Consider the following 55393-nt stretch of genomic DNA (forward strand, 5'->3'; position numbering starts at 1 on the left):
GCCCTACGTCATCTACAGCCAGATCCTCGCGCAGACCCAGCGCATCAAGGTCGGCCCGTTCGTGACGAACCCGGCGACGCGCGACTGGACGGTCACGGCATCCGTCTTCGCGACCCTCAACGAGATGTTCGGCAACCGCACGGTCTGCGGCATCGGCCGAGGCGACTCGGCGGTGCGCGTGACCAACGGCAAGCCGACGACGATGACGGAGCTGCGGGAGTCGATCCACGTGATCCGCGAGCTCGGCAACTCGCGGTCCGTCGAGTACCACGGCTCGAATATCCGGTTCCCCTGGAGCAAGGGCTCCGAGCTCGAGGTGTGGGTGGCCGCCTACGGGCCGATGGCGCTGCGGGTCGCGGGCGAGGTCGGCGACGGGTTCATCCTGCAGCTGGCCGACCTCGACATCGCCGCGTGGATGATCAAGACGGTCCGGGATGCCGCGGAGAAGGTCGGGCGGGACCCGATGTCGGTGAAGTTCTGCGTCGCCGCGCCCATGTACATCGGCGACGACTGGGGGCACATGCGCGACCAGTGCCGGTGGTTCGGCGGGATGGTGGGCAACCACGTCGCCGACATCGTCGCGAAGTACGGGGCGCACGGCACGGTGCCCGACGCGCTCACCGACTACATCCGCGGGCGGGAGGGGTACGACTACAACACGCACGGCAAGGCCGAGAACGACCACGTCGACTTCGTCCCCGACGAGATCGTCGAGCGGTTCTGCGTGCTCGGGTCGGCCGACCAGCACATCCAGAAGCTGAAGGCCCTCGCCGAACTGGGCGTCGACCAGTTCGCCGGGTACCTCCAGCACGACAACAAGGAGGAGACGCTGCGGGTCTACGGCGAGACCGTGATCCCGGCGCTCTCCGAGCACGTCGCGGCGAAGTCATGACCGACCTGCGCGAGCGCGAGACGGCGGACGCCGTCCCGGGAGGCGTGCCCGGCGGCATCCGCTCGGCCGGGCGCGCCGGGCGCGTCGGACGCTCGCGTCGCGCCGGCCGGACCGCCGCCGCGTGGGCCTGGGGCCTCGCCGGCATCCTCGCCCTCGCCCTGCTCTGGGAGGGCTACAAGTTCCTCGCCCCGGCGGACGGCGTCGTGATCGCGGGCACCAGGGTGCTGCCGCGCTCGACCGACCTCGCCATGCCCCACGTCTGGGACATGATCGCCCGCCTCGCCGAGCCCGTGACGCGCTCCCCGTCGGCGCAGCCGCTGTGGTTCGTCGTGCTGCTCGCGGCGCTCACCACGCTCGGCATCGCCGCCGCCGGGTGGCTCGTGGGCGTGGTCGTCGGCATCGGGCTCGCGCTCGTCATGCAGCGGTGGCGGATCGCCGAGTGGGGCCTGCTGCCCTGGATCGTGCTCAGCCAGACCGTGCCGCTCATCGCGTTCGCGCCGGTCGTGAAGAGCTGGGGGTCGCGCGTCGAGATCGGCGCGTTCGAGTGGCAGGACTGGATGTCGGTCGCGCTCATCGCGAGCTACCTCGCGTTCTTCCCGATCGCGGTCGGCGCGCTGAAGGGCCTGCAGTCGCCCGACCGCATCCACACCGAGCTCATGCAGACGTACGCCGCCGGCTACTGGCAGACCCTCGTCAAGCTCCGGTTCCCCGCGGCCGTGCCCTACCTGCTCCCGGCACTCCGGCTCGGCGCGGCGAACGCCGTCATCGGCGCGGTCGTCGCCGAGGTGTCGACGGGCCTGCAGGGCGGCATCGGCCGCATCCTCATCCAGTTCGCCGGGCAAGCCTCCGGCGACCCCGCCAAGGCGTGGGGCCCGATCTTCGGCGCGATCGTGCTCGGCCTCGTCGCCGCGGGCTCGGTCGCCCTGCTCGGCGCCATCCTGAAGAACTACCGACGATCCGAGGAGTCCGCATGACGGAGGCCACCCCCACCACGCCCGACTCGACGGCCGCCGTCGAAGTGCGCGGCGTCGACAAGGTGTTCGAGACCCGCACCGGCCAGGTGCACGCCCTCGACGCCATCGACCTCGTCATCGCGCCGGGCGAGTTCATCTCGCTCATCGGGCCGAGCGGATGCGGCAAGTCCACCCTCATGCGCCTCATCGCCGACCTCGACGAGCCCACCGGCGGCACGCTCACCGTCTTCGGCAAGACCGCCCGCCAGGCCCGGCTCGACCAGGACTACGGCATCGCGTTCCAGCAGGCGGGCCTGCTGCCGTGGCGCACCGTCGCGGCCAACGTCGCCCTGCCGCTCGAGCTGCACGGCGTCGGCTCCGCGGAACGACACAGCCGCGTTGAGCACCTGCTCGACATGGTCGGCCTGTCGGACTTCGCCGACCGGTACCCCGACCAGCTCTCGGGCGGCATGCAGCAGCGCGTCGCGATCGCCCGCGCGCTCGCCGAGCAGCCGCGCCTCCTGCTCATGGACGAGCCGTTCGGCGCGCTCGACGAGATGACCCGCGAGAAGATGCAGACCGAGCTCGTGCGCATCTCCGCCGAGACGGGCGCCGCCGTCGTGTTCGTCACCCACTCGATCCCCGAGGCCGTGTTCCTCTCCGACCGGGTGGTCGTCATGTCGCCGCGGCCCGGTCGCATCCAGCAGGTCGTGCCCATGCGGCTCGGCGCCGAGGCCGAGCGGGCCGCGCGCACCGAGGAGCTCCGCGAGGAGCGCGCGTTCTTCGACATGGTCACCGCGGTGCGCGAGGCGCTGCACGGCGGCTCGCCCGTGTCATCCGGCCCGCGCGGGGTGGAGACCCGCTGATGAGCGCGACGACCGCCGGGCGACCGACCCGCATGAGCCCCCGCACCGAGGCGACGCTGCGCGTCGTCGCGCCCATCGCGGTCGGGCTCATCGTGCTCGGCGTCTGGCAGTTCCTCGTCAGCGTCGTCGGCGTCTCCGACTACCTGCTGCCGAGCCCGGCGTCGATCATCGAGCAGTTCGTCGCGTTCTTCCCGTCGATCCTCGCCGCGACCCTCATCACCGGGACCAACGCCCTGCTCGGACTCATCGTCGGTTCCCTGCTCGGCATCCTCCTCGCCTCGCTCGCCGCGCGCTGGAAGGTCGTCGACCGGATGAGCGCCCCGATCGTCGCGGCGCTCGCCGTGGTGCCGATCGTGGCCCTCGCGCCCGTGCTGAACTCGATGTTCGGCGCGGACAGCCAGTTCGGCCGGCAGGCCATCGCCGCGCTCGCCTCGTTCGTACCGGTGTTCATCAACACCCTGCGCGGATTCCGGCAGACCCAGCCCGTGCACCGCGACCTCATGAAGGCGTACGCCGCGAACTCGCAGCAGGTGATGCGCGTGCTGACGCTGCCGACCGCGGTGCCGTTCGTGCTCACCGGCATCCGCATCGCCTCGTCGCTCGCCGTCATCTCGGCCCTCGTCGCCGAGTACTTCGGCGGCCCGCGCGGTGGTCTGGGATCGCTGATCTCGACCTCGGCGGCATCCAGCGCCTATGCGCGGGCGTGGGCGTACGTGCTCGCCTCGATCGTGCTCGGCCTGGTCTTCTACCTCGCGACGCTGGCCCTCGAACGGCTCGTGCTGCGCCGCGGCCCCGGCGGAGGTGCGCGATGACGCGCCCGGCGCCGGCCCCGCGGCATCCGCTCGCCCGCACCGCCCACCACGCGGTCAGGCGCAGGCGTCCCCGCCCTGCAGGGGATGGCACCACCATCACCACCAGCACCATCGCACGCACCGGGAACCAGGAAGGACCGACATGAAGCACAGCACACGCCGCGGACTCGCGGCCGGAGCGTTCGCCGTCTCGGCGGCACTGCTCCTCTCCGCCTGCGCGGGCGGCGACTCGGGCGACGGCGGCGGCAACGGCGCCACGGGCGGCGGCGAGGGCGACCTCACGCCCGTCAAGCTCCAGCTCCAGTGGCTGCCGCAGGGCCAGTTCGCCGGCTACTTCGCGGCCGTCGAGAACGGCTACTTCGAGGAGGAGGGCCTCGAGGTCGAGATCATCCCGTCCGGTGGCGACATCGTGCCTCAGGACGCGCTCGCCAACGGCGACGTCGACTACGCGATCGCGTGGGTGCCGAAGGTGCTCGGCTCGATCGAGCAGGGCGCCAACCTCACCAACATCGCGCAGATCTTCCAGCGCTCGGGCACCCTGCAGGTGTCGTGGGCCGACTCCGACATCTCGTCGGTGGCGGACTTCGAGGGCAAGAAGATCGGCTCGTGGGGCTTCGGCAACGAGTGGGAGATCTTCGCGGCCATGGCCGCGGAGGGCCTCGACTCGTCGACCGTCGAGATCATCACGCAGGACTTCAACATGAACGCGTTCCTGCAGGGCGACATCGACGCGGCCCAGGCCATGACCTACAACGAGTACGCGCAGCTGCTCGAGACGGTGGACCCCGACACGGGTGAGCTGTACACGCCCGAGGACTTCAACGTCATCAGCTACGAGGACACCGTGGGCGCCATGCTCCAGGATGCGATCTGGGCCGACACCGAGCGCCTCGAGAGCGACGAGGAGTACCAGGAGACCACGGTCGCCTTCCTCAAGGCGGTCATCAAGGGCTGGGCCTTCGCGCGCGACAATCCCGAGGAGGCGTCGGAGATCACAATCGCGGCCGGCTCCGGCTGGGGCCCGAGCCACGAGCTGTGGATGGTCAACGAGACCAACAAGCTCATCTGGCCCGCCGAGAACGGCATCGGCGTGATCGACGAGGAGGCCTGGAACCGCACGGTCGAGGGCGCCCTGTCGGCGGTCAACGAGTCGGGTGCGAGCCCGATCACGGAGGAGCCGCCCGCCTCGGCGTGGACCAACGAGTACATCGAACGGGCCATCGAGGAGCTCGGCGACGAGGTCGACACGACCGGCGAGTCCTTCGAACCCATCGAGGTCACCCTCAACGAGGGCGGCAACTAGCACCACCCGGTGGTCGAGTAGGCGCGCAGCGCCGCATTGAGACCCGTGCAGCGATCTCGGTACGCGTCCGGCTCCGCCGGGCGCTACTCGACCACCGGAACCCGAACCGCACGAAAGGCAGCGACGCCATGACCGACAACCTCACCGAAGGGCTCGACCAGCTCGCACGCGAGCTCGACGCCGAGCACGTGTTCCACTCGTGGTCGGCGCAGGGCAGCCCGCCGCAGCTGGTCATCGCGAGCGGACGCGGCACGACCGTGTGGGACCACGCGGGCAAGGAGTACCTCGACTTCTCGAGCCAGCTCGTGAACGTCAACATCGGCCACCAGCATCCGGCGGTGGTGCAGGCCATCACCGAGCAGGCGGGCCTGCTCGCCACGGTCGCCCCGTCGGCCGTGAACCTCGCGCGCGGCGAGGCGGCCAAGCGCATCGTCGCCCGCGCCCCCGAACGGCACTCCAAGGTCTTCTTCACCAACGGCGGCGCCGACGCCAACGAGAACGCGATCCGGATGGCGCGCCTGCACACCGGTCGCGACACGGTCCTGTCGACGTACCGCTCGTACCACGGCAACACGGGCGCGGCGATCGTCGCGACCGGCGACTGGCGCCGCGTGCCCAATCGCTTCGCGCGCGGCCACGTGCACTTCTTCGGACCGTACCTGTACCGCTCCGAGTTCTGGGCGACGACGCCCGAGGAGGAGTCGGAGCGCGCGCTGCACCACCTGCGGCGCGTCGTCGAGGCCGAGGGCCCGTCGTCGATCGCGGCGATCCTCGTCGAGACGGTCCCGGGCACGGCGGGCGTGCTCATCCCGCCGCCCGGCTACCTCGCAGGCGTCCGGGAGCTCTGCGACCGGCACGGCATCGTGCTCATCGTCGACGAGGTGATGGCGGGCTTCGGCCGCACCGGACGCTGGTTCGCGTTCGACGGCTACGACGTGACGCCCGACCTCATCACCTTCGCCAAGGGCGTGAACTCCGGCTACGTGCCCGTGGGCGGCGTCATCATCTCCGACGAGATCGCCGCCGACTTCGACGAGCGCGTCTTCCCGGGCGGGCTCACCTACTCGGGCCACCCGCTCGCGATGGCCTCGATCGTCGGCTCGATCGATGCCATGGAATCCGAGGGCATCGTCGACCATGCGCGCGAGGTCGGCGCGGAGGCGATCGCGCCCGCCCTGTCGGAGCTCGCCGAGAAGCACCGCGTCATCGGCGAGGTGCGCGGCGAGGGCGTGTTCTGGGCGATGGAGCTCGTCGCCGACCCCGAGACGCGCGAACCGCTGCCGGCCGCCGAGATGGGCCGCATCAAGGGCGCGCTCGTCGAACGCGGCCTGCTGCCGTTCATCGCCGACAACCGCATCCACGTGGTGCCGCCCTGCGTGGTCACCGCCGACGAGGTCGCCCAGGCGGCGGCCATCTACGACGAGGTGCTCGGCACCGTCTCCCCGTGAGGCGGATGCCGCGGCATCCGTCGCCGTCTTCACCGACCCGAACCACTCGACCGGAAGGAAGAGCATCATGACCGACACCCGAACCGCCCCCACCGCCGAGGGCACCGCGACCGCCGAGGTCGTCGAGCACTGGATCGACGGGGCGCCCGTCCCCGGCGAATCCGACCGCACCGGACCCGTCTACAACCCGGCGCGCGGCGTCGAGCAGCGGCGGGTGCGTTTCGCGACGACGGCCGACGTGGATGCCGCGGTGCAGGCCGCGGCGCGCGCGTTCCCGATGTGGCGCGACACGTCGATCGCCAAGCGCCAGCAGGTGATGTTCGCGTTCCGCGAGCTGCTGAACGCCCGCAGCGACGAGCTCGCGGCGATCCTCACGAGCGAGCACGGCAAGGTGCTGGGCGACGCGGCGGGCGAGATCTCCCGCGGGCTCGAGGTCGTCGAGCTCGCCTGCGCCATGCCCGCGTACACGAAGGGGGAGTACTCCGAGAACGTCTCGACGGGCATCGACGTCTACACGCTGCGCCAGCCGCTCGGCGTGGTCGGCGTGATCAGCCCGTTCAACTTCCCGGCGATGGTACCCATGTGGTTCTTCCCGCTGGCGATCGCGGCGGGCAACACCGTCGTGCTGAAGCCCAGCGAGAAGGACCCGTCGGCGTCGATCTGGCTCGCGCGCCTCATGCAGGAGGCAGGCCTGCCCGACGGCGTCCTCAACGTGGTGCACGGTGACAAGGTCGCGGTCGATGCGCTGCTCGAGCACCCCGCGGTGCGCTCGATCTCGTTCGTCGGCTCGACGCCGATCGCGCAGTACATCTACGCGACCGCCACGGCGAACGGCAAGCGCGTGCAGGCCCTCGGCGGCGCGAAGAACCACATGCTCGTGCTGCCCGACGCCGACCTCGACCTGGCCGCCGACGCCGCCGTCAACGCGGGCTTCGGCTCGGCGGGCGAACGCTGCATGGCCATCTCGGCGGTCGTCGCGGTCGACTCGATCGCCGACGAGCTCGTCGCGAAGATCAGCGAGCGGATGTCGCGGCTGCGCACCGGCGACGGCACGCGCGGCTGCGACATGGGGCCGCTCATCACGCGCGAGCACCGCGACAAGGTCGCCGGCTACCTCGACGTGGCGGCATCCGACGGCGCCTCGGTCGTCGTCGACGGACGCGACCCGGACGTCGACGGCGAACCCGACGGGTTCTGGATGGGACCGACGCTCATCGACCGGGTGCCCACGTCGTCGGCGGTCTACCGCGACGAGATCTTCGGGCCGGTGCTGTCGGTCGTGCGGGTCGACGGCTACGAGGAGGGGCTCGACCTCATCAACTCGTCGCGGTACGGCAACGGCACGGCGATCTTCACCAACGACGGGGGTGCCGCACGGCGCTTCCAGCGCGAGGTGACGGTCGGCATGGTCGGCATCAACGTGCCGATCCCGGTGCCCGTCGCGTACCACTCGTTCGGCGGCTGGAAGGACTCGCTGTTCGGCGACGCGAAGGCGTACGGCCCGCGCGGCTTCGACTTCTTCACGCAGGAGAAGGCGATCACGAGCCGGTGGCTCGACCCGAGCCACGGCGGCCTGAACCTGGGCTTCCCGCAGCACGACTGAGGCGCGGCGGCGCGGCGCCCCCGCTCAGGCGAGGGCGTCGCGCACGAGGCGGAGCGCGGCGAGCACGGTCTGCTCGACGACGGCCGACGGGTCGCCGTCGAAGCGCCACGCGGCATCCGTCACGGTCTCGCCGACGCAGATCGCGGCGAACACGGTGCCCGGGTCCAGGTCCTCCTCGGGCTCCGGCCCGCCGACGCCCGTGACCGCCACGGCCACGTCGGCGCCGAGGAGCCGTGCGGCGCCCGCGGCGAGCTCGCGCGCGCACTGCGGTGTGAGCACCGACTCGGCGGTGACGCCGAGCACCTCGCGCTTGACGCGCTCGTCGTAGGCGACCACGCCGCCCGCGAACCACGCCGACGCCTGGTCGCCGCGCCCGAAGGCGCTCGCGATGGCCCCGGACGTGAGCGATTCGGCCGCGGCGACCGAGATGGACCGGTCGCGCGCGAGCCGGCCGATCTCATCGGTCAGGGACTGGAGGTCGTCGTCTGCCATGGGCCCATTCTGCCGAGCGGCACCGCGATCGGCATCGGGTTGACGGGGCCGCGCCGCGCGTGGGCGTTCAGCGCGACGAGGCCGACCGGGCGAACTCCGCGACGGCGCGACGGGCGTACGGCGTCTCGATCGATGCGCCGATGGTCCTCGCCTCGTCGTCGAGCGCCTCCTGGAAGGGCCGGCCGAGGCCCGAGTGCATGAGGCGCTTCGTCTGGCCGAACGCGCTCGTGGGTCCGGCGAGCCAGGCGGATGCCACGGCACGGGCCCGCGCGTCCAGCGCGTCGGGTGCGACGACCTCCGCGACGAGCCCCCAATCGAGTGCTTCGGCGGCGGTCAGCGTGCGCGACGTGAGCGTGAGCTCGAGCGCGCGCCGCACGCCGACGGCCTCGGGGAGGAGAGTGCTCACGCCGCAGTCGGGCGTGAGCCCGATGTCGGCGTACCGGCTCGCGAAGGTCGCCCGGTCAGAGGCGATCACGACGTCGGCGACGAGCATGAAGCCGAGTCCGCCGCCGGCGACCGGGCCCTGCACCGCCGCCACGATCGGCTTGGTGCTCTCGCGCAGGGTGCGGTGGCCGTCGTGGATGCGGTCGGCGAGCCGCCGCACGACCTCGCCCGCGGGCTCGTCGCCGTCGCTCGCGAGCGCGGACATCGCGAGCACGTCGCCGCCGGCGCAGAACGCGCGACCGTTCGCGTCGAACAGCACGGCGCCGATGTCGTCGCGGTCGGCGATCTCGTGCGCGAGGTCCTGCCACCGGGCGATCGCCGCCGGGTCGACCGCGTTCAGCCGGGCGGGGCGATTGAGCGTCACGTGCGCGAGGCCGTCGCGCACGTCGAACAGGATCACGTCGTCGGGCATCCTCGGATGCTACGCGACCGGTGTCGTATGCCGCTCGTAGTATGCGTGCGTGCTGACCGAGCCCCTCCACCACGCCGCGGTCGAACTCGGGCGGCGGCTCGGCGCGCGTCCCGCTCGGCCTCCCGGCCGCCGCGGCGAGCGAGACGGTCGCGCGGGCAGCGGCCGTCGCGGCGCCGCGCATCGTCGCCGAGGCCGGGCCACCGCGACCGGTGACGTGGTGGTGGTGGATCGGGTACGCCGGAGCATGGGCGGTCGCGTGCGGCGCCGCGTCCTCGCTCGTCGACCGGCCCGGGTTCCCCTGGCCGCTCGCGGCCGGGCCGGCGGCGTTCGCGGTGCTGCTCGTGGTCGCCGCGGTACTCGTCGCCGTGGTGCAGCGCTGGCTGCGCGAGTCGCACGACGACCGTGCGGCATCGCTCGCGCGCGCCGTCGCCGAGCTGGCCGCCCGCGTGGGCCTGCTCGAGGCGCAGCGCCCGGGCCGAGCCGAGCCGGCGTTCCCGCTCGCGGTGGCGTGGCCGCGGCCGGCGCCGCAGCCCTACGGGGTGTCGCACCGAGGCGCCGAGCAGCTCGTCGCCGACTGGATGCGCCACCTCGGGGCGTTCGACGCCGAGGTGACCCGGTTCACGGCCGACGGCGGCGTCGACGTGGTCAGCGCGCACTGGATCGCGCAGGTCAAGAACCTCGCCGAGCGCACGCGGTGCCCGTGGCGCAGGTGCGCGAGCTCGCCGGCGTCGCCGCCCACGACGGCCGCCGCGCGCTGTTCTCCACCTCGGGCACGTACACGGCGGGCGGGGTGGCCTTCGCCGATCGGGCGGGCCTGGGCCTGTTCGAGTACCACGCCGAGGGCGGGGCGCTCCGAGCCGCGAACGCGCACGCGCGGGTCGTGGTGAGCGAGGGGCTGCGCCCGCCGGTGTGAGCACCTAGGTGGCGGCGGCCGCCTCGCCCGCGGGCTCGGCGGGGGTGCCGCGGGACGGGTGGCCGTACGCCTGCTCGAGCCGTGCCGCTCGGTCGACGATGACCTCGAGCACGGTCCGCACGGCGAGGCGCTCCGCGACATCCGGCCGCACCAGGGCGAAGATCTGGCGAACGGATGCCACGCCACGGAGCGGCTTCAGCACGATGCCCTCGGGCAGCGCCCCCGAGGTGTAGCGGGGGACGAGCGCGATGCCGTGGCCGGCCTGGATGAACGCCTCGACGATGCGCATGTCGCTGAACCGCTGGCTGATCTCGATGCGGCCGGTGGTCGCCTGCTCGATCGCGTGGAGGATCCGCTCGAACGGGTACCCGCTCGGCACCCCGAGCCAGGTCTCGCCGACCACGTCGGCGGGCGTCACGAGCGCGCGGTTGGCGAGCCGGTGCCCGGCGGGGAGGCCGACGTCGAGCGGCTCGGTGAGCAGCGGCAGGGCGCGCAGGCCGCGGCCGCCCCACGGCAGCTCGCCCGGCATGGTGTGGGCGAGCACGATGTCGTACTCGTTGGCGAGGTCGGGGAACTCGGCCAGTTCGGGGTCGAGGTCGGTGGCGCGCACCACGAGCCCGGTCACGGCTCGGAGGTCGGTGAGCACCTGGGGGAGGAGGGTGGCACCGACCGTCGGGAACGTGAGGAGCGTCACCTCGCCGCTCGGGTGGTTGCGGAACTCGTCCCACAACGCCGACGCGCGCTCGAGAGCGATCGCGACCTCCGTCGCTGAGCGGGCGAGCGCCTGGCCGGCGCTGGTGAGCACGACGCCGCGACCGACCCGCTCGGTCAGCGGCATGCCCGCCTCGCGTTCGAGCACCTTGAGCTGCTGGGAGACCGCCGAAGGGGTGCGGCCGGTGGCCTCGGCGACGGCGGTCACGCTGCCGCGCTCGGCGAGCTCGCGGAGGAGGTCCAGACGGCGTACATCCATGTAGCAATGCTACATCGTTAGTGTAGTTTCGTAAGATTGTGCTGAACGGTTTACTCCGTCACAATTGAGGAGTCGGACACGTGCAAGGGCGCACCCAGTCGCCCGACATTCCAACGATCTCCCGAAAGGAACCGCCGTGTTCAGCCTCACCGTCCTCCTCATCAGCGCCTCGATCGCCGGCGTCGTCGGCTCGGTCCTCGTGACCGCTCGCGACGGATACCGTCGTCAGCCGCGCGAGACGTTCGCGCGCACCGTCTGAGTCGCGCGACCGCGGAGCCCCCGGGCTCCGATGCAGGGCCGCCGCGCGGGGGAGGGACACCCCGCGGGGCGGCCCTTCGTTCGTCTGCGCCCGCCCTCGACATCCGCGTGCACCGCCGATAGCGTGACGACACCCGAGCAGCTCGGGTCACCCCACGCGACCCGGGCCCGAGCGACTGACGGAGCGAGCGGATGCCCATCACCCCCACCCCACCCGAACGCCCCGACGCCGAGGGCGACGCCCACCGGGCGCCCGTCGACGACCCGGCCGTCCTGCGCACCTTCCTGCTCGGTCTCGCCGAGGGCATGACGGCCTCCCAGGAGTCGGTGGACCGGATCCGCGCCGACGTCGTGCAGATCGCGCGTGCCTACGGCCTCGACGACGTCGACCTGGTCGTGCTGCCCACGATCGCGTTCGTGCAGACGGGCCGCGGCGACACCGCACGCGTGGCGCTGAAGTCGGTGCAGGCGACGTTCCGCTTCGACCAGATCGCCGAGATGGGTCGGCTGCTGCGCGAGGCCCGCGAGGCGGCGATCTCGCCCGGCGACGGCATCCGCCGCCTCAATGAGATCGGCGCGATGCCGCCCACCCGGCACTGGTTCATGCGGACCCTCGGTCACGCCATGCTCACCGCCGGGCTCGCGCTGCTCCTCGCGCCCAGCTGGCAGGCCGCGGTCGTCGGCTTCGTCCTGGGCGCGCTCATCGGCGTGGCGAAGCTCGTGCGCTCGCAGACGCTCACGCTCGTGTTGCCCATCGTCGCGTCCTTCGTGTGCGCGCTCATCGTCTTCCTCCTCGCGCCGTACGTCGAACTCGGCGACCCGCTGCGCGTGCTCATCGCGCCACTGGCCACCTTCCTGCCCGGCGCCCTCCTCACCACGGGCGTGCGCGAGCTCGCGGCCGGGCAGATGGTCGCCGGGACGTCCCGGCTGGGCGCGGGCCTCGTCCAGCTCGGCCTGCTCGCGTTCGGCATCCTGACGGCGGGCACGGTGGTCGGCGTCGGCAACGAGGACTACCTCCCGCTCGACGCGTCCACGACGCTGCCGTGGTGGGTCGCGGGCATCGGCCTCGCCCTGTACGGCCTCGGCAACTACCTCCACTTCGCGGCCCCCGGTCGCAGCTACGGCTGGGTGCTCCTCGCGCTCGTGGTGGCGTACGGGGCGCAGCAGCTCGGCGCCCTGGCCTTCGGCTCGGCGGTGAGCGGGCTCATCGGCGCGCTCGTCGTCACGCCGTTCGTGCTGTGGATCGAGGACCTGCGCCGCGGCGGCGTGCCGTCGCAGATGATCTTCCTCCCGGCCTTCTGGGTGCTCGTGCCCGGGGCGTCGGGCGTGATCGGCGTCACGGAGGGCGCGGTCGCCGCCTCCGCCGGCATCGCCGACTTCTCGGCCGCGTTCGTCACGGTCATGTCGATCTCGCTGGGCGTGCTCATCGGCTCGGCGCTCTACCGGTTCATGCGACGCAGCGCGCAGGAGCTCTCCGAGTTCCACATCGACCTGCCCACGGTGCTCGCGCCGTCCGACGAGCCCGTGCTCTCGCGCATCGCGGAGGCGACGACGACCCGTTCCTCACGGCGGCGCGACGAGGAGCGCCGGGAGGGCGAGCACCGCGACGGTCGCTGAACGGATGCCGCAACCGGGCCGTCCGCCCGTGCCCGGCGGCCCACGAGCCCCGAGAATCCGACCCCGCGGCACTCAGGGACCACGACGTAGAGTATTCGGGTGACTTCCCGGAACCCCCAGTCCGCCGAGGCCCGCCGACAGCTCATCGAGTTCATCTCGAGCGAGGCGGTGTTCCACGGCGACTTCACGCTCACCAGCGGCAAGAAGGCCACGTACTACGTCGACCTCCGCAAGGTGAGCCTCGACCACCGCGTGGCGCCGCTGATCGGGCAGGTCATGCTCGACCTCATCGCCGAGGTTCCGGAGGTCGCCGCCGTCGGCGGCATGACGATGGGGGCCGACCCCATCGCCACCGCGGTCCTGCACCAGGGTGCGGCCCGCGGGCTCGCCTACGACGCCTTCGTCGTGCGCAAGGAACCGAAGGACCACGGCCGCGGCAAGCAGGTCGAGGGGCCGGATGTCGCCGGCAAGCGGGTCATCGTGCTCGAGGACACCTCGACCACCGGGGGCTCGCCGCTCAAGGCGATCGAGGCCCTGCGCGCCGTGGGCGCGGAGGTCGCCGCGGTCGCGGTCGTCGTCGACCGCGACACGGGCGCACGCGAGGTCATCGAAGCCGCGGGGGTTCCCTACCTCGCGGCCATCGGATTGAAGGATCTGGGACTGTCATGAACCGACGCGACGGACGCCACGACTCGGACGACATGAACGACGCCGACTGGCTGCTCAGCCAGCTGGGCAGCGGCCGTCGCCCCGACCTCGAGGGCCGCCAGGCTCCCCAGCCGCCCGTCGCACCGCCCCAGCAGCCGGCCGAGCCGGTCTCCCCGCCGCCCATGGAGCGACCCCGCCGCCGCAGCGAGGAGTCGCTCGACTGGTTCTCGCTCGCCGACGCCCAGTCCGAGACGGATGCCGCGACGCGGGAGCTTCCCGTCGTGAGCGAGCCGCTTCCGCCGCGCGCGGAGCCGCCCCGGCAGGCGCCCGCTCCGACGTGGGAGCCGCAGGCCCCGGCGTGGAACCAGCCTCCCGGCTGGGACGACCGCCGACCTCCGGCGACGCCGCGCGACCCGCAGCGGCCCGACGACCGGCTCACGTCGGTCGAGCCGCCCGTGGGCGGGGCGCCCGTGCCGCCGGCCTTCGGCGGCCCGCAGGCACCGCCGCCCGGCCCGCCGCCGCCCGGCCCGGTCACCCCGCCGGCGAACTTCGCCCTGACCTGGGGCGAGCAGCCCATCGAGACCGAGGACGGTCTCCGTGCGGCGTTCCGGCAGCTCTCGGACCCCGCGGAGCCGCCGCAACAGCGACCCCGCGACGACCGGCGCCCGGTCGAGCCGCACCGCGACGAGCCTCCGCTCGACCCGCGCGACGTGCCGGGATCGGCCGACTCCCCCTTCGCGGGGTTCACGCCGCCGCCGGTCGCCCGGCAGTCCTTCACCCCGGTGACCCCGCCCGCGGGCACCGCCTTCCCGGCGGCCCGGACCGACTTCGACGACCAGCTCTGGTCGGCGCTCAACGAGGACCCGGCGGCCGCCGGTGCGGCCACGCGCGACGACCGGGTTCCCGCCTCCGACGATAGCCGGGGCTACTCCGACGAGCAGGCCTACGCCGACGCGTCGGGCCAGTACGACGACCACGAGTTCGACCAGCCGGGGTACGACCCGCGGGCGCACGAGCCGCAGGGCTGGGACCAGCGGGCCGCCGCCGAGCCGGTTCAGGACGAGCAGGCGTACGCCCAGCAGGGTTGGGACCAGCGGGCCCCGAGCGAGCAGGCGTACGACGGTCACGCCGACGACCAGCAGGGCTGGGACGACCAGCGGGCCGCGGGCGAGCGGGTTCCGGACGAGCCGGCGTACGACCGGCAGGGCTGGGACCAGCAGGACCGCGATCACCAGGGCTCCGACCGGGACGGCTGGGGCCGGCAGGAGTACGACCGGGAGGCTCGGTACGACGAGCCCCGCTCCGAGCAGCCCGCGTACGACGAGCAGGACGGCTCGCCCATGGCGCGCGAGATGGCGCAGGCCGGCTACTTCTGGAACCTCACTCCCGACCCGACGGCGCCCGATCCCAAGGCCCCGGTCGAGGACGACCGGCCGGGTCCCCGCCGACGCGGGGCGTCCGACTCCGACGCCGCACCGGCCGGACGGTCGCGCGACGACCGGGATGCGCGCCCCGGAGACGACGACCGTTCCCCTGAGCCGTACCCCGCGGTCGACCAGTGGGATCCCATCCCCGACGACGGCATCGCGGATGACGCGGACGTGGCCTCCGACCCGCGTGAGGCCGAGTACGGCGATCGCGACCACCGAGATGATCGCGAGTACCGGGACGACCTCGAGTACCGGGATGATCGCGAGTACCGGGACCCCCGCGACGAGTGGTCCGACGCGCCGTACGACCGCGACGACCGCCGCGACCCCCGGGACGACCGCGCCCGCGGATTCGCGTACGACGGCCCGCACGACCGGGACGCCGTCGACGACGAGAGCGATGACGACGGCCTCGCCTCGCTGTTCGGCGGTGCCGGCTTCGGCGCCACGGCGCCGACCCCCCTCGTCGGTGGTGCTGCGGCACAGCGCGATCGCGACGTCGACCCGTACGACGCCCGCGACGACCGATACGCCCGCGACGACCAGTACGGCGCCTACGCGCGCGATGACCGGTACGGCCGCGATGACACCCGCGATGACCGGTACGGCCGCGATGACGACCGGTACGACCGGTACGGCCGCGATGACGACCGGTACGCCCGCGATGACCGCGGCGGTCGGGGCGGCCCGGCGGCACCGCGGACGCGGGACGACGACGACGACGACCGGGGCGGGCGTTCGCCGGTGAAGCTCCTCGCGTGGATCGCGGGCGGCCTCGCCGCCGTGCTCCTCGTGGTCGCGGGTATCGCGTTCGGCGCCCAGCTGCTCCGAGGCGGAGGAGATGAGACCGCCGACGGCGGAGCCGGCGGGGCGACGGAACCCACGGCCATGCAGCCGCCGGGTACGTACGCCTGGAACGAGCTCTTCGGCGGCGAGTGCCTCGAGCCGTTCGAGGGTCCGTGGGCCGAGGAGTTCACGGTGATCGACTGCGCGACGCCGCACGCCGCCCAACTGGTGCTCCGCGGCGAGGTCTCCACCGACGAGGCGGCGCCCTTCCCCGGTGAGGCGGAGGTCGAGGCACAGGTCGCGGCCCTCTGCGGTGCCGAGAACGTCATCGCCCCCGACATGGCGGCGATGGCCGGCGACCTGCAGGTCGAGGGGTCCTACCCGGTGACCGAGGAGCAGTGGGCCGCGGGCGAGCGCGACTTCTACTGCTTCGTCACCCGCCGCGGCGGTTCGCCGATCACCGCCGACGTGCAGGGCACGGCCGGGCAGCAGGGCTGACGTGGCCGAGGCGGGTCCCGCTGGTGGCGGGGGCCGGCACGGCGCCGTCGTCGTGTTCGGCTCGGTGAACGTCGACGCGACGAGCTACGTCGCGGACTTCCCGCGCCCCGGCGAGACCGTGCATTCGCGGGACTTCCGGGTGGCGCTCGGGGGCAAGGGGGCGAACCAGGCGGTCGCGGCGCACCTCGCCGGGGCCGGCGTGGAGCTCGTGGCCCGGCTCGGCGACGACGCGAACGCCGAGGTCGCTCGCGCCGCGTTCGCTCGGTTCGGGCTGCCGACGGACGCCGTGGGGGTCGTGCCCGGCGAACCGACGGGCATCGCGCAGATCACCGTCGCCGAGTCGGGCGAGAACACCATCATCGTCACGGCCGGCGCCAACGCGTCGTTCGACGCCGACGCGGTGCGGTCGGAGGCGGCTCGGCTCGACGGCGCCGCACTCGTGCTCACGCAGGGTGAGCTCCCGGTGCGCTCCATCGAGGCGATCGCGGCGGCGAGCGACGCCGCGGGCGTCCGCTTCGTGCTCAACCTCGCCCCGCCGGTCGCCGTCTCGCGGTCGGCCCTCGCGGTCGCCGATCCGCTGGTCGTGAACGTCCACGAGGCGCGCACGCTCGGTCTGGGCGCGGGGCTCGGCGACGACGCGTCGGCCGAGGCGTGGCGGGATGCCGCGGCATCCGTCGTCGGTGCCCTGGCCCGCTCGATCGTGGTGACGCTCGGCGACCGCGGCGCCGTGGCCGCCGATGCGACCGGCTCGTGGAGCGTGGCGGCGCCGCGCGTCGCCGCGGTCGACACGACCGGGGCGGGGGATGCCGCGACCGGCGTGCTCGCCGCGATGCTGGCCGAGGGACGCGCCCTGCCCGACGCGGTGCGCGCCGCCGTCGCCGCGGGCGCGCTCGCCGTCCAGGAACGGGGCACCGTGGATTCCTATGCGGGCCGCGACGACGTGCTCGCGCTCGCCGACCGGACGGAGGCCGTGTGACCATTCCCGTGATCGTCGACTGCGACCCGGGCCACGACGACGTCATGGCGCTGTGGCTCGCGGCGGGCCACCCGGCGCTCGACCTCGTCGCGGTGACCACCGTCGGTGGCAACGTGCCGCTCGAGCACACGAGCCGGAACGCCCGTATCGCGCTCGCCGTGGCCGGGGTGGGCGACGTGCCCGTCGCCGCGGGCGCGAGCGGGCCGCTCGCTCGCGAGCTGTCGACGGCCGAGTGGATCCACGGCGAGAACGGGCTCGGGGGGCCCGAGCTTCCCGACCCCGACACGTCCCCGACCCGCGTGCCGCTCGATCCGCGGAGTGCGACGGAGCTCATCGCCGACACGCTGGAGGCGGCATCCGAGCCGGTCGCCATCATCGCGACCGGGCCGATCACGAACGTCGCGATCTTCCTCCGCGAACGTCCGGACCTCGCGGACCGGGTGCGCGAGATCGTGTGGATGGGCGGCTCCACCGAGCGCGGCAACGTCACGCCGTACGCCGAGTTCAACGCCTGGGTCGACCCGGAGGCGCTCGACCGGGTGCTCGGCAGCGGCATCCGCTTCACGATGGTCGGGCTGAACGTGACGCACCGCGCGCTCGTGACCACCCGCGTGCGAGAACGGCTGGCGGCAGTGGGCAACCGCACCGCCGCGTTCGGCGACGAGCTGCTCGAGTTCTTCTGCCGCACCAACGACGAGGTGTTCGGCATGCCAGACGGTCCGCTGCACGACCCGGTGGCGGTGGCCGTGCTCGCCGACCCGGACGCGGTCGAGGTCGTGCACACCCGGCTGGACGTGGAGCTCGTCGGGTCCGAGACCGTCGGGGCGACGAGCGTCGACCTCGACGGCATGCTCGCCCGCGAACCGAACGCGCGCGTCGCGGTCGGGCTCGACGTCGAGCGCTTCTGGGACGCCGTCGAACTGGCCTACGGCCGGCTCGGCTGAGCGGAGCCGTCGTGGACTGGACGTTCTGGGTCGGCGGCGCGGTCATCGTCGTGCTCGTCATCGTGACGCAGGTGTTCCTGCACGAGAGCCGGTGGTCGCAGCGGTGGCGGCCGGAGGAGCCCGACGACGCCGACGGGACGGACCGCACCGACCCGCCGGGCGATGCCGACGGCCCGGGCGGCCGGTCGTAGGCACCGCGACATCGGGGATCACGGCCGCGCGGGCTACCCTCGACGGGTGACCTCACGCGACGACGCTTCCGCATCGGCGCGGGCGCAGCTCGCGGCGCTCGTCGACGACCCGGCCGTGCACGACCTCTGGCAGGCCGTGCGCGAGCCCGTCGGCGACGATGCGCGGCCCGCCGCGGTGCTCGTGCTGTTCGGCGTGCTCGACCACCTGCCGAGCGACCACGAGGCGCAGGCGCGCGCGGTCTCGCGCGACCTCGACGTGCTCCTGCTCGCGCGCGCGACCACGCTCCGCTCGCACGCGGGCCAGATCGCGTTCCCCGGCGGCCGCGTCGACGACGGCGAGGCCGGCCCGGTGGCCGCAGCGCTCCGCGAAGCGAGGGAGGAGACCGGGCTCGACCCGGCGGGCGTTGAGGTGCTCGGCACGCTCGGCGAGATCCCGCTCGCGTACTCCCGCCACGTGGTGACCCCGGTGCTCGGGTGGTGGGCGGCGCCGACGCCCGTCGCGCCCGTCGACCGGGCCGAGTCGTCCGCGGTCTTCCGCACCCCCGTCGCCGACCTGCTCGACCCGGCGAACCGGTGCACCACCGTCATCCGTCGCGACGACCGCGAGTGGCGCGGGCCCGGCTTCACCGTCACGGCGGGCGGGGCGGAGCGGCTGGTGTGGGGCTTCACCGGGCTCGTGCTCGACGCGATGTTCGACCGCCTCGGGTGGACCGAACCGTGGGACGCCGACCGGGAGCTCGAACTGCGCCCCTGACGACGACTAGAGTTCGACCTCGACCGGCTCGGCCGGCACGAGCTCGGCCACGCCCGTGAGGATCTCGTCGGGCCGGAACGGGTACTTCTCGATCTCGGCCTGGTCGCTGATGCCGGTCATCACGAGGATCGTGTGCAGCCCGGCCTCGATGCCCGCGACGATGTCGGTGTCCATGCGGTCGCCGATCATCGCCGTGTTCTCGGAGTGCGCGCCGATCTTGTTCAGCGCCGAGCGGAACATCATCGGGTTCGGCTTGCCGACCACGTACGGCTCCCGCCCGGTCGCCTTGGTGATGAGCGCGGCGATGGCGCCCGTGGCGGGCAGCGGGCCCTCGGCGGACGGGCCCGTGGCATCCGGGTTGGTGACGATGAACCGGGCGCCGTTGCCGATGAGGCGGATCGCCTTCGTGATCGCCTCGAACGAGTAGTTGCGCGTCTCGCCGACGACGACGAAGTCGGGGTTCGTCTCGGTCATCACGAAGCCCGCGTCGTGCAGTGCGGTGAGGATGCCGGCCTCGCCGATGACGAACGCGGTGCCGCCCGGCAGCTGCTGGTGGAGGAAGTCGGCCGTGGCGAGCGCCGAGGTCCAGATGCGGTCCTCGGGCACGTTGAGCCCCGACGCGCGCAGGCGCGCCGACAGGTCTCGCGCGGTGAAGATCGAGTTGTTCGTGAGCACGAGGTACGGGGTGCCGGTGTCCTCCCAGTGCTGCAGCAGCGCGGCCGCGCCGGGCAACGCGTGGTTCTCGTGCACGAGCACGCCGTCCATGTCGGTGAGCCAGGACTCGACCTCATCACGCTTCGCCATGCGCACAGCCTAGGCCGCGCAGATCACAGCCCGATGAACAGCGGATGCCGCGGGCCGGCCCGTCACGCCCGGTGCAGCAGCGACTTCCAGTCGGGCGGTACCTTGCCTTCGGGTCCTGGGGCGGGCTGGTCCTCGGGCCGGGAGAACGGCGGGCTGAGCGGGACCCGCCGCGCCGACGCGCCGGCCTCGTAGTCCCAGAACCAGTCCTCGCCGGGTTCGAACGAGGTCGCGACGGCGTGCCCGGTGTCGCGCGCGTGACGGCTCGCATGCTGCTCGGGCGACGAGTCGCAGCATCCGACATGGCCGCACTCGACGCAGCGACGGAGGTGCCACCACCATCCGCCGCCTTCGAGGCATTCGACGCAGCCCGTGCCGGAGGGCGGCGGAGCCGTCTGCCGGTCGGTCATGCGTACACCTCCGTGGTCGCGAGCGCCTGGTGGACCGAGGCGACGGCGCTGGAGCCCTCGCCGACGGCCGCCGCGACGCGCTTCATGGATCCGCGGCGCACGTCGCCGGCGGCGAAGACGCGCGGCACCGAGGTCTCGAACGGCAGCGGCATCCGGCCGAGGTCGCGCCAGCCGTCGCCGAGCGCGACCACGTCGGCGCCGGTGCGGAGGAAGCCGTGCTCGTCGCGTTCGAGCCCGGCGAGCCAGTCCGTCGCGGGCACGGCGCCGATGAAGCAGAAGAGTCCCGTGCAGTCGACGGTCTGCTCCGTCGTGCCGCGGAGCGTGACGGCGGTGAGGCGGTCCTCGCCATGCAGGGCCGTGACCTGGGTGCCGGTGTGCACCTCGATGCGGGGATCCTCCCGGATGCGGTCGACGAGGTAGCTCGACATCCGTTCGGACAGGTCGTTCGAGCGGACGACGAGCCGGACCCGGCACGCGTTCGCGGCGAGGGCGAGTGCCGCCTGGCCGGCCGAGTTGGCCCCGCCGACGACGACCACGTCGGAACCCGCGACCTGCCGGAGCTCGAGGGCCGTCGCGGCGTGGTGGATGCCGGCGCCCTCGAAATCGTCCCACCGCTCGAGAGGGAGGCCGCGGTAGGCGACGCCGGTCGTGACGACGACGGCGCGGGCGCGCACGATCGCTCCGTCGGCGAGGAGGAGGCGGTGCACGCCGCCCTCGGGGTCGAGGCGCACGACCGGACACGGCGCCGCGATCCGCACGCCGAACTTGAACGCCTGGAGCGACGCCTGCGAGGTGAGCGCGTCACCGCTCACACCGAACGGGAAGCCGAGGTAGTTCTCGATGCGCGAGGTCGTCGCCGACTGGCCGCCGGGGGCGACGGCATCGAGGAGCACGGTGCGCAGGCCCTCGGACGCGCCGTAGATCGCCGCGGCGAGCCCCGCCGGCCCGGCGCCGACGACCGCGAGGTCGAACTCGAGGTCGTCGTCGGCGGTGTAGGCGAGCCCGAGCATCTCCGCGATGCGGCCCGGCGTGGCGTTGTGCACCGGCTCGCCCTGCACGAACGCGACGGGCAGGTGCTCGCGCGTGAACCCGTGCGACCACACGTCGTGGTCGAGGGCCGGGTCGTCGACGTCGACCCAGGTGTGGGCGAGCTCGAGGCGCTCGGCGTAGCGGCGGAGCGCCATCGACTCGGGGGAGCCCGTCGAGCCGACGATCTTCAGGGTCCACGCCGCCGGCCCGTGCCGCAGGAGTTCGCGGCGCGCCCACAGCGTGCGCAGCATGAGGTCGCACAGCTCGTCGTCCTCGGCCATCAGGCGCTGGAGTGCGTCGTGGTCGACCCGCAGCACGCGGCCCGGCTGGGTGACGCGCGAGGTGAGGAACGCGCGCTGCCCGTTCAGCAGCCCGAGCTCGCCGACGAAGGTGCGGGGCCCGAGCACCGCGAGCCGGGTCTCCTCGGTCCACGAGAGCGCATCGCGCACGACCTCGACCTCGCCCTCCTCGACGAGGATCAGGTCGTACCAGCGGTCTCCGGTGCGGAACAGCACGTCGCCGACCTCGGTGGCCTGGGGCACGCCGTAGCGACGCAGCCGATCCCATTGGGCATCGGTGAGTTCGGGCCTGATCTTCTGCTTGGTGCGACCCATGTGGCCATCCTCGCCCACGATGTGCGCGAGCGGGAGGGGGTCGGACGAATCAGGCGGTGATCCAGATGCCCGCGGCGGCGGCGCGAGCGATGGTCCGGCCGGTGCCGCCCACGGTCACGGTGACCGCGGCGGGGTCGGCGGCATCCGTCACCCGCAGTTCGCTGCCCGGCCCGACGCCGGCGCCGTCGAGCTCGCGGAGCACCGCCGGGTCGCGGTCGCTGATGCGGATGACGCGGCCCACGTGCCCGGCGACCGCCTCGTCGAGGCGCACCGACGGCTCGGAGACCAGGCTGCCGTCGGCGGCGGGGATGGGGTCGCCGTGCGGGTCGCGCTCCGGTCGCCCCAGCCGCTCGTCGATGGCCTCGAGCAGGCGGTCGGAGACGGCGTGCTCGAGGATCTCGGCCTCGTCGTGGACCTCGTCCCACGCGTAGCCCATCTCGCGCACGAGCCACGTCTCGATGAGCCGGTGGCGGCGCACGACGGCGAGGGCGCGGGCGCGCCCGGCATCCGTCAGCCGGATGGCGCCGTAGGGCACGTGCTGCACGAGCCCCTGCGCGGCCATCTTCTTCACCATCTCGGTCACCGACGACGGCGCGACGCCGAGGGCGGCGGCGAGTCCGGACGGCGTGATGGGCTCGGACTGCCACTCGGTGTGCGCGTAGACCGTCTTGAGGTAGTCCTCGACGGCGGGGCTGGCGGGGGCGGGCATCGGCCTCACCCTACCCGCGCGGGGTCGGGCTGCGAGACCGCGGCCGCCGTGGCCGCACGACGCCGTCGCGCGGCGAGCACCCGGCGCCCGACGACGCCGTGCCGGGGAGCGAAGAGGTAGGCGAGCGCGAACGCCATGCCCATCGTGAGCACGACCATGCCGCCGGATGCCGCGTCGAGGTAGTAGCTCGCGTAGATGCCGACGATCGCGCAGACCGCGGCGATCGCGGGCGCGATCACGAGCATGCGCGCGAAGCGGTCGGTGAGCAGGTAGGCGGTCGCGCCCGGGATGATGACCATGGCGACGACGAGCACGACGCCGACGGCCTGCAGCGCGACCACGACCGTGAGCGCCAGGAGCGCCAGGAGCAGCGCGCCCAGCGCCTTCGGGTTCAGGCCGATCGCGTGCGCGTGGGTGGGGTCGAACGCGTACAGCGTCAGGTCGCGCCGCTTCAGAACGAGGATGGCGAGGGTGACGGCGCCGAGCACGAGCACCTGCACGAGGTCGGCGGCGCTGACGCCGAGCAGGTTGCCGAAGAGGATGTGCCCGAGGTCGGTCTGGCTGGGCACGACCGAGATGAGCACGAGGCCGAGCGCGAAGAGGGTCGTGAAGACCACCCCGATCGCCGCGTCGCCCTTCACCCGGCTCGTCGCACGGACGAGGAAGATGAGCGCGACCGCCCCGAGCCCGAACACGAGGGCGCCCACCGCGAACGGCGTGCCGAGCAGGTACGCGAGCACGACGCCCGGCAGCACGGCGTGGGAGACGGCGTCGCCCATGAGCGACCATCCGATGAGCACGAGCCAGCAGCTCAGCACGCCGCAGACGATCGCGGCGGTGACCGTGACGAGGAACGCGCGCTGCATGAAGTCGTAGCCGAGCGGCTCGAGCAGGAAGTCGACGACGGGCATGGTCAGTCCTCCGAACGGCCGGTGAGGTCGAGGCCGAACGCGCGCGCGAGCTGCTCGGGCTGCAGCGCCTCGTCGGGGCTGCCGTGCAGCAGCACGCGACGCAGCAGCAGGATCACCTCGTCGGCGAGCCGGGGCAGCGCCTCGAGGTCGTGCGATGACACGAGCACGGCCGCGCCGCCGGCCGCGAGCTCGCGGAGCAGTTCGCTGATCGTGCGCTCGCTCGGCCGGTCGACGCCCGCGAACGGCTCGTCGAGCAGCAGCACGTCGGCGCCCTGGGCGAGGCCGCGCGCCACGAAGGCGCGCTTGCGCTGGCCGCCCGACAGCGCGCCGATGCGCCGGTCCGCGAGGTCGGCGAGCTCGACGCGCTCGAGGGCCTCGGCGACTGCCGCCCGGTCGGCGGGGCGCGGCCGCCGGGTGAAGCCCTGGTATCCGTACCGTCCCATCATCACGACGTCGTGCACGCTGAGCGGGAACGCCCAGTCGACCTCCTCGCTCTGCGGCACGTACCCGACGACGCCCGCGCGCCGGGCCTGGCGCGGGGTGCGCCCCGCGATCGCGACGCGGCCCCGGTCGGGGTGCACCGTGCCCATGATCGCCTTGAACAGCGTCGACTTGCCCGATCCGTTCATGCCGATGAGTCCGCACACGGTGCCGCGCCGGAGCGTGAGGCTCACGTCGTCGAGCGCGAGCACGTCGCCGTAGTGCACCGTGAGGCCGTGCACCTCGAGGGCCGGGGCCTCGTCACCGGCGAGGGTGCCGGGGCGAGCGGATGCCGCGGGCCCGGTCATCGCGCGCCGCCCGTGAGTCCGTCGGTGATGACCTCGACGTCGTGCCGCAGCAGGTCGAGGTAGGTGGGCACCGGCCCGCCCGGCTCGGAGAGCGAGTCGACGTAGAGGACGCCGCCGAATGCGGCATCCGTCGCCTCGACGACCTGCTGCATGGCCTCGTCGGACACCGTCGACTCGCAGAACACCGCCGGCACCCCCTGGTCGTCGACGAACTCGATGGTGCGCGCGATGGACTTCGGGGTGGCCTGCTGCTCGGCGTTCACGGCCCAGAGGTACTGCTCGGTGAGCCCGGCGTCGCGGGCGAGGTACGAGAAGGCGCCCTCGCAGGTGACGAGCGCGCGCTGCGACTCGGGCAGCGCCGCGAGCTCGGCCACGAGCTCGTCGTGGACCGCCTGCAGTTCGGCGCCGTACGCCTCGGCGTTCGCGGCGAACTCGTCGGCGTGCTCGGGGGCCAGCTCGGCGAACGCCTCGGCCATGTTGTCGGCGTAGACCTGGACGTTCAGCGGCGACATCCACGCGTGCGGGTTCGGCAGGCCCTCGGCGGAGCCGTCGGCGATCGGGATGGGCTCGACGCCCTCGCTGACGACGACGTGCGGCACGTCGAGCCCCTCGACGAACTGCGCGAACCACGCCTCGAGGTTCAGCCCGTTGTCGAGGATCAGGTCGGCCCCGGCCGCCCGGCGCAGGTCGCCCGGGGTGGGCTCGTACCCGTGGATCTCGGCGCCGACCTTCGTGATCGACTCGACGCGGAGGCGGTCGCCCGCGACCTCCTCGGCGATGTCGGCCAGCACGGTGAAGGTCGTCAGGACGACGGGGCGGTCGTCGCCCTCGCCGTTCGCGGCCGAGCCGCTGCACCCGCTCAGCGCGAGTGCGGCGGCGGTGAGCAGGGCGGCGACGGCGGCACCTTTCGGCATACCGAAATCGTACCGGATTTTCGGTGTACCGAAACCGGCGAGCCGTGCCAGGTGTGACCCGTTCGAGGGAATACGTCACCCCGCGAGAAGGAGTACCGTGCCGTCGGTACGACCGCAGGTGCCCGCGCACCGGGCGCGACCCTGGCCTCGGCCGTCCCGTTCACAACGGAGGTGGGCAATGAAGCGAATCGCGATCGGGTGCCTCGTGGCACTCGGACTCGTGGTGGGCGGTGCAGGCGCCGCGCACGCGGGTGAGTACAACGGCAAGGGGGAGCCGATCCCCGGAGCCCACAAGGCCAGCTCGGTGTGCGCGTTCTCGGGTCGCGACGTCCCCGACGAGGTCGAGGACAACCCGCCGGGCTTCGACGACGACGCCATCACCGGCGGCCATGTGCAGAGCTACGGCATCATCGTGCGCGCCGGCGGGAAGTCCGCGGTCCCGAGCCCGGGCGTCGCCTGTCGCGGGAACGTCTCGTTCGAGGAGTAGCGGCGCTTCCGCGGCCCCGGGCGACCCGAACGCCCGGGGCTTCTCCGTGTTCGCGCCGCGCCCCGACTAGCGTGGTCGCGTGATCGATCAGCGAGCGGATGACGCGGGCGCACCCGCCGACGGCGAGTCCGGCGCGCACGACGAGCCGCAGCTGCCGCTGCACGGGGTGGGCCCCTGGCCCGGCGGACCCGACGCGTGGCCCCGGGACGATCGCTACGACCCGGAACTCCTCGAGCACGGCGACCGCCGCAACGTCGTCGACCGCTACCGCTACTGGCGCCTCGACGCGATCGTCGCCGACCTCGACACGAGGCGGCATCCGTTCCACGTCGCCATCGAGAACTGGCAGCACGACCTCAACATCGGCTCCATCGTCCGCACCGCCAACGCGTTCGCCGCCGAGACCGTGCACATCGTCGGGCGTCGCCGCTGGAACCGGCGCGGCGCGATGGTCACCGATCGCTACCAGCACCTCCTGCACCACCCGGAGGTCGCCGACCTCGTCGCCTGGGCGCGCGCCGAAGGCCTGCCGATCGTCGCCGTCGACAACGTCGAGGGCTCGCGGCCCGTCGACACCGCCGACCTGCCCGAACGCTGCATCCTGCTCTTCGGCCAGGAGGGACCGGGGCTCAGCCCCGAGGCGCTCGCCGCCGCCGACCTCGCCGTCGAGATCACGCAGTACGGCTCCACCCGATCGATCAACGCCGCCGCCGCGGCTGCGATCGTCATGCACGAGTGGGTCCGACGGCACGCCCGGCACTGACCCGCGCCATCCGCCGACAGTGTTGGCCGCGCGGACAAGACCATTACGATGGGCGCGTGGCCACCCGACTCGATCCGGCGCAGCGACGCGAGCAGATCCTCGCGGCGACGCTGCGGCTCGTCGCCCGCGACGGGTTCGCGCGCGTCACCCTCCGCGACGTGGCCGCCGAGGTCGGCGTCGTGCACGGCCTCATCCGCCACTACTTCGCCACCCGGGAGCAGCTCGTCGCCGCCGCGTTCGACGCGGCCGTGCTCGGCGAACTGCGCGCCGACGCCGAGGTCGAGGAAGGCCTCGAGCCGGTCGCCGCGCTCGCCGACTGGCTCTCGACCACGCCGCGCGGCCACTACCTCGTGTGGATCGACGCGTGGAGCGAGGCGCCCCGCAACCCCGAGCTGCATGCCGCGCTCACGCGCCATCACCGCGACTCCGACCGGCACCTCGCTGGGGTCATCCAGCGCGTGGTCGACGCCGGCCACGCCACCAGCGCCGATCCCGCCGCCGACGCGCGCATGCTCACCGCACTCGTCGACGGCGTCGCCGTGCAGCACCACGCGATCGGGCTGATCGACGAGGCTGAAGCCGACCGCATCGTCTTCCGCGCCGCCGAGGAGCACCTGAAGATGCAGCCCGGCGCGCTGTCGCGCACGCGGCCCACGCCGACCCGCGGGCTCTGGGCCACGCCGCCGCCCGCCGCCGACGCCCCGGTCGCGGTCGCCGAACCCGGCGACTGAGCACGCGCGCTCAGCGCGGTGCGCGGCGGACGCGGATGGGCCCCTTCGCCGTCGACGGATCGACCACCTGCCCGCGCTGCGTGATCTCGACCTCGCCCGCGGCCACGAGCCGCCGCGCGGCCCGCCGCGCCGGCTCCATCAACTCGCGCCACCCGTCATCGCCGCCGATGCGCCGCGCCGCCTCCGAGGGGCAGATCGTCGCGGATGCCGCCCGCTGGGCGAGGAGCGCCCGGATCTCCTCCTCGAGCTGCCGATCGACCGCCCGGACGCCGCGCCGACGGCACGCGTCGCTGCAGTGGCGCACCGCATCCCAGTCGCGCGCCCACTTCGCACGCCACTCGATGCGGCGGCCGCACGACGCGCACGTCCGCTCGTCGACGGATGCCGCGGCATCCGCCCCGCCCCGCTGCCGACCCATGCCACGCAGCCTGCCCCGCTCACCCGCGCGTTCGCTGAGCGCCCCGGCGCGCCCGCCACCCGCCGCCACCGTGCCGCCCCACACTGGACGCGTGCCGCTCATCGACAACGCCGTCTACCGCGACGGACTCCGGGTCGCGAACCCGGCCACCCTCCAGGAGACGTTCGAGACGCTCGCCGAGCATCCCGGCGGGTTCGCCTGGATCGGGCTGTACCGGCCGACCCCCGACGAGCTCGCGGCGCTCGTGGACGAGTTCGGGCTGCATCCGCTCGCCGCCGAGGACGCCGCGAAGGGCCACCAGCGCGCCAAGCTCGAACGCTACGGCGACACCCTCTTCGTCGTCCTGCGGCCCGCGCGGTACCTCGACGCGACCGAGGAGGTCGAGTTCGGCGAGCTGCACGTGTTCGTCGGCACGAACTTCGCCGTGACCATCCGGCACGCCGAGGCGCCCGACCTCGCCCGGGTGCGCCGACGGCTCGAAGCGGCACCCGAGCTGCTCGCGCGCGGCACGGAGGCCGTCCTCTACGCCGTGCTCGACGAGGTGGTCGACGAGTACGCGCCGGTGCTCGCCGGGCTCGAGAACGACATCGACGAGATCGAGCAGCAGCTCTTCGACGGGGACCCGGCCGTGACGCGCCGCATCTACGACCTCGCCGCCGAGGTCATGGACTTCCAGCGCGCGACGCGCCCGCTCGTCGGCATGTTCGAGGCCCTCGAGCGCGGCTTCGAGAAGTACCGCGTCGACCTCGAACTCCAGCGGTACCTGCGCGACGTGCTCGACCACGTGCTCCGCATCGTCGACCGCGGCGAGGCGTACCGGCAGCTGCTGCAGAACGCGCTCGCCGTGCACTCGACGCTCGTCACCCAGCGGCAGAACGACGAGATGCAGCGCCTCACCGAAACGAGCCTCCGGCAGAGCGAGGAGGTCAAGAAGATCTCCAGCTGGGCGGCGATCATCTTCGCGCCCACCCTCATCGGCACCGTGTACGGAATGAACTTCCGGCACATGCCCGAACTGGAGCATCCGCTCGGCTACCCCGCCGCGCTGCTCGCCATGGTCGCGCTCGCGGTCGGGCTCTACGTCGTCTTCAAGCGCCGCAACTGGCTCTAGGTCGACCCCGGTCGGGCCGGTAGCGTGGCCGCATGACCGAGATCACCGATGATCTGCCCGCCCGCCTGCTGCACGAGGAGCACGCCGGATGGCGCGCCATCCTCGCCGGACACGGGGGAGCGCACTACACCCGCGCGATGACGCGTGACGGGATCATGATCGTCGAGGGCGCCGCGCTGGGTCGCGACGACATGATGCGGGCCTTCGCCAGCGCGCCCCCGTGGGACTCCTACGAGATCCATGAGCCCGCGGTCGTGCGCCTGGGCGAGCACGCCGGCATCCTCGCCTACCGGGCCGTCGCCCGTCGCGGCGACGAGGTGGCGAACCTGCGGATGTCGACCACGTACCTGTACGACGACGGGGCGTGGCACGTGGCCGCGCACCAGCAGACGCCGGCCTGACGCCTCAGTCGGTGCCGAGGTCGAACGCGGCGGCCTCGTTCGCGGCATCCGTCGCGGCGTCGAGGTCGGTCTCGGCCTCGCCCGCGAGGATCTCCGCCGCGCGGCCCGCGGCGATCTCGCCCACGAGCTGCGCGGTCGCGCCGCCGACGATGCCGAGCTGCGCGTACTGCTCGAGACGCGCGCGCGAGTCGGCGATGTCGAGGTTGCGCATCGTGAGCTGGCCGATCCGGTCCTCCGGGCCGAACGCCTGGTCGCCGACGCGCTCCATCGAGAGCTTGTCGGGGTGGTAGCTCAGCGCCGGGCCGCTCGTGTTCATGATCGTGTAGTCGTCGCCGCGGCGCAGGCGCAGCGTGACCTCGCCCGTGACGGCCGAGGCGACCCACTTCACGATCGACTCCCGCAGCATGAGCGACTGCGGGTCGAGCCAGCGGCCCTCGTACATGAGGCGGCCGAGGCGACGGCCCTCGTTGTGGTAGCTCGCGACGGTGTCCTCGTTGTGGATCGCGTTGAGCAGCCGCTCGTAGGTGATGTGCAGCAGCGCCATGCCGGGGGCCTCGTAGATACCGCGCGACTTGGCCTCGATGATGCGGTTCTCGATCTGGTCGCTCATGCCGAGCCCATGGCGGCCGCCGATGCGGTTCGCCTCGAGCACGAGCTCGACCGGGTCGTCGAACTCGACGCCGTTGATCGCCACCGGGCGACCCTCGACGTAGCGGACCGTGACGTCTTCAGGCTCGATCGCGACCGAGTCGTCCCAGAAGCGGACGCCCATGATCGGCTCGACGATCGTGATGCCCGCGTCGAGGTCCTCCAGCTTCTTGGCCTCGTGCGTGGCACCCCAGATGTTGGCATCGGTCGAGTACGCCTTCTCGACCGAGGCGCGGTAGGGAAGGTCGCGCGCCTGCATCCACTCGCTCATCTCCTTGCGGCCGCCGAGCTCGGTGACGAACGCGCTGTCGAGCCACGGCTTGTAGATGCGCAGGCGCGGGTTCGCGAGCAGCCCGTAGCGGTAGAACCGCTCGATGTCGTTGCCCTTGTAGGTCGAGCCGTCGCCCCAGATGTCGACGCCGTCCTCCATCATGGCGCGCACGAGCAGCGTGCCCGTGACCGCGCGGCCGAGGGGCGTGGTGTTGAAGTAGGTCTTGCCGCCGCTGCGGATGTGGAACGCGCCGCACTGCAGCGCGACGAGCCCCTCCTCGACGAGCGCGGTCTTCACGTCGACCAGGCGGCTGAGCTCGGCGCCGTACTCGAGCGCGCGACCGGGCACCGCCTCGACGTCGGGCTCGTCGGGCTGGCCGAGGTCGGCGGTGTAGGTGCAGGGGACGGCGCCCTTCTCACGCATCCACGCGACCGCCACGGAGGTGTCGAGACCTCCCGAGAAGGCGATGCCGACGCGTTCGCCGGCGGGCAGGGAGGTGAGGACCTTCGACATGGCCTCAAGCCTACGGGAGCCGCGGATTGCTCGCGTTCGCGTGACGAGCGGCGGCCCGGGGTCGGAAAACGGATGCCGCGTCCGCGCCGATGTCCCCCGGACGGGGGTGGTCGTGGGTAGGCTCGCCCTCACCGGTCGCGCAGCGCCATCGTCGCCGCCGCGTCGCATCCACTGGACGGACCGGGCCGCCGGCCGACCCGACCGGGGCATTCCGCACTCTCGAAACGGAGACAGGATGAGGAACCACAAGGTGATCGGCGCGGCTTCCGCCGTCGCCCTCGCCGTCGGTCTCGTCGGCACGGCGATCGCGCCGGCCGCCGCGACCGGACCGGAGCACACCTACCTGGTGCTCGCGCCGCAGGGCGCCGGCACGAAGGCCGCCGCCGCGCGCGTGGCCGCCGCCGACGGCACGGTCGTCGCGACGTACGACCAGATCGGCGTGCTCGTCGCACGCTCGTCGAGCACGGCGTTCGAGCGCGCCGTCGCCGGGCGCGGCGTCGAGGCCGTCGCCAGCACCGACGGGCTCGGCACCGTGCTCGACGAGGGCGAGATCGTCGAGACGGTCGACTCGGCCGTCGTGGAGGCGACCGGCGACCCGACGGGCGAGCCGCTCTGGACCCGCCAGTGGGACATGGCGCAGATCGACGTCCCGGCCGCGCACGCGGTGACCACCGGCGACCCGTCGGTCGTCGTCGGCGTGCTCGACTCCGGCATCGACGCCAACCACCCCGACCTCGCCACGCAGGTCGCGAAGGAGCAGAGCGCGTCGTGCATCGGCGGCGTCGTCGACCGCAGCCAGGCCGCCTGGAGCCCCACCACCTCGTCGCACGGCACGCACGTGGCCGGCACGATCGCCGCCGCCCTCAACGGCGTCGGCATCTCGGGCGTCGCGCCCGGTGTGAAGGTGGCGTCGGTCAAGGTCGTGAACGACGACGGGTACATCTACCCCGAGGCGGCGGTCTGCGGCATCCTGTGGGCGGCCGAGCAGGGCATGCCCATCACGAACCACAGCTATTACATCGACCCGTGGGAGTTCAACTGCCGCAACGACGAGCGCCAGCGGCCCGTGTGGCTCGCGGTGCAGCGTGCGCTGAAGTACGCCTCGTCGAAGGGCGGCCTCGCGATCGCATCGGCCGGCAACAGCAACGTCGACCTGCAGCACAAGTTCGTCGACTCGGGCAGCCCCAACGACGGCAGCGCCCCGGTCGAGGACCGCACCATCAACGGCGCCTGCGTCGACCTGCCCGCCGAGGCGCCGGGCGTCGTGACGGTTTCGGCCGTCGGCCCGGCCGAGGTCAAGAGCTACTACTCCTCGTACGGCCAGGGCGTCGTCGACGTGACGGCTCCCGGTGGCGACAGCCGCTGGCGCAACCCGGCGGTCTCGACCGCGACCGACGCCGTGCTCTCGACGATCCCGGGCGGCGGCTACGGCTACTCGCAGGGCACCTCGATGGCCGCGCCGCACGCGTCGGGCGTCGCCGCGCTCGCGCTCTCGGCGCACCCGGGCATGAAGCCGGGCCAGCTGGCGTCGTTCCTCGAGCGCACCGCCACGCCGATCGCCTGCCCGGACGGGGTCTTCGAGCTCCGACCCGGCTACCCGGCGACCTGCACGGGCGGCCAGCGCAACGGCTTCTACGGAGCCGGCAACGTCAACGCGCTGAACGCGGTCCAGTGACGCGCTGACGTCACCGCCGGCGGGGCCGGGTCCATTCGGGCCCGGCCCCGTCGCCGTGTCGGCGGGTCGCGCGTAGGGTCGGTCGCATGAGCAGCGACGCATCCGGTTCCGCCTCCGCGCCGTCACCGCACGCCGGCTACACCGCCGAGCAGGTCCGCGCGGCCGAGCGGCCCCTGCTCGACGCGGGCGAGCCGCTCATGCGGCGCGCCTCGACCGCGCTCGCCGAGGAGATCGCGCGCATGCTCGACCTGCCCGAGGCCCCCGACGACGACGAGGCCCCCGACGGCGACGGCAGCGACGACGGCGACGGCGAGGCGACGGATGCCGCGGGGCGGCCGATCGTCGTCGTGCTCGCCGGGTCGGGCGACAACGGCGGCGACGCCCTCTTCGCCGCCTCGCACCTCGCCGAGCGCGGCGCCGACGTGCGCATCGTCGCCACGGGATCGAGCCTGCACGAGGAGGGCGCCGCCGCCGCCCGACGCGCGGGCGCCGCCGACCTCGACCCCGACGCGGACCCCGACGAGTTCGAGCGGGTCGTGCGCCTCGCCGACGTGCTCGTCGACGGCATCCTCGGGATCGGCGCGGCCGCGAGCCCCGCGCTCCGGGGTCGGAGCCGCGAGGTGGTCGCGCGCGTGCTCGAGCTGCTCGGGCCGCGCTGGGCGGCCGACGTCGGCGGTGCGCCGCGGTATCCGCTCGTCGTCGCCGTCGACCTGCCGAGCGGCATCTCACCCGACGACGGCACCGTGCCCGACCCGACGGTGCTGCCCGCCGACGTCACGGTCACGATGGGCGCCGTGAAGGCGGGGCTGCTGCGCGAGCCGGGCGCGCGCTTCGCCGGCCGCGTCGTGCTCGTCGACCTGGGGCTGGGCCCCGCGCTCGAGGGAGTGCCGCCGGTGGACTGACCGGGACGCCCGCGCGAGCTCCCGGGGTGCCGAAACCCCATGCGTTACGGTTGAGTGTGACTCAGGAACAGACCCCACCGGAGGCCGAGGCGGTGCTCGCCGATGAACCCGAGGTCCGTCGGGCGCTGACCGAGGGCGACCGGGCGGCGGTCGCCGGAGTCGTGACCGCCCACCCCGCGTCCCCGCTGGCGTGGGCCGAGCTCGCCGACCTGGCCGACTCCGAGGGGCGGGCCCTCGACGCCTTCGCGTACGCCGTGGTCGCGGTCGACCTCGCCCGCGAGCAGCTCCGAGCGAGCGGATGGCGCGACGGCCAGCCCGTCCCGTGGTCCGCCGAGTCCAACCGCGCCTACCTGCGGGCGCTCGACGCGGAGCGCCGGTCGGCCGAGCGACTCGGCCTGGACGAGCGCGCCGAGCGCGCTGCCGCCGATCTCGCCGCGGCCGACGGCGAAGCGGCCGCGCGCATCGCCTCGGAGTTCACGCCCACCCAGGTCATCACCATCGTCGGGGCCGGAGCCGGTGCGTTCGCGCCGGTCGTCGGCACCGAGGCACGCACCGGCGACCCCGTCGCCGAACCGAACGCCGCCGACGCGGCAGGAGAGGACTGAGATGCCCGCGGTCGTACTGATCGGTGCACAGTGGGGCGACGAGGGCAAGGGCAAGGCGACCGACCTGCTCGCCTCGCGCCTCGACTACGTCGTCAAGTTCAACGGCGGCAACAACGCCGGGCACACGGTCGTCGTGGGTGACGAGAAGTACGCGCTGCACCTGCTGCCGAGCGGCATCCTCACGCCGGGGGTCACGCCCGTCATCTCCAACGGCGTCGTCGTCGACATCGAGGTGCTGTTCGAGGAGATCGAGGGCCTCGAGACGCGCGGGGTCGATACGTCGAAGCTGCGCATCTCGGCCAACGCCCACGTCATCACGCAGTACCACCGGACGCTCGACAAGGTCACCGAGCGGTTCCTCGGCAAGCGGCAGATCGGCACCACCGGTCGCGGCATCGGGCCCACCTACGCCGACAAGATCAACCGCGTCGGCATCCGCATGCAGGACCTGTTCGACGAGAACATCCTGCGGCAGAAGGTCGAGGGCGCCCTCGACCAGAAGAACCACCTGCTCGTGAAGGTCTACAACCGCCGCGCGATCGGGGTCGACGAGGTCGTCGACGAGCTGCTCGGGTACACCGAGCGGCTGCGCCCGATGGTGACCGACACGTCGCTGCTGCTGCACCGCGCGCTGGAAGCCGGCGAGACCGTGCTGTTCGAGGGCGGCCAGGCGACCATGCTCGACGTCGACCACGGCACCTACCCGTTCGTCACCTCGTCGAACGCGACCTCGGGCGGCGCCGTGACCGGGTCGGGCATCGCGCCGAACCGCATCGACCGGGTCATCGGCATCGTCAAGGCGTACACGACGCGCGTCGGCTCCGGGCCGTTCCCCACCGAGCTCTTCGACGAGTGGGGCGAGTTCCTCGCCGACAAGGGGCACGAGTTCGGCACCACCACGGGCCGTCGTCGCCGCACCGGATGGTACGACGCGCCCATCGCGCGCTACACCGCCCGCATCAACGGCGTCACCGACTTCGTCCTCACCAAGCTCGACGTGCTGACCGGCATCGACCGCATCCCGGTCGCGGTCGCGTACGACGTCGACGGCGTGATCATGGAGGAGGTCCCGGTCTCGCAGTCGGACTTCCACCACGCCAAGCCCGTGTACGAGGAGTTCCCCGGCTGGACCGAGGACATCTCGGGTGCCCGCAGCTTCGAGGACCTCCCGGCGAACGCGCAGAGCTACGTCCGCGAGCTCGAGGCGATGTCGGGTGCGCGGTTCTCGGCGATCGGCGTCGGACCGGGCCGCGACGAGATCGTGCAGCTGCACGACCTGCTGGACTGAGGGCGCCGGGCGTCCCGGGAGACCGGGAGGCCGTGCCACCGTGCGGCCGTCAGGCCGGTGAGCCCACCGCGGTGGGCGCCTCCTCGTCCGTCGCCGCGGGTGCGTCGGCGGCGGCCGAGCCCGTGGCATCCGTGCCGTCGCGCCGGCCGAACGCGAGCGACAGCGAGTACGTGACGATGAGGGCCATGACGGCGATCTCGCCGCCGTCCTCGAGGGCGATGAAGATCGGGTCGATGACCGGCGCGTCGATGAACGGGGCGTGCACGATGTCGACGGCCACCCCGAAGAAGGCGAGCGCCCCGTAGAGCACGGCGCCCGTGACGGCCATGCGACGCGCGTCGCGTCGCGCGAGCCGGTACGCGATGGCGAAGACCACCACGACCGCGAGGCCCACGGCCCCAAGGTAGAGCGCTTCGCCCAGGTGCGTCGCGAGGCCCTGCAGGTAGACGACCTCGCGATCGAACCACTGGCCGAACCCGGTGCCCATGCGCTCGTGGAACTGGAAGTAGTCGTCGGCGAGCAGGTACGCGGAGAACGCGGCGAAGGCGATCAGGATGGGCGCGCGGCGGCGGGTCGCGGCGATCGCGAGCAGCAGGACGCTCCACCCGGTGAGCATCTGGAAGAACAGCTCGGCGTAGCCGCGCTCCGCGCCGAGGTTGAAGAACGGATGCCACGGCGCGCCGATGAGCTTGTGGGTGAGGTGCGCCGCGACGAAGGCGGCCGTGGTGCCCCAGAGCAGCAGCAGGATGCCGCCCGCGAGGGGCTCGTCGAGGCCGAGGGCGGTGCGCGAGCGCGCGAACCTCGACTCGGGGGCGCGGATCTCCATCGATCGTCCTCTCGGCGGGGGTGCGTCCATGCTCGCACACCACCGTCACGCGATGTTCACGCGCAGGACGACTCGGGTTCACCGCGGCGGGCCGGCCACGACGAGGGGCGGATGCCACGCGGCATCCGCCCCTCGGATCGTGGACGCGCGCCGGCCTAGGGCTCGGTGCCGATGGACTTGTCGAGGTTCGCGCGGACCTCGTCGACCTTGGCGTCGTGCTCGTCGGGCGTGACCTTCTTCGCCGCTTCGGCGACGGCGTCGAGGACCTTGTCGCTGACGTCCTCGGCCTGCTGGCTGTTCAGCGCTTCGTTGATCTTGTCCTTGTTGTCCTCGACGAACTGCTGCGCGTTCTTGGCGAGGTCGTCCAGTGCTCCCATGTCCCCCGGTCCCTTCTCTGCGATGGGTGATTCCGGGGTCATCGTACGGCGAGCGGATGCCGCGATCGCGGGTTCCACAGCGAACGCTCGGGACCGCGGCATCCGTCATCGCGACGGGGCCGTCGGCACGGCCGCGTGCCAGACTCGGACGGTGCCCGCGACCCGCCCCGCCGCCCAGCCGCTCGTCGGCCGGGCGGTGACGCTCAGCCCGATGACCGTCGCCGACGTGCCCGCGCTCGAGGCCGCCATCCGCCGACCGGAGGTGTTCGCGAACGGCTTCGGCGGCGGGCCGTCGTCGTTCCCCGCCGATGCCGAGGCGTTCGCGACGTTCGCCCGTCGGTCGTACACCCCGGCCGACGACGCGCTGCCGTTCGTCGTGCGGCTCCGAGGCGGACCCGACGACGGCACGGTGGTCGGCGCCACGAAGCTCGGCGACCTCGACCTGCCGAACGAATCGGCGCATGTCGGGTGGACCGCCTACGACCCGCGCGTCTGGGGCACCGTCGTCAATCCGGAGGTGAAGCTGCTGCTGCTCGGCCTCGCCTTCGACCACGGCTTCGGACGCGTCAAGCTTCAAGCGGACGCGCGGAATGCGCGCTCGCGCGCGGCGATCGAGAAGATCGGGGCCCGGTTCGAGGGCGTGCTGCGACGGCACCTGGCCCGGCCTGACGGCACGTGGCGCGACACGGCGGTGTACTCGATCCTCGTCGACGAGTGGCCGGGCGTCCGAGCCGGCCTCGAGGCGCGACTGGCGGGGTGGGGCGACCGGCCGGTCGAGCTCGACCCTCGCGCGACGACCGGGTAGCGGCTCAGGCGCCGCCCTGCTCCGGCAGGTGCAGGCGCGCGAGGAACGCGTCCACGCCCCGCGGCACGCGCCGCCGGTCGGCACGGGAGACCAGCACGGTCACGAGCACCGCGATCGGCACGGTCCAGGCGGCCGGCTGCTCGACGAGCGGGCGGATGCCGGGCGCCGCCGCCGCCACGAACGTGCTGCCGAGGATCGCCGCCGCGGACAGCACGGCGCCGGTCGCCATGCCCGCGATCGCGCCGCGCGCGGTGAGTCCGCGCCACCAGATGCCGAGCAGCAGGACCGGGCAGAGCGTCGACGCGGTGAACGCGAACACGAGCCCGACGCTGCCCGCGAGCCCCGCGGGCTCGGTCGCGAGGGCGACCGCGAGCGGGACGGCGGTCGACGCGAACGCCGCGATGCGGAAGCCGCGCACGCTGCCGCCGAGGAGGTCCTGCGAGATGACGCCCGCAACGGAGACGACGAGGCCCGACGACGTGGAGAGGAACGCCGCGAACGCGCCGCCGATGACGAGGGCCGTGAGCAGTTCGCCGGCGATGCCGGGCACGAGCCGGTCGGGCAGCACGAGGACGAGCGCGTCCGCGTCGCCCGGGGTCGCGAGGTCTGGCGCGAAGGTGCGCCCCAGCAGCCCGAATGCGGTCGGGAAGAGGTAGAACGCCGACAGCAGCACGAGCACGATGAGCGTCGTGCGTCGTGCCGCCGGGCCGTCCGGGTTCGTGTAGAACCGCACGAGCACGTGCGGCAGCCCGAGCGTGCCGAGCAGCAGGGCCACCATGAGCGAGATCGTGCGGTACACCTCGAGGGAGCCGGGACCGGCGTCGGCGGGGAACGCCGCCGACGGCGCGAGCTCCGGTTCGATCGCCCCCGTCACCATGAGCAGCGCGACGACCGGGATCGCGAGCGCGGCGAGCTTCAGCCAGAACTGGAACGCCTGCACGAACGTGATCGACCGCATGCCGCCGGCCGCGACGACGACGGCCACGAGCACCGCGACCGCGACCGAGCCGACCCAGCTGGGCAGGCCCGTCGTGATCCGCACGGTGAGCGCGGCGCCCTGCAGCTGCGGCACGATGTAGAGCCAGCCGATCACCACGACGAGCACGCTCGTGACGCGCCGCACGGCGGACGACTCGAGGCGGGCCTCGGTGAAGTCGGGGATCGTGTACGCGCCCGAGCGTCGCAGCGGCGCCGCGACGAAGAGCAGCAGCATGAGGTAGCCCGCGGTGTACCCGATCGGGAACCACAGCGCCGAGGCCCCCGTCAGCAGGATGAGCCCCGCGATGCCGAGGAAGGACGCCGCCGAGAGGTACTCGCCGCCGATCGCCGACGCGTTCCACCATGGGCGGACCGTGCGGCTCGCGACGTAGAAGTCGCTCGTCGTGCGCGAGATCCGCAGGCCGTAGACGCCGATCAGCACCGACACGGCCGCGACCGCGACGATCGCGGCGTAGCCGACGGCGGGGTTCACGCCTGCTCCGCGAGCGAGCGGTACCGGGCTTCGTTGCGCTGGGCCGCGCGCACGTACAGCGCCGCGACGCTGATCGCGAGCGGGTACACGCCGAGCCCGAGCAGCAGCCACGACACGGGCACGCCGGCGACGAACGTCTCGTCGAGGGCGGGCAGCAGCGCGATGCCGATCACGAACACGGCGGTCGCCACGACGAACCCGCCCGCGCAGATCAGCGCGAGGCGCAGCTGCGACCGGATGAGCGACCGCACGTACATCGCGTCGACGTCGCCGCTCCCGCCCGGGCGGGAGCGGGCGATCGAGGGGCGAGCGGATGCCGCGGGCGCGGGAGTGCGCGGGGCGGTGACGCGGACGCGGGCCGGTCTCGATACGGGCGCTTCGCGTCCTACTCGACCACCGGCGGGTGGTTCGGGTCCTCCGCGACCACCGGGGGGCGCTTCGCGTCCTCCTCGACCACCGGGGGGCGCCTCGTCGTCGGTCACGGCCGGGCCCGCGGGGTCACCTGGTCGAGCCGCTCCCGGAGCCCCGGCAGCAGTCGACGGCTCACCGGCAGCTCCGCCTGCCCCACCACGACCGTGGGGCGCTCGCCGCCGAGCCGGACGCGCGTCACGTGGGGGAGCGCCACCAGGTACGAGCGGTGCACGCGCACGAAGCCCGCCTCCGCCCACTGCCGCTCGAGATCGGCCATCGGCACGCGCACGAGGTAGCTCGCCTCGTCGGTGTGCAGGCGCGCGTAGTCGCCCTGCGCCTGCACGTACCGCACGTCGTCGCGGCGGATCATCCGGGTCGTGCCGCCGAGCGTCACGGCGATCATCTCGGGGCGCTTCGCCGCGGGATCCGTCGCCCCCGGCTGGGCCTGCCGCATCGCCTCGACGACGCGCGTGACCGACCGCTGCAGGCGCTCGGTGCGCACGGGCTTCAGCAGGTAGTCGACGGCCGCGAGGTCGAACGCCTCGAGCGCCCCCTCCTCGTCGGCCGTCACGAAGACGAACGCGGGCCTGTGCTCGAACCGCTGCAGCGCTCGCGCCAGGTCGAAGCCCGACAGTCCCGGCATGTGGATGTCGAGGAACGCCGCGTCGACGGGTTCGCGCGTGAGGATCCGGATGGCCTCCGAGCCGGAGTTCGCGCGGTGGATCGTGCCGATCCGCGGGTCCTGGCCGAGCAGGAACGCGAGCTCGTCCACGGCGGGCTGCTCGTCGTCGGCGATGAGGACCGAGATCACGGCACCAGTCTCCCATCCGGCTCGCCGCGCGTGGCGACGTCGACGGATGCCGCGGCCCGGCCGGGCTGCGACTTCGGCACGCGCATCCGCACGAGCGTGCCCGCGCCCACGTTCGTCTCGACGACGAGTCCGTGCTCGTCGCCGTACACCTGCCGGAGTCGGGCGTCGACGTTGCGCAGGCCTACGTGCTCACCCGGTGGGCCGCCCGCGAGCACCTCGGCGAGCCGTTCGGGGTCGATGCCGACGCCGTCGTCCTCGACGGTGATCTCGGCGAACGCGCCGGCGTCCTGCGCGGTGATCGTGATGCGGCCCCCGCCCTCCTTCGCCTCGAGGCCGTGCCGTACGGCGTTCTCGACCAGCGGCTGCATCGACAGGAACGGGATCACCGTCGAGAGCACCTCGGGCGCGACCTGCAGGGTCACCCGCAGGCGATCGCCGAACCGGGCCCGTTCCAGCTTCAGGTACGAGTCGATCGAGCGGAGTTCCTCGGCGACGGTCGTGAAGTCGCCGGCGCGGCGGAAGGAGTACCTCGTGAAGTCGGCGAACTCGAGCACGAGGTCGCGCGCCTTGGCCGGGTCGGTGTTGATGAACGAGGCGATGGCGTTCAGGGAGTTGTAGATGAAGTGCGGGCTGATCTGCGCGCGCAGGGCCCGGACCTCCAGCTCGGCGAGCGCCGCCCGCGAGGCGTCGAGCTCCCCGAGCTCGACCTGCGCCGCGACCCAGTCGGCGACCTCGCCCGTCGCCCGCGCGAGACCGGCCCGGACACGGGGCGCGAAGGCGACCACGGCGCCGACGACCTCGCCGCCCGCGAGGATCGGCGCGGCCGCGGCATCCGTCTCGCCCGAGGGCGACGCGAGGCGCCGCTCGACGTGCGGACGCGCCGAGCCCACCGCCTCCTCCGCGAGGCGCTCCGCCGTGGGCAGCAGCGCCTCGTCGCCGTCGGCCGCGGCTGGACCGCCCGACATCACGAGGGCCAGCGTGTCGGCGCCGAGCATGGCGCGCAGGTGCCGGGCGGCCCTGGTGGCATCCGCCGCACTCATGTCGCCGCGCAGGTGCTTCGCCGCGCTCGAGGCCAGGTGAAGGGTCTGGTACGTCGCCCGTTCGGCGTCGGTGCCGAGCTCCTTCGACTGCACCGCGAACCGCCGCAGCAGCACGACGACCCCGACGGCGAGCGCCCCGGCGACGACGCCGGCAGCGGCGACGAGCAGCATCGACTCGGGCATGCAGGTCACTGTAGCCGTCGTTCGTCGCCGTGCTCCGCCGTTCGTCGCACCGCTTCCGCCGTTCGCCGACGACGAGCGGTCGACGCCCCCGGCGCGTCCCCGGCTTCGTCAGCATGGACGGATCGCGACCGCAGCGACGCGGGCCACGGCCCCGCCGCACCCCCTCGAAGGAGAGACGCCATGGGCAACGAGGCCCTGAGCGCGGACGTCGACCTGAGCCACGTCGACTATCCCGCAGTGCAGCAATCACCAGAATTCCAAGAGCTCCGGAGCACGCACCGGCGCTTCGTTTTCCCCGTGCTCGGAGCCTGCCTGGCCTGGTACCTGGCCTATGTGCTCCTCGCCGTCTACGCGGTCGACTTCATGTCCACGCGCGTGTTCGGCAGCATCAACGTCGCCATGCTCCTCGGGCTCGCCCAGGTGGTCACGACGTTCGCCGTGACCATGTGGTACGTCAGCTTCGCGAACAAGCACCTCGACCCGAAGGCCGAGCGGATCCGCGACGAGATCGAGACGGGCGTGTTCCTCGACCGCGCCGACGAAGGGGTGGTGCGCTGATGTTCCGGTTCGAAGCGGCAGCCGCCTCACCCGGCGAGCCCTGGCTCAACATCGCCATCTTCGGCGCGTTCGTCGCCGTCACGATGGTCATCGTGTTCCGCGCCAGCCGGAACAACCGCACCGCAGCCGACTACTACGCCGCCGGGCGCTCCTTCACGGGCGGGCAGAACGGTTCGGCCATCGCCGGCGACTACCTCTCGGCGGCGTCCTTCCTCGGCATCGTCGGCGCGATCGCGATGACCGGCTACGACGGGTTCCTGTACTCGATCGGCTTCCTCGTGGCCTGGCTCGTCGCCCTGCTGCTCGTCGCCGAGCTGCTCCGCAACACGGGCAAGTTCACGATGGCCGACGTGCTGTCGTTCCGCCTGAAGCAGCGCCCGGTGCGCATCGCCGCGGCGACCACGACCCTCGTCGTGTGCTTCTTCTACCTCCTCGCCCAGATGGCCGGCGCGGGCGGCCTGGTGTCGCTCCTGCTCGGCATCGGCGACCAGGTCGGCCAGGCGCTCGTCATCACGGTCGTCGGCGGGCTCATGATCCTCTACGTGCTCGTCGGCGGCATGAAGGGCACCACCTGGGTGCAGATCATCAAGGCCGTGCTGCTGATCGCCGGTGCCGGGCTCATGACGGTCTGGGTGCTCGCGATGTACGGCTTCAACTTCTCGACGCTGCTCGACCGCGCGGTCGAGGTCGCGGAGAACCCGGCGATCCTCGACCCGGGCCTGAAGTACGGCGTCTCGGAGATCGCCAAGGTCGATTTCGTGTCGCTCGGCCTCGCCCTCGTGCTCGGCACCGCCGCCCTGCCGCACGTGCTCATGCGGTTCTACACCGTGCCCACGGCGAAGGAGGCGCGCAAGTCGGTCGTCTGGGCGATCTGGCTCATCGGCATCTTCTACGTGTTCACGCTGGTCCTCGGCTACGGCGCTGCGGCGCTCGTCGGTCCCGAGGTCATCGCCGCGGCACCCGGCGGCCCGAACTCGGCGGCACCGCTGCTCGCGTTCTCGCTCGGCGGGCCGCTGCTGCTCGGCCTCATCTCGGCGGTCGCGTTCGCGACGATCCTCGCGGTCGTCGCGGGCCTCACGATCACGGCGGCGGCCTCGTTCGCGCACGACATCTACGCGTCGGTCGTGAAGAAGGGCAAGCCCGAGCCGGGCGCCGAGGTCAAGGTCGCCCGCCGCACCGTGGTGATCATCGGCGTCGTCGCCATCATCGGCGGCATCGGCGCCAACGGCCAGAACATCGCGTTCCTCGTGGCGCTGGCGTTCGCGGTCGCGGCATCCGCCAACCTGCCCACGATCGTCTACTCGCTCTTCTGGAAGCGGTTCACCACCCGCGGCGCGCTGTGGAGCATGTACGGCGGCCTGATCTCGGCGATCGTGCTCATCGCGTTCTCGCCGGTCGTGTCGGGCTCGGAGACCTCGATGCTGAAGACGGACGCGATCGACTTCGCGATCTTCCCGCTGTCGAATCCGGGCATCGTGTCCATCCCGCTCGCCTTCCTGCTCGGCTGGATCGTCAGCGTCATCGACAACCGCCGCGAGGACGCCCTCAAGCAGGCCGAGATGGAGGTGCGCTCGCTCACCGGGGTCGGCGCCGAGAAGGCGGTGAGCCACTAGGCTCCGCCGGCCGTCTGGGCGGGAAGCCGGGCGGCCGGCGGGATCGACTGCGACGGGGTGGGAATGCCTGCCCTGGCCTCGTCGCCGGCACGACGGGGGCGGATGCGACGGACCGACGGTCCGGCATCCGCCCCCGTTGCGCTGCGCCCGGACGTGCCGCGGGACGCTGGCACCCGCCCGCATCGGCGGCGACGGCGACCGTGGCGACGGTGATCGAGGCTGCCAACGTTCGGCGGGTTCCGGACATCGCGTCCGGATCCCCTCGTGGAGCGGCACGGGGCGGACGTACCGTGAGCCCGTGAGCACGCCCACCCCGACTTCCACGTCCGTCCGTTCGCAGGCCGGCCCCGCGGCATCCGTCGACCGCCGACCCGGCGGCGGGGTGCGCACCTGGGTGCAGTTCCTCGCGGCGGGCCTCGTCTGGGGCGCGAGCTTCCTGTTCATCGCGGTCGCGCTCACGGGACTCTCGTTCACCCAGGTGGCGTGGGCGCGGATCGTGCTCGGCGCGCTGACGCTCGGCGTCGTCGTGCTGGTCGCACGCCCGCGCGTGGCCGGCGGGCCGGTGCTGCCGCGCGAACCGGTGGTGTGGCTGCACTTCCTCGTGATCGGCGTCGCCGGGTGCGTCGTGCCGTTCCTGCTGTTCTCGTGGGCGCAGCAGACCGTGACCTCGAGCCTCGCGTCCATCCTCAACGCCACCACGCCGATCATGACCGCCCTCATCGCGACGCTCGCGTTCCGCGTCGAGCGGCTCGACGCGTCGCGGTGGCTCGGGGTGGTCGTCGGCATCGTCGGGGTGGTCGTCATCATCGGACCGTGGCAGGCGGCGTTCGGCGGCGACCTCGCGGGCCAGCTCGCGATCCTCGGCGCGACCGCCTGCTACGGCGTGATGTTCGGGTACACGCGCCGGTTCCTGAGCGGCCGGCCGATCGCGGCGACGACGTTCGCGTTCCTGCAGGTGGGCATGGCGGGTGCCGTCATGCTGCTCCTCACGCCCCTGCTCGCCCTGGGTCCGGTGCGGCTGGATGTCGCCGTGGTGGTGTGCCTCGCGGTGCTCGGCATCGCGGGCACGGGCCTGGCGTACGTGTGGAACATCGCCGTGATCCGCGGCTGGGGCCCGACCAACGCCTCCACGGTCACGTACGTCACTCCGGTGGTCGGCGTGGTGCTCGGCGTGCTGATCCTCAGCGAGCCGCTCACCTGGAACGAGCCGGTGGGCGCACTCGTGGTGATGACCGGCATCCTCCTCGCGCAGGGGCGGGTGCGGATGCCGCGGCGCGCTCGCGCTTGACAGCGCCCGGTGTGCATGGTTGGTTAACTACTGAAGTAACTAACCAAGCAACCGGACCGGAGCACGAGTGGACGATTCACGGCCGATCTTCGTGCAGATCGCGGAGCAGATCGAGAACGACATCATCGACGGCGCCGTCGCGGAGGACGCCGCGATCCCGTCGATCAACGAGCTCGCCGCGTTCCACCGCATCAATCCGGCCACCGCGCTCAAGGGCGTGAACCGGCTCGTCGAGCAGGGCATCGTCGCCAAGCGGCGCGGCGTCGGCATGTTCGTCGTCCCCGGCGCACGCGCCCGGCTCATCGAACGACGGCGGGACGAGTTCGCCGCCGACTACCTCAGACCGCTCATCACCGAGGCCGCGAAGCTCGGCATCGGCATCGACGAGCTCGCGGGAATGCTCCGCGAGGAAAGGATCCTGTCATGACCACCACCGTCGCCCGAGCCCGCGGGCTCATGAAGCGCTACGGGTCCTTCACCGCCATCGACGGCATCGACCTCACGCTCGAAGAGGGCCGCATCTACGGCCTGCTCGGCCGCAACGGCGCGGGCAAGACGACGATCATGCAACTGCTCACGGGCCAGATCTTCCCGAACAGCGGCGAGCTCGAGGTCTTCGGCCGCGCGCCGGCCGAGCACGCCGAGGTGCTGCGCCGGCTGTGCTTCATCGCCGAGGCGCAGCGCTACCCCGAGGACTTCACCCCGGCGCACGTGCTGAGGTCCGCTCCCTGGTTCTTCGAGCACTGGGACGCCGCGTTCGCCGAGCGGCTCGTCGCCGACTTCCGGCTCCCGCTCAAGCGGCGCATCAAGAAGCTCTCCCGCGGCCAGCTCTCGGCCGTCGGCGTGATCGTCGGCCTCGCGAGTCGCGCACCGCTGACGTTCTTCGACGAGCCCTACCTGGGACTCGACGCGGTGGCGCGGCAGATCTTCTACGACCGGCTGCTCGAGGACTACGCCGAGCACCCGCGCACCATCGTGCTCTCGACGCACCTGATCGACGAGGTCGCGAACCTGCTCGAGCACGTCATCCTCATCGACCGAGGGCGGATCCTGCTCGACCGCGACGCCGACGAGGTGCGCGGTTCGGCGACGACGGTCGCGGGTCCGAGCACTGCGGTCGAGCGTTTCGTCGCCGATCGCCCGGTCATCGGTCGCGAGGCGATCGGCGGCCTCGCGTCCGCGACGATCGACGGCCGGCTCGACCGCGCCGACCGCCTGCGCGCGGCGGAGCTCGGCCTCGAGCTCGCGCCGGTGTCGCTCCAGCAGCTCATCGTCCACCTGACCGGCACGGAGCTCGCCGGCGCGCCCGAGAAGGAGGTCGCGGCATGACCGCCACCGCAACCGGCCCCGTGCGGGCCGCCACGACCGAGGCGGCGTCGCGCCTCCGACCGAACGAGGTCTGGCGCATCGTGCGCCTGCACGCGGTCAACCCGTCGATCTTCTTCGGCGTGCCGGCGATGGTGCTCGGCGGTGCGTGGGCGATCACGATGGTGATCGCGCTGATCCTGCTGGGATCCGGGGTCCCGATGGAGAACACGGGCTTCCGGTACAGCTGGGCGGTGCTCTCGCCGCAGTGGTATCTCATCGTGGTGGGCGTCCAGGCCGTGTCGTACACGTTCCCCTTCGCACTCGGCTTCGGTGCCACGCGCCGCGACTACTGGCTCGGCACGGGCCTGATGTTCGTCCTCGCCTCGGTGCTGTACGCGCTCGCGATCGCGACGCTGCTGCTGATCGAGCGTGCGACCGGAGGCTGGGGCATCGGCGCGGGGATGTTCGATGCGCTCTGGTACGTGGGTGCCGACTGGGCGACCGCGTTCTACTCGACCTTCGCCCTGCAGTTGCTGGTGCTGTTCATCGGAGCCGGGGTGACCACCGTCTTCATGCGGTGGCGCATGAAGGGGATGCTCACGCTGGCCGCCGGTGCGATGGCCCTGATCCTCGGCGTCATCGCCCTGCTGACGTTCACCGGGTCGTGGGAGCCGCTCGGCGACTGGCTGGGTTCGATCGGCGTGGTCGGGGTCTTCTCGCTCCTGCTCCTGACGGCGCTGGCCTGGGCCGGTGCGGGGTTCCTCGTGATCCGACGCGCCACGCCCCGGTAGGGGAGTCCGCGGCGGCGACCACGGCGCGGCATCCGTTCGGGGGAGCGGATGCCGCGCCGTTCGCCGTGCCGACAGGCGGGCCGACATTGCCGGGTCACCGGTTGCGGAATACCCCGGAGGGGTATACGGTTCAGGAGTTGCATACCCCATCCGGGTACTATCGAACCCGGTCCGACCACGAGGAGAACGAGATGACGCAGCGCGAGTACCAGGTGACCGGCATGACGTGCGGCCACTGCGAGCTCTCGGTACGCGAAGAGGTCGAGCAACTCACCGGCGTGACGGACATCCAGGTGTCCGCCGCATCCGGCACGCTCTCGATCACCGCGCCGTCCGACCTCGACGACGCCGGCGTGATCGCCGCGGTCGAGGAGGCCGGCTACTCCGCCGTGCGCGTCTGACGACGATGCACACGGCAGCCAGGCTGGGGCTGTTCGCGGCGGGCGCGGCGGCGGTCTTCACCGCCGCGTTCGTCGCCGCCCCTCTCGTCATCCCGGCCGATGCGTCGGCCGCATGGACCTCGAACGAGGATGACCACATGACCACCGCAGAACCGGGCCACGGCGACGAGCACACGGGCGCCGCGGCATCCGCCGACGACGTGCGCGGACTCGCCGTCTCGCACGCCGGCTACACCCTCACCGGCCTCCGCGCTCCGGCCTCACCGGGCGAGCAGGGCGAGCTCGCCTTCGGCATCACGGATGCCGCGGGCGCCCCGCTCACCGACTACGAGACTTCGCACGAGCGCGACCTGCATCTCATCGTGGTGCGCACCGACGGCGCGCACTTCCGCCACGTGCACCCCGTCATCGACGATCGCGGCGAATGGAGCCTGCCGTTCGCCTTCGATGCGGCCGGCACCTACCGCGTCTTCGCCGACTTCGTTCCGGCCGGGCACGGTGAGACGGTGACCCTCACGACCACGGTCGAGGTCGCGGGCGGGTTCGCGCCCGAGCCGCGCACGAGCGACGCGACCGGTGCGACGGTCGACGGCATCACCGTCGAGGTCGAGGGCGAGCTGGTCGCCGGAGCCGAGCGCGAACTCGTCTTCACCGTCACCCGCGACGGCGAGCCCGTCACGACGCTCGAGCCGTACCTCGGCGCATACGGACACCTCGTCGCGCTCCGCCAGGGCGACCTGGCCTACCTGCACGTGCACCCCATGGGCGAACCGGGCGACGGCGTCACCGAGGCCGGTCCCGAGATCTCGTTCATGGCGACCGCACCGACGGCGGGCCGCTACCTGCTCTACCTCGACGTGCAGCTCGACGGTGCCGTGCACTCCGTCCCGTTGGTGCTCACCGCCGGTGCGGGGTCGACGGATGCCGCCGGCGGGGCCACGCACGACGGCGCCCACGACGACGCCCACGGGGAGGCGGGCCGATGACCGACGTCACCGCATCCGGCGACCGCGTGATCGAGCTCGAGATCGGCGGCATGACCTGCGCCTCGTGCGCCATGCGCATCGAGAAGAAGCTGAACAAGCTCGACGGCGTCACCGCGACCGTCAACTACGCGACCGAGAAGGCCCGCGTGTCGGCTCCGGCCGGCGTGGGCGAGACCGAGCTCATCGCCGCGGTCGAGGCCGCCGGCTACCGGGCCGTCCCGCCCGCGCCGCCAGCCCCCGCTCCGGGCGAAGCCGGCGGCGCGCCATCCGACGCCACCGGCGAGACGCGTGCGGACGTCGAGCTGCGCTCGCTCCGGACGCGCCTCATCGCCTCGGTCGTGCTCGCGGTGCCGGTGATCCTCATCTCGATGATCCCGGCGCTGCAGTTCACCTCCTGGCAGTGGGCCACCCTCGCGCTCGCCGCGCCCGTCGTCACGTGGGCGGCCTGGCCGTTCCACCGGGCGGCGTTCGTGAACCTGCGCCATGGCGCCGCGACCATGGACACGCTCATCTCGCTCGGCGTGAGCGCGGCGTTCGCCTGGTCGCTGTACGCGCTGTTCCTCGGCACCGCCGGCGAGCCCGGCATGGTGCACGCGTTCGAGCTGACCGTCGCGCCGAGCGACGGCGCGTCGAACCTGTACCTCGAGGTCGCGGCGGGCGTCACGATGTTCGTCCTCCTCGGCCGCTACCTCGAGAAGCGGTCCAAGCGCGCCGCGGGCGCCGCCCTGCGCGCGCTCCTCGAGCTGGGGGCGAAGGAGGTCGCGGTCCTCCGCGACGGGACCGAGGTCCGCATCCCGGTCGACGAGCTCGCGGTCGGCGACGAGTTCGTCGTGCGCCCGGGCGAGAAGATCGCGACCGACGGCACCGTCGTCTCCGGCCGCAGCGCGGTCGACGCCTCGCTCGTCACGGGCGAGTCGGTCCCGGTCGAGGTCGAGGTCGGCGACGCCGTCGTCGGCGCCACCGTCAACGCCGGCGGCCGGCTGGTCGTCCGCGCGACCCGCGTCGGCGCCGACACGCAGCTCGCGCAGATGGCGCGGCTCGTCGAGGACGCGCAGGCCGGCAAGGCCGAGGTGCAGCGGCTCGCCGACCGCATCTCGGGGGTCTTCGTGCCCGTCGTGATCCTCATCGCCGCCGGAACCCTGGGCGCGTGGCTCGGGGGCGGATTCCCGCCGGCCGCCGCGTTCACCGCCGCGGTCGCGGTGCTCATCATCGCCTGCCCCTGCGCGCTGGGGCTCGCGACGCCCACCGCGCTGCTCGCCGGCACGGGCCGCGGAGCCCAGCTCGGCGTGCTCATCACGGGCCCCGAGGTGCTCGAGTCCACGCGCCGCGTCGACACGATCGTGCTCGACAAGACCGGCACAGTGACCAGCGGGCGGATGTCGCTCGCCGGGGTCCACCCCGCCGAGGGCGTCGACGAGGCCGAGCTGCTGCGCCTCGCGGGCGCGCTCGAGCACGCCTCCGAGCACCCCGTCGCGAAGGCGGTCGCCGACGCTGCCGCGGCCCGCGTCGGCGCCCTGCCCGCGCCCGAGTCCTTCGAGAACCGCCCGGGCCTCGGCGTGCACGGCGTGGTCGACGGGCACCTCGTGCTCGTCGGTCGACCCGCGCTGCTCGCCGAGTGGTCGATCGAGCCCGACGCCCGCGTCGCGGCATCCGTCGCCGCCGCGGAGGCCGAGGGGCGCACCGCCGTCGTCGTCGCGTGGGACGGCGCCGTGCGCGGCGCGCTCACCGTCGCCGACGCGATCAAGCCGACGAGTGCCGACGCGGTCGCGAAGCTGCGCGGCCTCGGACTCGAGCCGATCCTGCTCACGGGCGACAACGAGACGGTGGCGCGACGCGTCGCCGCCGAGGTCGGCATCGAGCGGGTGATCGCCGAGGTGCTGCCCGCCGACAAGGTCGCCGTGGTCGCCCGCCTGCAGGACGAGGGGCGCACGGTCGCGATGGTCGGCGACGGCGTGAACGATGCCGCCGCGCTCGCGCAGGCCGACCTGGGGATCGCGATGGGCACGGGCAGCGACGTCGCCATCGAGGCGGCCGACCTCACGCTCGTCCGGGGCGACCTGCTGGCCGCGGTCGACGCCATCCGGCTCGCACGGCGGACGCTCCGCGTCATCAAGGGCAACCTGTTCTGGGCGTTCGCCTACAACGTCGCGGCCATCCCGCTCGCGGCGCTCGGCCTGCTGAACCCGATGCTCGCCGGGGCGGCGATGGCGTTCTCGAGCGTGTTCGTGGTCGCCAACAGCCTCCGGCTGCGGGCATTCCGGTCCAGCGCCGGAGGCGTCCGGCCCTGACACGCCGTAGGGTCGAAGCATGACCGCCGAGACCTCCGACCGCGCCGCCGACCCCGCCCCCGCCGTGCCCGGGGTCGGCGGCGCCATCGACGAACGCGACGCGGCGATGAGCGAGCTGCTCGGCATCCGCTCGAGCATCGACAACATCGACGCGGCCCTCATCCACCTGCTCGCCGAGCGGTTCAAGTTCACCCAGCAGGTCGGCCGCCTGAAGGCCCGCCACGGACTCCCCCCGAGCGACCCCGACCGCGAGAAGCGCCAGATCGCACGGCTGCGGGCGCTCGCTGAAGATGCCCACCTCGACCCCGCGTTCGCGGAGAAGTGGTTCAACTTCGTCGTCGCCGAGGTCATCCAGCACCACGAGGAGCTCGCGGGCACCGGCGGGTCGGACGAACTGTGACCTGGTACCCGACGTCCGTCCCGTCGCAGGCGGGCCGTTCGGTGCTCGTCACCGGCGCGAACGCGGGCCTCGGGTTCTTCACGTCCGCCCGGCTCGCGAAGGCCGGGGCGCACGTGGTCCTCTCCGGACGCGACCCCGACCGGTTGGCCGCGGCCGTCGCGGCGATCCGCGGGCGCATCCCCGCGGCATCCGTCGAGACCCTCGTCATCGACGTCGCCTCGCTCGACTCGGTGCGTGCCGGCGTCGACCGTCTGCTCGACCGGGCGCCGCTCGACACCGTCGTGCTGAACGCGGGCATGGTGCACACGCCCGCCACCCGCCACGAGAGCGTCGACGGTCACGAACTCGTGCTCGCCACGAACGTGCTCGGTCACTTCGCGCTGCTCGCGGGCACGCTGCCGCACCTCGCGCCGGCCGCCCGCGTCATCACGATCGGATCGCTCTCCACGCGACTGTCGACCTTCCGCACCGACGATCTCCAGCTGCGCCGGTCGTACGACGCGTGGCGCGCGTACGCGCAGTCGAAGATCGCGGCGTCCGCGCTCGCGTTCGAGCTCGACCGGCGGCTGCGCCGTGCAGCGACGGATGCCGCGGAGTCGGTCGGCGCCGCATCCGTCACGCCGCGCGTGCACAGCCTCATCGCCCACCCCGGCTACTCCATCTCGGGTCGCACCCCGCGCGTGCCCGGCGTGAACGAGCCGACGCGCGTCGAGCGGTTCGCCGACGCGCTGCAGTCCCCGTTCGCGCAGGGCAAGCATAGCGGCGCCGACGTGATCGTGCACGCGGCCGCCGCCGACGACGTCGAGGGCGGGCAGTTCTGGGGGCCGCGGTACGAGGTGAAGGGCCCTCCGTCGCTCGGCACCCCGACCCGGACGTCGCGCGACCCGGGTATCGGCGCCGCCGTGTGGGCGTTCGCGGAAGAGGCCGTCGGCGCGGCGTTCGACGTCGAGGCGGTCGGCCGATGATCCGGAACCTGGTCGGGCGCTGGTGGTCGTCGCCGCGCACGCGGCTCCGGATCGCGCGCGTGCTCGTCGTCGCGGGCATCGTGCTGGTGCTCGTCGCGTTCGCGACCACCCGGTGGGGGTTCGTCTTCGCGGGCATCCTCCTGATCGGCTTCGGCGCCGCGGCCGGCCCCGCACGCATCCGGCCGCGCGGCGGCCCGGCGGAGCCGCCGCGATGATCAGCCGCGAACTCGCCCTCCAGCTGCGCGACGCCGGCCTGGTCTGGCATCCGGAGTCGGGCGACCGATTCCAGCTCGACCTGCCGAGCCACGTGGAGGCCGACGTCGAAGCCGACACGTTCACGGTCTCGGACATGACGATCGAGACCCACCGCTACCCGACCGGGACCATCCTCGGCTTCAACGGCACCACCGAGTGGGCGCTCGACTCCGTCGCGATCGCCGACGCGGTGTGGCTCCCGCGAGAGGACCAGCTGCGCGAGCTGCTCCGCGCCACGTTCCGCGGGCTGCGGCGCCTGCCCGACGCGTTCGAGGTGGAGATCGAGCTCGACGGCGCGACCCGCCGCTTCGAGCACCCCGATCCCGCCGAGGCCTACGGGCTCGCGCTCCTCGCCCTGATCGAACGCACCCGCTGACCCCGCTCGCGCGGCGGTTCGCCTCGTGCTCGGCGGTTCGCCTCGTGCTCGGCGGTTCGCCTCGTGCTCGCCGGCGCCGAGTGTCCAACGGATGCGGGTACGAACCGGATGAGGCGGCATCCGTTGGACACTCGTCATCGGGGACGGGGCGAGCGGATGGCGATGCCGCGGACCCGAGGGGTCGCAGCTTCACGACCTGATGGGGCGGTCCCCATCGCGCGTGCGATGCGTGCGTAGGCTCGTCGGCATGGACACTGCGGATGCCTCCGCGGCCGTCGCGCGGGCGCGCGAGGCCGTCGACCGGGCCGTGCGCGAGCTCGCCGCGGCATCCGCCCGCACCGAGACGCTGGCCGAGTACGTGCCGGCGCGACGCGTGCTCGGCGTGCCGCGCGCCCCGCGCATGTCGCCCATCGGCCCCGTGTGGCGCCTCGGCGTGCTGCTGCTCGACGCCGACGGGCGCCTGTACGCGACCGGCCGGGTGATCCGCGCCGAGCGACCTGTGCGGAAGAGCGTCATCGCGGAGTCCGTCGCCGAGCACCGCGCCTACCGCGCCGCGGCGGTGAAGGGCGGCATCCCCGAGGGCGCGACCGTGGTCTTCGACGCCGCGCCGCTCGAACTCGACGAAGCGGCGCTCACGGCCGGATCGGGTCCGCTCGCGCTCATCGACGGACCCGAGGGCGCCGTGGTGGCCGTGCGGTGGAACCCCTCGACGGCCGGGGCGCTCATGCCGCTCGAGCCGTACCTCGCCGAGCGGGTCGAACTGCTCGTCGGGCCCACGCAGGGAGCCTGACCGGGGGAGCGCTCAGAAGCCGAACGCCGTCACGGCGGGCAGGCCGCCGTCGCGCCAGCCCTCGAGGGCGTACCGCTCGTGGTGCACGAGCCGCTCGGGCAGGGCGTCGAGCGCGAACCACTCGAGCGCGCTCGCCTTGTCGGCCTCCTGCAGCGACGGGATGCCGCGCCATGAGCGGGTGACGAAGAACACGTCGAGCCGCTGGTCGACGGGCAACCCGGTCGGTGCCGTGCGGTGCATCGCCGTGACCGGCTCGAGGTCGCCCTCGTCGACCTCGACGCCGAGTTCTTCGAGGGTCTCCCGGACGGCGCCCGCGAGCACCGACTCGCCCGGATCGACGTGGCCTGCGGCGGAGGCCGCCCACCAGCCGTCGTAGTACCCGGTGCCCTCGCGCTGCTGCAGCAGCACCCGGTCGCCGTCGACGAGGAAGACGTACGCGGCTGGGATGAGCGCGAACGACCCGTGCGCGGCGGCGTACTCGGCGGGATAGGACTGCGGTTCGTCGCCCGGATCGGGCTCCGGCGCGTGCGCCGCCGCCCCCGGTTCGAAGTGGGCCGCGAGGTTCACGAGGGAGGACGTGAGCCCTTCGGCGTGGTCGCGAGCTCGGACCCCGTCGGGCACGTCGCGCGCCGCGAACTCGACGAGCGTGCCCCCGGGCGTGCTGCGGAGGCTCCACGTCATCCGCATCGTGCCGCCGAACGCCGGGTCGTCGGACTCGAAGTCGACGAGCTGCTCGATCAGTTCGCCGGGCACCGGCGGCAGCCAGGCGAGGAGCGCGTCGGGATCCACGAGGGCGGCGAACACAGCCTCGCGATCGGCGTGGATCAACAGGCTCGCGAGGTCCGTCCGACTCATGCGGCGACCCTACCGGGTGCCGCCGAACAGCGGTTCTGCTACTCTCGACGACCGTGTCATGCATGGCCTTCCAGATGATCATCCGGCCCCGCACCGCCTGAGGCGGAGCGACCGGACCACCTGACCGCTCCTCCGCCTCGGCCCGAATCCAGGGCCGCGGTGCGGTTTCGCCGTACCCGGCTGACGATCACCAGCCAGCGGAGCACTCCATGCGACCATCACGACCCCACCGACCGATGCCCAACCGGTCCCCGCACCCGAAGCGGGCATCGCCTGCGCGCCCGACCTCGTCGCCGGCGGGCGGCCGACACGAGCTCGGGCAGAACTTCCTCGTCGACCGCGCCGTCATCGAGCGGATGACCTCGCTCGCCGCGGCCACGCGCGGTCCCATCGTCGAACTCGGCGCGGGCGGCGGCGCGCTCACGCGCGAACTCGCGCGTCTCGGCCGCCCGCTCACCGCGGTCGAGCTCGACCCGCACCGTGCCGCGGCGCTGCGCCGCGAACTGGGCGGCGCCGCGGACGTCGTGCACGCCGACGTGCTGCGCTGGCCGCTGCCGCGCGAGCCGCACGTCATCGTCGGCAACGTGCCCTTCCACCTCACCACCGCGATCCTGCGGCGCGTGCTCGACGCGGACTGGTGGGGCAGCGCCGTCCTGCTCACCCAGTGGGAGGTCGCCCGCCGTCGTTGCGGCGTCGGCGGAGCGAGCATGCTCACCGTGCAATCGGCGCCGTGGTACCGCTTCACGCTCGACCGCCGGGTTCCTGCGCGCGCGTTCCGGCCGGTGCCGTCGGTCGACGGCGGCGTGTTCCGCATCGACCGGCGGGCCGAGCCGCTCGTCCCAACGCGCGAGCGACGGGCGTACCGCGCGTGGGTGGGCGACGTCTTCCAGGGACCCGGGCGGGGACTCGTCCAGGTGCTGGGCCGCACCGGCCGCCCCATCGCGCACGGCCTTGCGCGCCGGATGCTCCGCGAACGCGGCATCGATCCGAGCACGCCGCCGACCCGGCTCACGACCGAGGACTGGGTCGAGCTGTGGCGGTTGGCGCGGGACCGGCCATGAACGACGACGCCGGCCGCGGCCCTCTCGCGAGGACGCCGCGGCCGGCGTGATCCGGTCGTCGGGATCTAGTAGCCGACGACCGGACCGAAGGCGTCCGCCAGCGGCGCCCGGTTGACCGTGCGGAGCTCGTCGATCGAGACCGTGAAGGCGTCCTGCACCTCGAGCGAGCCCGACGCGGCATCCGTCACGCCGATGCGACGCACGGGCACGCCCCGACCCTCGCACAGGCCGCGGAAGCGCACGTCGTCCTCACGCGGGACGGTCACGATGACGCGCGACGCCGACTCGGAGAACAGCGCCGTCGCCAGGTCGATGCCGGCATCCTCGACGACCTC

The 55393-nt window shown here is 73.0% G+C and carries 61 protein-coding genes (2 of these 61 only partly in view); 41 read left to right on the top strand and 20 right to left on the bottom strand.

Going from position 1 to position 55393, the window contains the following annotated elements; translation table 11 throughout:
• The 7 genes from M1L56_RS09650 to M1L56_RS09680 form a co-directional block, all read left to right on the top strand.
• A protein-coding gene (locus M1L56_RS09650; RefSeq protein ID WP_248599064.1) for a TIGR03842 family LLM class F420-dependent oxidoreductase crosses the window boundary here: on the top strand, positions 1-892 show its 3' portion. The gene continues 125 nt to the left of window position 1, outside the view; the window shows 892 of its 1017 coding nt (coding positions 126-1017); its start codon lies off the left edge, out of view; it ends in the stop codon at positions 890-892.
• The gene (locus M1L56_RS09655) at positions 889-1866 is read left to right on the top strand and encodes an ABC transporter permease (protein ID WP_248599065.1); all 978 of its coding nucleotides are present in this window, start codon (positions 889-891) and stop codon (positions 1864-1866) included. The genes M1L56_RS09650 and M1L56_RS09655 overlap by 4 nt, the downstream gene beginning before the upstream one ends.
• Complete coding sequence (locus M1L56_RS09660; RefSeq protein WP_248599066.1) at positions 1863-2711, top strand: ABC transporter ATP-binding protein; 849 nt, start codon at positions 1863-1865, stop codon at positions 2709-2711. Before M1L56_RS09655 ends, M1L56_RS09660 begins: the two co-directional genes overlap by 4 nt.
• Entirely contained in the window at positions 2711-3523 is an 813-nt protein-coding gene (locus tag M1L56_RS09665) for an ABC transporter permease (protein WP_248599067.1), read from the top strand. The genes M1L56_RS09660 and M1L56_RS09665 overlap by 1 nt, the downstream gene beginning before the upstream one ends.
• A 142-nt stretch (positions 3524-3665) precedes the next feature.
• Positions 3666-4826 (top strand): ABC transporter substrate-binding protein, encoded by a 1161-nt coding sequence (locus M1L56_RS09670; RefSeq protein ID WP_067948419.1) that lies wholly within the window; start codon positions 3666-3668, stop codon positions 4824-4826.
• A gap of 128 nt (positions 4827-4954) precedes the next feature.
• Complete coding sequence (locus M1L56_RS09675; protein ID WP_248599068.1) at positions 4955-6274, top strand: aspartate aminotransferase family protein; 1320 nt, start codon at positions 4955-4957, stop codon at positions 6272-6274.
• Positions 6275-6341: 67 nt separating this feature from the next.
• On the top strand, positions 6342-7877 hold the full coding sequence (locus M1L56_RS09680) for a CoA-acylating methylmalonate-semialdehyde dehydrogenase (protein WP_067948415.1): 1536 nt from the start codon (positions 6342-6344) through the stop codon (positions 7875-7877).
• A gap of 24 nt (positions 7878-7901) precedes the next feature.
• Here M1L56_RS09680 and M1L56_RS09685 read toward each other — a convergent pair whose 3' ends face one another.
• Positions 7902-8369, bottom strand: a complete 468-nt coding sequence (locus M1L56_RS09685) for a CinA family protein (protein ID WP_248599069.1) — start codon at positions 8367-8369, stop codon at positions 7902-7904.
• A gap of 67 nt (positions 8370-8436) precedes the next feature.
• The gene (locus M1L56_RS09690) at positions 8437-9225 is read right to left on the bottom strand and encodes an enoyl-CoA hydratase/isomerase family protein (protein WP_248599070.1); all 789 of its coding nucleotides are present in this window, start codon (positions 9223-9225) and stop codon (positions 8437-8439) included.
• Positions 9226-9434: 209 nt separating this feature from the next.
• Here M1L56_RS09690 and M1L56_RS09695 point away from each other — a divergent pair, with 209 nt between their 5' ends.
• A complete protein-coding gene (locus M1L56_RS09695) occupies positions 9435-10112 on the top strand; it encodes a restriction endonuclease (RefSeq protein WP_248599071.1) in 678 nt (225 codons plus the stop codon).
• 30 nt (positions 10113-10142) lie between these two features.
• Here M1L56_RS09695 and M1L56_RS09700 read toward each other — a convergent pair whose 3' ends face one another.
• Positions 10143-11108: a LysR family transcriptional regulator gene (locus tag M1L56_RS09700; RefSeq protein WP_248599072.1), complete on the bottom strand. Its 966-nt coding sequence runs from the start codon at positions 11106-11108 to the stop codon at positions 10143-10145.
• Between the two features lie 136 nt (positions 11109-11244).
• Here M1L56_RS09700 and M1L56_RS15935 point away from each other — a divergent pair, with 136 nt between their 5' ends.
• The 8 genes from M1L56_RS15935 (at position 11245) to M1L56_RS09735 (ending at position 19210) form a co-directional block, all read left to right on the top strand.
• Positions 11245-11367, top strand: coding sequence for a hypothetical protein (locus M1L56_RS15935; protein WP_255361433.1), 123 nt, complete (start codon positions 11245-11247; stop codon positions 11365-11367).
• Between the two features lie 191 nt (positions 11368-11558).
• Positions 11559-12983 (top strand): threonine/serine exporter ThrE family protein, encoded by a 1425-nt coding sequence (locus M1L56_RS09705; protein WP_067948405.1) that lies wholly within the window; start codon positions 11559-11561, stop codon positions 12981-12983.
• A 99-nt stretch (positions 12984-13082) separates the two neighbouring features.
• Entirely contained in the window at positions 13083-13652 is a 570-nt protein-coding gene (gene pyrE, locus M1L56_RS09710) for an orotate phosphoribosyltransferase (protein WP_067948403.1), read from the top strand.
• A complete protein-coding gene (locus M1L56_RS09715; RefSeq protein ID WP_248599073.1) occupies positions 13649-16345 on the top strand; it encodes a septum formation family protein in 2697 nt (898 codons plus the stop codon). The genes pyrE and M1L56_RS09715 overlap by 4 nt, the downstream gene beginning before the upstream one ends.
• A 1-nt stretch (position 16346) precedes the next feature.
• Entirely contained in the window at positions 16347-17321 is a 975-nt protein-coding gene (locus M1L56_RS09720) for a ribokinase (RefSeq protein ID WP_248599074.1), read from the top strand.
• Positions 17318-18265 carry a nucleoside hydrolase gene (locus tag M1L56_RS09725; protein ID WP_248599075.1) on the top strand — a complete coding sequence of 316 codons (948 nt, stop codon included), beginning with the start codon at positions 17318-17320 and terminating at the stop codon, positions 18263-18265. The genes M1L56_RS09720 and M1L56_RS09725 overlap by 4 nt, the downstream gene beginning before the upstream one ends.
• 11 nt (positions 18266-18276) lie before the next feature.
• On the top strand, positions 18277-18456 hold the full coding sequence (locus M1L56_RS09730; RefSeq protein ID WP_248599076.1) for a hypothetical protein: 180 nt from the start codon (positions 18277-18279) through the stop codon (positions 18454-18456).
• 46 nt (positions 18457-18502) lie between these two features.
• Positions 18503-19210: a CoA pyrophosphatase gene (locus M1L56_RS09735; RefSeq protein ID WP_374256430.1), complete on the top strand. Its 708-nt coding sequence runs from the start codon at positions 18503-18505 to the stop codon at positions 19208-19210.
• A gap of 6 nt (positions 19211-19216) precedes the next feature.
• Here M1L56_RS09735 and M1L56_RS09740 read toward each other — a convergent pair whose 3' ends face one another.
• From M1L56_RS09740 to M1L56_RS09770, 7 genes are all read right to left on the bottom strand, one after another.
• Positions 19217-20014 (bottom strand): HAD-IIA family hydrolase, encoded by a 798-nt coding sequence (locus tag M1L56_RS09740; protein WP_067948391.1) that lies wholly within the window; start codon positions 20012-20014, stop codon positions 19217-19219.
• A 62-nt stretch (positions 20015-20076) separates the two neighbouring features.
• The gene (locus tag M1L56_RS09745) at positions 20077-20421 is read right to left on the bottom strand and encodes a UBP-type zinc finger domain-containing protein (RefSeq protein ID WP_248599077.1); all 345 of its coding nucleotides are present in this window, start codon (positions 20419-20421) and stop codon (positions 20077-20079) included.
• A complete protein-coding gene (locus M1L56_RS09750) occupies positions 20418-22064 on the bottom strand; it encodes an FAD-dependent oxidoreductase (protein WP_248599078.1) in 1647 nt (548 codons plus the stop codon). The genes M1L56_RS09745 and M1L56_RS09750 overlap by 4 nt, the downstream gene beginning before the upstream one ends.
• A 49-nt stretch (positions 22065-22113) precedes the next feature.
• Positions 22114-22773: a metal-dependent transcriptional regulator gene (locus tag M1L56_RS09755; RefSeq protein WP_248599079.1), complete on the bottom strand. Its 660-nt coding sequence runs from the start codon at positions 22771-22773 to the stop codon at positions 22114-22116.
• 5 nt (positions 22774-22778) lie between these two features.
• Positions 22779-23684: a metal ABC transporter permease gene (locus M1L56_RS09760; protein ID WP_248599080.1), complete on the bottom strand. Its 906-nt coding sequence runs from the start codon at positions 23682-23684 to the stop codon at positions 22779-22781.
• A gap of 2 nt (positions 23685-23686) precedes the next feature.
• A complete protein-coding gene (locus M1L56_RS09765; RefSeq protein WP_248599081.1) occupies positions 23687-24472 on the bottom strand; it encodes a metal ABC transporter ATP-binding protein in 786 nt (261 codons plus the stop codon).
• Complete coding sequence (locus tag M1L56_RS09770; RefSeq protein ID WP_248599082.1) at positions 24469-25386, bottom strand: metal ABC transporter substrate-binding protein; 918 nt, start codon at positions 25384-25386, stop codon at positions 24469-24471. Before M1L56_RS09770 ends, M1L56_RS09765 begins: the two co-directional genes overlap by 4 nt.
• A 178-nt stretch (positions 25387-25564) precedes the next feature.
• On the opposite strand from M1L56_RS09770, the gene M1L56_RS09775 reads away from it, so the two are divergent.
• From M1L56_RS09775 to M1L56_RS09785, 3 genes are all read left to right on the top strand, one after another.
• Entirely contained in the window at positions 25565-25873 is a 309-nt protein-coding gene (locus M1L56_RS09775; RefSeq protein WP_248599083.1) for a hypothetical protein, read from the top strand.
• A gap of 82 nt (positions 25874-25955) precedes the next feature.
• The gene (locus M1L56_RS09780; RefSeq protein WP_374256473.1) at positions 25956-26636 is read left to right on the top strand and encodes a TrmH family RNA methyltransferase; all 681 of its coding nucleotides are present in this window, start codon (positions 25956-25958) and stop codon (positions 26634-26636) included.
• A gap of 56 nt (positions 26637-26692) precedes the next feature.
• Positions 26693-27367 (top strand): TetR/AcrR family transcriptional regulator, encoded by a 675-nt coding sequence (locus M1L56_RS09785; RefSeq protein ID WP_248599084.1) that lies wholly within the window; start codon positions 26693-26695, stop codon positions 27365-27367.
• 10 nt (positions 27368-27377) lie between these two features.
• On the opposite strand, the gene M1L56_RS09790 is transcribed toward M1L56_RS09785, so the two are convergent.
• Positions 27378-27785, bottom strand: a complete 408-nt coding sequence (locus M1L56_RS09790; protein ID WP_248599085.1) for a DUF2256 and DUF3253 domain-containing protein — start codon at positions 27783-27785, stop codon at positions 27378-27380.
• 91 nt (positions 27786-27876) lie between these two features.
• Here M1L56_RS09790 and M1L56_RS09795 point away from each other — a divergent pair, with 91 nt between their 5' ends.
• Both M1L56_RS09795 and M1L56_RS09800 read left to right on the top strand, forming a co-directional pair.
• On the top strand, positions 27877-28896 hold the full coding sequence (locus tag M1L56_RS09795; protein ID WP_248599086.1) for a magnesium and cobalt transport protein CorA: 1020 nt from the start codon (positions 27877-27879) through the stop codon (positions 28894-28896).
• Between the two features lie 32 nt (positions 28897-28928).
• A complete protein-coding gene (locus tag M1L56_RS09800; RefSeq protein ID WP_067948369.1) occupies positions 28929-29297 on the top strand; it encodes a DUF4440 domain-containing protein in 369 nt (122 codons plus the stop codon).
• A gap of 4 nt (positions 29298-29301) precedes the next feature.
• Here the strand turns inward: M1L56_RS09800 and argG are convergent, their stop codons facing one another.
• Positions 29302-30729 (bottom strand): argininosuccinate synthase, encoded by a 1428-nt coding sequence (gene argG, locus M1L56_RS09805; RefSeq protein ID WP_248599087.1) that lies wholly within the window; start codon positions 30727-30729, stop codon positions 29302-29304.
• 235 nt (positions 30730-30964) lie between these two features.
• On the opposite strand from argG, the gene M1L56_RS09810 reads away from it, so the two are divergent.
• From M1L56_RS09810 to M1L56_RS09825, 4 genes are all read left to right on the top strand, one after another.
• Positions 30965-32404, top strand: coding sequence for a S8 family serine peptidase (locus M1L56_RS09810; protein WP_248599088.1), 1440 nt, complete (start codon positions 30965-30967; stop codon positions 32402-32404).
• An 86-nt stretch (positions 32405-32490) separates the two neighbouring features.
• Positions 32491-33306 (top strand): NAD(P)H-hydrate epimerase, encoded by an 816-nt coding sequence (locus M1L56_RS09815; RefSeq protein WP_248599089.1) that lies wholly within the window; start codon positions 32491-32493, stop codon positions 33304-33306.
• A gap of 56 nt (positions 33307-33362) precedes the next feature.
• The gene (locus M1L56_RS09820) at positions 33363-33911 is read left to right on the top strand and encodes a DUF3151 family protein (RefSeq protein ID WP_197466998.1); all 549 of its coding nucleotides are present in this window, start codon (positions 33363-33365) and stop codon (positions 33909-33911) included.
• Between the two features lies 1 nt (position 33912).
• A complete protein-coding gene (locus M1L56_RS09825) occupies positions 33913-35199 on the top strand; it encodes an adenylosuccinate synthase (RefSeq protein WP_067948359.1) in 1287 nt (428 codons plus the stop codon).
• 49 nt (positions 35200-35248) lie between these two features.
• Here the strand turns inward: M1L56_RS09825 and M1L56_RS09830 are convergent, their stop codons facing one another.
• Together M1L56_RS09830 and M1L56_RS09835 are read right to left on the bottom strand one after the other, a co-directional pair.
• On the bottom strand, positions 35249-36025 hold the full coding sequence (locus M1L56_RS09830) for a hypothetical protein (protein WP_248599090.1): 777 nt from the start codon (positions 36023-36025) through the stop codon (positions 35249-35251).
• 155 nt (positions 36026-36180) lie between these two features.
• Complete coding sequence (locus M1L56_RS09835) at positions 36181-36402, bottom strand: Rv0909 family putative TA system antitoxin (RefSeq protein ID WP_067948489.1); 222 nt, start codon at positions 36400-36402, stop codon at positions 36181-36183.
• Between the two features lie 151 nt (positions 36403-36553).
• Here M1L56_RS09835 and M1L56_RS09840 point away from each other — a divergent pair, with 151 nt between their 5' ends.
• Positions 36554-37207, top strand: a complete 654-nt coding sequence (locus M1L56_RS09840) for a GNAT family N-acetyltransferase (RefSeq protein WP_248599091.1) — start codon at positions 36554-36556, stop codon at positions 37205-37207.
• A 4-nt stretch (positions 37208-37211) separates the two neighbouring features.
• Here the strand turns inward: M1L56_RS09840 and M1L56_RS09845 are convergent, their stop codons facing one another.
• The 4 genes from M1L56_RS09845 to M1L56_RS09860 form a co-directional block, all read right to left on the bottom strand.
• The gene (locus M1L56_RS09845; protein ID WP_067948352.1) at positions 37212-38678 is read right to left on the bottom strand and encodes a cation acetate symporter; all 1467 of its coding nucleotides are present in this window, start codon (positions 38676-38678) and stop codon (positions 37212-37214) included.
• Positions 38675-38929, bottom strand: a complete 255-nt coding sequence (locus M1L56_RS09850; protein ID WP_248599092.1) for a DUF485 domain-containing protein — start codon at positions 38927-38929, stop codon at positions 38675-38677. The genes M1L56_RS09845 and M1L56_RS09850 overlap by 4 nt, the downstream gene beginning before the upstream one ends.
• 227 nt (positions 38930-39156) lie before the next feature.
• Entirely contained in the window at positions 39157-39900 is a 744-nt protein-coding gene (locus M1L56_RS09855) for a LytTR family DNA-binding domain-containing protein (protein ID WP_248599093.1), read from the bottom strand.
• Positions 39897-41123 carry a sensor histidine kinase gene (locus M1L56_RS09860; protein ID WP_248599094.1) on the bottom strand — a complete coding sequence of 409 codons (1227 nt, stop codon included), beginning with the start codon at positions 41121-41123 and terminating at the stop codon, positions 39897-39899. Before M1L56_RS09860 ends, M1L56_RS09855 begins: the two co-directional genes overlap by 4 nt.
• 180 nt (positions 41124-41303) lie before the next feature.
• On the opposite strand from M1L56_RS09860, the gene M1L56_RS09865 reads away from it, so the two are divergent.
• The 14 genes from M1L56_RS09865 to M1L56_RS09930 all read left to right on the top strand — a co-directional run bounded on the left by M1L56_RS09865 (position 41304) and on the right by M1L56_RS09930 (position 53142).
• Entirely contained in the window at positions 41304-41681 is a 378-nt protein-coding gene (locus M1L56_RS09865) for a DUF485 domain-containing protein (RefSeq protein ID WP_067948347.1), read from the top strand.
• Entirely contained in the window at positions 41681-43294 is a 1614-nt protein-coding gene (locus M1L56_RS09870) for a cation acetate symporter (protein WP_248599095.1), read from the top strand. Before M1L56_RS09865 ends, M1L56_RS09870 begins: the two co-directional genes overlap by 1 nt.
• A gap of 298 nt (positions 43295-43592) precedes the next feature.
• Positions 43593-44582: a DMT family transporter gene (locus tag M1L56_RS09875; protein WP_308198845.1), complete on the top strand. Its 990-nt coding sequence runs from the start codon at positions 43593-43595 to the stop codon at positions 44580-44582.
• 67 nt (positions 44583-44649) lie between these two features.
• Entirely contained in the window at positions 44650-45009 is a 360-nt protein-coding gene (locus M1L56_RS09880; RefSeq protein ID WP_067948344.1) for a GntR family transcriptional regulator, read from the top strand.
• A complete protein-coding gene (locus M1L56_RS09885; protein ID WP_248599096.1) occupies positions 45006-45911 on the top strand; it encodes an ABC transporter ATP-binding protein in 906 nt (301 codons plus the stop codon). Before M1L56_RS09880 ends, M1L56_RS09885 begins: the two co-directional genes overlap by 4 nt.
• A complete protein-coding gene (locus M1L56_RS09890) occupies positions 45908-46681 on the top strand; it encodes a hypothetical protein (protein ID WP_248599097.1) in 774 nt (257 codons plus the stop codon). The genes M1L56_RS09885 and M1L56_RS09890 overlap by 4 nt, the downstream gene beginning before the upstream one ends.
• A gap of 191 nt (positions 46682-46872) precedes the next feature.
• Positions 46873-47082 (top strand): heavy-metal-associated domain-containing protein, encoded by a 210-nt coding sequence (locus tag M1L56_RS09895; RefSeq protein ID WP_067948338.1) that lies wholly within the window; start codon positions 46873-46875, stop codon positions 47080-47082.
• 137 nt (positions 47083-47219) lie between these two features.
• A complete protein-coding gene (locus tag M1L56_RS09900; RefSeq protein WP_248599098.1) occupies positions 47220-48068 on the top strand; it encodes a hypothetical protein in 849 nt (282 codons plus the stop codon).
• Positions 48065-50356 (top strand): cation-translocating P-type ATPase, encoded by a 2292-nt coding sequence (locus M1L56_RS09905; protein WP_248599099.1) that lies wholly within the window; start codon positions 48065-48067, stop codon positions 50354-50356. Before M1L56_RS09900 ends, M1L56_RS09905 begins: the two co-directional genes overlap by 4 nt.
• A 106-nt stretch (positions 50357-50462) precedes the next feature.
• Positions 50463-50756, top strand: a complete 294-nt coding sequence (locus tag M1L56_RS09910) for a chorismate mutase (RefSeq protein WP_067948483.1) — start codon at positions 50463-50465, stop codon at positions 50754-50756.
• Entirely contained in the window at positions 50753-51721 is a 969-nt protein-coding gene (locus tag M1L56_RS09915; RefSeq protein WP_248599100.1) for an SDR family NAD(P)-dependent oxidoreductase, read from the top strand. The genes M1L56_RS09910 and M1L56_RS09915 overlap by 4 nt, the downstream gene beginning before the upstream one ends.
• The gene (locus M1L56_RS09920; protein ID WP_067948331.1) at positions 51718-51936 is read left to right on the top strand and encodes a hypothetical protein; all 219 of its coding nucleotides are present in this window, start codon (positions 51718-51720) and stop codon (positions 51934-51936) included. Before M1L56_RS09915 ends, M1L56_RS09920 begins: the two co-directional genes overlap by 4 nt.
• Positions 51933-52352, top strand: a complete 420-nt coding sequence (locus M1L56_RS09925; protein WP_248599101.1) for a pilus assembly protein CpaE — start codon at positions 51933-51935, stop codon at positions 52350-52352. Before M1L56_RS09920 ends, M1L56_RS09925 begins: the two co-directional genes overlap by 4 nt.
• Before the next feature lie 247 nt (positions 52353-52599).
• Positions 52600-53142, top strand: coding sequence for a hypothetical protein (locus M1L56_RS09930; protein WP_248599102.1), 543 nt, complete (start codon positions 52600-52602; stop codon positions 53140-53142).
• 12 nt (positions 53143-53154) lie between these two features.
• On the opposite strand, the gene M1L56_RS09935 is transcribed toward M1L56_RS09930, so the two are convergent.
• On the bottom strand, positions 53155-53997 hold the full coding sequence (locus M1L56_RS09935) for an NUDIX domain-containing protein (protein ID WP_248599103.1): 843 nt from the start codon (positions 53995-53997) through the stop codon (positions 53155-53157).
• A gap of 236 nt (positions 53998-54233) precedes the next feature.
• On the opposite strand from M1L56_RS09935, the gene erm reads away from it, so the two are divergent.
• On the top strand, positions 54234-55058 hold the full coding sequence (erm, locus tag M1L56_RS09940; RefSeq protein WP_248599104.1) for a 23S ribosomal RNA methyltransferase Erm: 825 nt from the start codon (positions 54234-54236) through the stop codon (positions 55056-55058).
• Positions 55059-55123: 65 nt separating this feature from the next.
• On the opposite strand, the gene purL is transcribed toward erm, so the two are convergent.
• Positions 55124-55393, bottom strand: partial view of a phosphoribosylformylglycinamidine synthase subunit PurL gene (gene purL, locus M1L56_RS09945; protein ID WP_248599145.1) — the end only. Its footprint extends 2043 nt past the window's final position; 270 of the gene's 2313 nt are visible here — the last part of the coding sequence; the start codon falls outside the window, past its right edge; it ends in the stop codon at positions 55124-55126.

This window comes from Agromyces sp. C10, assembly GCF_023217995.1.
Taxonomy (GTDB): Bacteria; Actinomycetota; Actinomycetes; order Actinomycetales; family Microbacteriaceae; genus Agromyces; species Agromyces indicus.

Bases quoted from the DNA above. Each gene is read 5' to 3' on its own strand.
- M1L56_RS09905 (WP_248599099.1), top strand. From the start codon at position 48,065: ATGACCGACGTCACCGCATCCGGCGACCGCGTGATCGAGCTCGAGATC.
- M1L56_RS09800 (WP_067948369.1), top strand. From the start codon at position 28,929: ATGACCGAGATCACCGATGATCTGCCCGCCCGCCTGCTGCACGAGGAG.
- M1L56_RS09765 (WP_248599081.1), bottom strand. From the start codon at position 24,472: ATGACCGGGCCCGCGGCATCCGCTCGCCCCGGCACCCTCGCCGGTGAC.
- M1L56_RS09900 (WP_248599098.1), top strand. From the start codon at position 47,220: ATGACCACCGCAGAACCGGGCCACGGCGACGAGCACACGGGCGCCGCG.
- M1L56_RS09830 (WP_248599090.1), bottom strand. From the start codon at position 36,025: ATGGAGATCCGCGCCCCCGAGTCGAGGTTCGCGCGCTCGCGCACCGCC.
- M1L56_RS09685 (WP_248599069.1), bottom strand. From the start codon at position 8,369: ATGGCAGACGACGACCTCCAGTCCCTGACCGATGAGATCGGCCGGCTC.
- M1L56_RS09870 (WP_248599095.1), top strand. From the start codon at position 41,681: ATGTTCCGGTTCGAAGCGGCAGCCGCCTCACCCGGCGAGCCCTGGCTC.
- M1L56_RS09760 (WP_248599080.1), bottom strand. From the start codon at position 23,684: ATGCCCGTCGTCGACTTCCTGCTCGAGCCGCTCGGCTACGACTTCATG.
- M1L56_RS09865 (WP_067948347.1), top strand. From the start codon at position 41,304: ATGGGCAACGAGGCCCTGAGCGCGGACGTCGACCTGAGCCACGTCGAC.
- M1L56_RS09750 (WP_248599078.1), bottom strand. From the start codon at position 22,064: ATGGGTCGCACCAAGCAGAAGATCAGGCCCGAACTCACCGATGCCCAA.
- M1L56_RS09700 (WP_248599072.1), bottom strand. From the start codon at position 11,108: ATGGATGTACGCCGTCTGGACCTCCTCCGCGAGCTCGCCGAGCGCGGC.
- M1L56_RS09705 (WP_067948405.1), top strand. From the start codon at position 11,559: ATGCCCATCACCCCCACCCCACCCGAACGCCCCGACGCCGAGGGCGAC.
- M1L56_RS09910 (WP_067948483.1), top strand. From the start codon at position 50,463: ATGAGCGAGCTGCTCGGCATCCGCTCGAGCATCGACAACATCGACGCG.
- M1L56_RS09745 (WP_248599077.1), bottom strand. From the start codon at position 20,421: ATGACCGACCGGCAGACGGCTCCGCCGCCCTCCGGCACGGGCTGCGTC.
- M1L56_RS09740 (WP_067948391.1), bottom strand. From the start codon at position 20,014: ATGGCGAAGCGTGATGAGGTCGAGTCCTGGCTCACCGACATGGACGGC.
- M1L56_RS09860 (WP_248599094.1), bottom strand. From the start codon at position 41,123: ATGCCCGAGTCGATGCTGCTCGTCGCCGCTGCCGGCGTCGTCGCCGGG.
- M1L56_RS09835 (WP_067948489.1), bottom strand. From the start codon at position 36,402: ATGGGAGCACTGGACGACCTCGCCAAGAACGCGCAGCAGTTCGTCGAG.
- M1L56_RS09715 (WP_248599073.1), top strand. From the start codon at position 13,649: ATGAACCGACGCGACGGACGCCACGACTCGGACGACATGAACGACGCC.
- M1L56_RS09930 (WP_248599102.1), top strand. From the start codon at position 52,600: ATGGACACTGCGGATGCCTCCGCGGCCGTCGCGCGGGCGCGCGAGGCC.
- M1L56_RS09755 (WP_248599079.1), bottom strand. From the start codon at position 22,773: ATGCCCGCCCCCGCCAGCCCCGCCGTCGAGGACTACCTCAAGACGGTC.
- M1L56_RS09890 (WP_248599097.1), top strand. From the start codon at position 45,908: ATGACCGCCACCGCAACCGGCCCCGTGCGGGCCGCCACGACCGAGGCG.
- M1L56_RS09770 (WP_248599082.1), bottom strand. From the start codon at position 25,386: ATGCCGAAAGGTGCCGCCGTCGCCGCCCTGCTCACCGCCGCCGCACTC.
- M1L56_RS09775 (WP_248599083.1), top strand. From the start codon at position 25,565: ATGAAGCGAATCGCGATCGGGTGCCTCGTGGCACTCGGACTCGTGGTG.
- M1L56_RS09680 (WP_067948415.1), top strand. From the start codon at position 6,342: ATGACCGACACCCGAACCGCCCCCACCGCCGAGGGCACCGCGACCGCC.
- M1L56_RS09665 (WP_248599067.1), top strand. From the start codon at position 2,711: ATGAGCGCGACGACCGCCGGGCGACCGACCCGCATGAGCCCCCGCACC.
- M1L56_RS09675 (WP_248599068.1), top strand. From the start codon at position 4,955: ATGACCGACAACCTCACCGAAGGGCTCGACCAGCTCGCACGCGAGCTC.
- M1L56_RS09670 (WP_067948419.1), top strand. From the start codon at position 3,666: ATGAAGCACAGCACACGCCGCGGACTCGCGGCCGGAGCGTTCGCCGTC.
- M1L56_RS09660 (WP_248599066.1), top strand. From the start codon at position 1,863: ATGACGGAGGCCACCCCCACCACGCCCGACTCGACGGCCGCCGTCGAA.
- M1L56_RS09815 (WP_248599089.1), top strand. From the start codon at position 32,491: ATGAGCAGCGACGCATCCGGTTCCGCCTCCGCGCCGTCACCGCACGCC.
- M1L56_RS09690 (WP_248599070.1), bottom strand. From the start codon at position 9,225: ATGCCCGACGACGTGATCCTGTTCGACGTGCGCGACGGCCTCGCGCAC.
- M1L56_RS09920 (WP_067948331.1), top strand. From the start codon at position 51,718: ATGATCCGGAACCTGGTCGGGCGCTGGTGGTCGTCGCCGCGCACGCGG.
- argG (WP_248599087.1), bottom strand. From the start codon at position 30,729: ATGTCGAAGGTCCTCACCTCCCTGCCCGCCGGCGAACGCGTCGGCATC.
- M1L56_RS09790 (WP_248599085.1), bottom strand. From the start codon at position 27,785: ATGGGTCGGCAGCGGGGCGGGGCGGATGCCGCGGCATCCGTCGACGAG.
- M1L56_RS09925 (WP_248599101.1), top strand. From the start codon at position 51,933: ATGATCAGCCGCGAACTCGCCCTCCAGCTGCGCGACGCCGGCCTGGTC.
- M1L56_RS09895 (WP_067948338.1), top strand. From the start codon at position 46,873: ATGACGCAGCGCGAGTACCAGGTGACCGGCATGACGTGCGGCCACTGC.
- M1L56_RS09935 (WP_248599103.1), bottom strand. From the start codon at position 53,997: ATGAGTCGGACGGACCTCGCGAGCCTGTTGATCCACGCCGATCGCGAG.
- M1L56_RS09885 (WP_248599096.1), top strand. From the start codon at position 45,006: ATGACCACCACCGTCGCCCGAGCCCGCGGGCTCATGAAGCGCTACGGG.
- M1L56_RS09655 (WP_248599065.1), top strand. From the start codon at position 889: ATGACCGACCTGCGCGAGCGCGAGACGGCGGACGCCGTCCCGGGAGGC.
- erm (WP_248599104.1), top strand. From the start codon at position 54,234: ATGCCCAACCGGTCCCCGCACCCGAAGCGGGCATCGCCTGCGCGCCCG.
- M1L56_RS09825 (WP_067948359.1), top strand. From the start codon at position 33,913: ATGCCCGCGGTCGTACTGATCGGTGCACAGTGGGGCGACGAGGGCAAG.
- M1L56_RS09810 (WP_248599088.1), top strand. From the start codon at position 30,965: ATGAGGAACCACAAGGTGATCGGCGCGGCTTCCGCCGTCGCCCTCGCC.